The sequence below is a fragment of the Nocardiopsis sp. iso_186 genome, from assembly GCF_056173365.1.
Genome location: NZ_CM149670.1, coordinates 4,189,291 through 4,246,961 on the forward strand (window position 1 = coordinate 4,189,291; position 57,671 = coordinate 4,246,961).

Annotated in this window: 45 protein-coding genes (2 of these 45 only partly in view); 18 read left to right on the top strand and 27 right to left on the bottom strand. The window is 68.8% G+C overall.

The window, feature by feature from the left end:
• The 10 genes from AC0VYP_RS18425 to AC0VYP_RS18470 all read right to left on the bottom strand — a co-directional run.
• Nucleotides 1–380, bottom strand: partial view of a sensor histidine kinase gene (locus AC0VYP_RS18425; protein WP_475470918.1) — the beginning only. 955 nt of this gene lie to the left of the window's left edge; the window shows 380 of its 1,335 coding nt (coding positions 1–380); the start codon lies at nucleotides 378–380; the stop codon falls past the left edge of the window.
• A gap of 115 nt (nucleotides 381–495) precedes the next feature.
• Nucleotides 496–2,799, bottom strand: coding sequence for an accessory Sec system translocase SecA2 (gene secA2, locus AC0VYP_RS18430; RefSeq protein WP_285757892.1), 2,304 nt, complete (start codon nucleotides 2,797–2,799; stop codon nucleotides 496–498).
• A 79-nt stretch (nucleotides 2,800–2,878) separates the two neighbouring features.
• The gene (locus AC0VYP_RS18435) at nucleotides 2,879–4,144 is read right to left on the bottom strand and encodes a styrene monooxygenase/indole monooxygenase family protein (RefSeq protein ID WP_285757320.1); all 1,266 of its coding nucleotides are present in this window, start codon (nucleotides 4,142–4,144) and stop codon (nucleotides 2,879–2,881) included.
• A gap of 141 nt (nucleotides 4,145–4,285) precedes the next feature.
• On the bottom strand, nucleotides 4,286–4,867 hold the full coding sequence (locus AC0VYP_RS18440; protein WP_285757321.1) for a GTP-binding protein: 582 nt from the start codon (nucleotides 4,865–4,867) through the stop codon (nucleotides 4,286–4,288).
• A 275-nt stretch (nucleotides 4,868–5,142) separates the two neighbouring features.
• Nucleotides 5,143–5,805, bottom strand: a complete 663-nt coding sequence (locus AC0VYP_RS18445; protein WP_475470921.1) for an SRPBCC family protein — start codon at nucleotides 5,803–5,805, stop codon at nucleotides 5,143–5,145.
• 4 nt (nucleotides 5,806–5,809) lie between these two features.
• Nucleotides 5,810–8,245: an aerobic carbon-monoxide dehydrogenase large subunit gene (cutA, locus tag AC0VYP_RS18450; RefSeq protein WP_475470922.1), complete on the bottom strand. Its 2,436-nt coding sequence runs from the start codon at nucleotides 8,243–8,245 to the stop codon at nucleotides 5,810–5,812.
• Entirely contained in the window at nucleotides 8,245–8,787 is a 543-nt protein-coding gene (locus AC0VYP_RS18455; protein ID WP_475470924.1) for a (2Fe-2S)-binding protein, read from the bottom strand. Before AC0VYP_RS18455 ends, cutA begins: the two co-directional genes overlap by 1 nt.
• Complete coding sequence (locus AC0VYP_RS18460) at nucleotides 8,784–9,695, bottom strand: FAD binding domain-containing protein (RefSeq protein WP_285757325.1); 912 nt, start codon at nucleotides 9,693–9,695, stop codon at nucleotides 8,784–8,786. Before AC0VYP_RS18460 ends, AC0VYP_RS18455 begins: the two co-directional genes overlap by 4 nt.
• Before the next feature lie 66 nt (nucleotides 9,696–9,761).
• The gene (locus AC0VYP_RS18465) at nucleotides 9,762–11,156 is read right to left on the bottom strand and encodes a uracil-xanthine permease family protein (protein WP_475470927.1); all 1,395 of its coding nucleotides are present in this window, start codon (nucleotides 11,154–11,156) and stop codon (nucleotides 9,762–9,764) included.
• A 477-nt stretch (nucleotides 11,157–11,633) separates the two neighbouring features.
• A complete protein-coding gene (locus AC0VYP_RS18470; protein ID WP_475470929.1) occupies nucleotides 11,634–13,295 on the bottom strand; it encodes a PucR family transcriptional regulator in 1,662 nt (553 codons plus the stop codon).
• Nucleotides 13,296–13,586: 291 nt separating this feature from the next.
• On the opposite strand from AC0VYP_RS18470, the gene AC0VYP_RS18475 reads away from it, so the two are divergent.
• From AC0VYP_RS18475 to AC0VYP_RS18505, 7 genes are all read left to right on the top strand, one after another.
• A complete protein-coding gene (locus tag AC0VYP_RS18475) occupies nucleotides 13,587–14,384 on the top strand; it encodes an oxamate carbamoyltransferase subunit AllH family protein (RefSeq protein ID WP_285757328.1) in 798 nt (265 codons plus the stop codon).
• Nucleotides 14,381–15,886 (top strand): FdrA family protein, encoded by a 1,506-nt coding sequence (locus AC0VYP_RS18480; RefSeq protein WP_285757329.1) that lies wholly within the window; start codon nucleotides 14,381–14,383, stop codon nucleotides 15,884–15,886. Before AC0VYP_RS18475 ends, AC0VYP_RS18480 begins: the two co-directional genes overlap by 4 nt.
• Before the next feature lie 142 nt (nucleotides 15,887–16,028).
• Nucleotides 16,029–17,450 carry a YlbE family protein gene (locus AC0VYP_RS18485; RefSeq protein WP_475470931.1) on the top strand — a complete coding sequence of 474 codons (1,422 nt, stop codon included), beginning with the start codon at nucleotides 16,029–16,031 and terminating at the stop codon, nucleotides 17,448–17,450.
• 287 nt (nucleotides 17,451–17,737) lie between these two features.
• Nucleotides 17,738–19,054: a histidine--tRNA ligase gene (hisS, locus tag AC0VYP_RS18490; RefSeq protein WP_285757331.1), complete on the top strand. Its 1,317-nt coding sequence runs from the start codon at nucleotides 17,738–17,740 to the stop codon at nucleotides 19,052–19,054.
• Nucleotides 19,055–19,284: 230 nt separating this feature from the next.
• On the top strand, nucleotides 19,285–21,753 hold the full coding sequence (locus AC0VYP_RS18495; RefSeq protein WP_475470934.1) for an ATP-binding protein: 2,469 nt from the start codon (nucleotides 19,285–19,287) through the stop codon (nucleotides 21,751–21,753).
• A 252-nt stretch (nucleotides 21,754–22,005) separates the two neighbouring features.
• On the top strand, nucleotides 22,006–24,423 hold the full coding sequence (locus tag AC0VYP_RS18500) for a tetratricopeptide repeat protein (RefSeq protein ID WP_475470935.1): 2,418 nt from the start codon (nucleotides 22,006–22,008) through the stop codon (nucleotides 24,421–24,423).
• 553 nt (nucleotides 24,424–24,976) lie between these two features.
• Nucleotides 24,977–25,795 (top strand): AMP-binding protein, encoded by an 819-nt coding sequence (locus AC0VYP_RS18505; protein WP_285757895.1) that lies wholly within the window; start codon nucleotides 24,977–24,979, stop codon nucleotides 25,793–25,795.
• A 97-nt stretch (nucleotides 25,796–25,892) separates the two neighbouring features.
• On the opposite strand, the gene AC0VYP_RS18510 is transcribed toward AC0VYP_RS18505, so the two are convergent.
• Nucleotides 25,893–26,381 (bottom strand): ATP-binding protein, encoded by a 489-nt coding sequence (locus AC0VYP_RS18510; protein WP_285757334.1) that lies wholly within the window; start codon nucleotides 26,379–26,381, stop codon nucleotides 25,893–25,895.
• 896 nt (nucleotides 26,382–27,277) lie between these two features.
• Between AC0VYP_RS18510 and idi the strand changes: the two genes are divergently transcribed.
• From idi to AC0VYP_RS18525, 3 genes are all read left to right on the top strand, one after another.
• The gene (gene idi / locus AC0VYP_RS18515) at nucleotides 27,278–27,832 is read left to right on the top strand and encodes an isopentenyl-diphosphate Delta-isomerase (RefSeq protein ID WP_285757335.1); all 555 of its coding nucleotides are present in this window, start codon (nucleotides 27,278–27,280) and stop codon (nucleotides 27,830–27,832) included.
• A 553-nt stretch (nucleotides 27,833–28,385) separates the two neighbouring features.
• Nucleotides 28,386–29,099 (top strand): Crp/Fnr family transcriptional regulator, encoded by a 714-nt coding sequence (locus AC0VYP_RS18520; RefSeq protein ID WP_475470938.1) that lies wholly within the window; start codon nucleotides 28,386–28,388, stop codon nucleotides 29,097–29,099.
• A 99-nt stretch (nucleotides 29,100–29,198) separates the two neighbouring features.
• Nucleotides 29,199–29,942 carry a hypothetical protein gene (locus AC0VYP_RS18525; protein WP_475470940.1) on the top strand — a complete coding sequence of 248 codons (744 nt, stop codon included), beginning with the start codon at nucleotides 29,199–29,201 and terminating at the stop codon, nucleotides 29,940–29,942.
• A 175-nt stretch (nucleotides 29,943–30,117) separates the two neighbouring features.
• Here AC0VYP_RS18525 and AC0VYP_RS18530 read toward each other — a convergent pair whose 3' ends face one another.
• From AC0VYP_RS18530 to dxr, 5 genes are all read right to left on the bottom strand, one after another.
• Nucleotides 30,118–30,963 carry a GNAT family N-acetyltransferase gene (locus AC0VYP_RS18530; RefSeq protein WP_285757896.1) on the bottom strand — a complete coding sequence of 282 codons (846 nt, stop codon included), beginning with the start codon at nucleotides 30,961–30,963 and terminating at the stop codon, nucleotides 30,118–30,120.
• A 190-nt stretch (nucleotides 30,964–31,153) separates the two neighbouring features.
• The gene (locus AC0VYP_RS18535; RefSeq protein WP_285757338.1) at nucleotides 31,154–32,725 is read right to left on the bottom strand and encodes an alpha/beta hydrolase; all 1,572 of its coding nucleotides are present in this window, start codon (nucleotides 32,723–32,725) and stop codon (nucleotides 31,154–31,156) included.
• Between the two features lie 492 nt (nucleotides 32,726–33,217).
• Nucleotides 33,218–34,375, bottom strand: coding sequence for a flavodoxin-dependent (E)-4-hydroxy-3-methylbut-2-enyl-diphosphate synthase (ispG, locus tag AC0VYP_RS18540; RefSeq protein ID WP_285757339.1), 1,158 nt, complete (start codon nucleotides 34,373–34,375; stop codon nucleotides 33,218–33,220).
• A gap of 170 nt (nucleotides 34,376–34,545) precedes the next feature.
• Nucleotides 34,546–35,901 (bottom strand): M50 family metallopeptidase, encoded by a 1,356-nt coding sequence (locus tag AC0VYP_RS18545; RefSeq protein ID WP_285757340.1) that lies wholly within the window; start codon nucleotides 35,899–35,901, stop codon nucleotides 34,546–34,548.
• A 9-nt stretch (nucleotides 35,902–35,910) separates the two neighbouring features.
• Entirely contained in the window at nucleotides 35,911–37,149 is a 1,239-nt protein-coding gene (gene dxr / locus AC0VYP_RS18550) for a 1-deoxy-D-xylulose-5-phosphate reductoisomerase (protein WP_475474290.1), read from the bottom strand.
• 193 nt (nucleotides 37,150–37,342) lie between these two features.
• Between dxr and AC0VYP_RS18555 the strand changes: the two genes are divergently transcribed.
• The gene (locus AC0VYP_RS18555) at nucleotides 37,343–38,428 is read left to right on the top strand and encodes a trypsin-like serine peptidase (RefSeq protein ID WP_285757342.1); all 1,086 of its coding nucleotides are present in this window, start codon (nucleotides 37,343–37,345) and stop codon (nucleotides 38,426–38,428) included.
• A 45-nt stretch (nucleotides 38,429–38,473) separates the two neighbouring features.
• Here the strand turns inward: AC0VYP_RS18555 and AC0VYP_RS18560 are convergent, their stop codons facing one another.
• Nucleotides 38,474–39,898: an aldehyde dehydrogenase family protein gene (locus AC0VYP_RS18560; protein WP_285757343.1), complete on the bottom strand. Its 1,425-nt coding sequence runs from the start codon at nucleotides 39,896–39,898 to the stop codon at nucleotides 38,474–38,476.
• A gap of 255 nt (nucleotides 39,899–40,153) precedes the next feature.
• Here AC0VYP_RS18560 and dacB point away from each other — a divergent pair, with 255 nt between their 5' ends.
• Entirely contained in the window at nucleotides 40,154–41,746 is a 1,593-nt protein-coding gene (dacB, locus tag AC0VYP_RS18565) for a D-alanyl-D-alanine carboxypeptidase/D-alanyl-D-alanine endopeptidase (RefSeq protein ID WP_475470944.1), read from the top strand.
• A gap of 188 nt (nucleotides 41,747–41,934) precedes the next feature.
• Nucleotides 41,935–43,689 carry a hypothetical protein gene (locus AC0VYP_RS18570; RefSeq protein WP_285757345.1) on the top strand — a complete coding sequence of 585 codons (1,755 nt, stop codon included), beginning with the start codon at nucleotides 41,935–41,937 and terminating at the stop codon, nucleotides 43,687–43,689.
• Between the two features lie 97 nt (nucleotides 43,690–43,786).
• On the opposite strand, the gene AC0VYP_RS18575 is transcribed toward AC0VYP_RS18570, so the two are convergent.
• The 3 genes from AC0VYP_RS18575 to AC0VYP_RS18585 form a co-directional block, all read right to left on the bottom strand.
• Nucleotides 43,787–43,990: a cold-shock protein gene (locus AC0VYP_RS18575; RefSeq protein WP_285757346.1), complete on the bottom strand. Its 204-nt coding sequence runs from the start codon at nucleotides 43,988–43,990 to the stop codon at nucleotides 43,787–43,789.
• Nucleotides 43,991–44,224: 234 nt separating this feature from the next.
• Nucleotides 44,225–45,217, bottom strand: a complete 993-nt coding sequence (locus tag AC0VYP_RS18580) for an aldo/keto reductase (RefSeq protein ID WP_475470947.1) — start codon at nucleotides 45,215–45,217, stop codon at nucleotides 44,225–44,227.
• 109 nt (nucleotides 45,218–45,326) lie between these two features.
• On the bottom strand, nucleotides 45,327–46,040 hold the full coding sequence (locus AC0VYP_RS18585; RefSeq protein ID WP_475470949.1) for an OmpA family protein: 714 nt from the start codon (nucleotides 46,038–46,040) through the stop codon (nucleotides 45,327–45,329).
• A 375-nt stretch (nucleotides 46,041–46,415) separates the two neighbouring features.
• Here AC0VYP_RS18585 and AC0VYP_RS18590 point away from each other — a divergent pair, with 375 nt between their 5' ends.
• Both AC0VYP_RS18590 and AC0VYP_RS18595 read left to right on the top strand, forming a co-directional pair.
• A complete protein-coding gene (locus tag AC0VYP_RS18590) occupies nucleotides 46,416–46,832 on the top strand; it encodes a DUF4234 domain-containing protein (RefSeq protein WP_285757349.1) in 417 nt (138 codons plus the stop codon).
• A gap of 70 nt (nucleotides 46,833–46,902) precedes the next feature.
• Complete coding sequence (locus AC0VYP_RS18595; protein WP_475470952.1) at nucleotides 46,903–47,841, top strand: 3-methyladenine DNA glycosylase; 939 nt, start codon at nucleotides 46,903–46,905, stop codon at nucleotides 47,839–47,841.
• Nucleotides 47,842–47,885: 44 nt separating this feature from the next.
• Here AC0VYP_RS18595 and AC0VYP_RS18600 read toward each other — a convergent pair whose 3' ends face one another.
• The 5 genes from AC0VYP_RS18600 to AC0VYP_RS18620 are packed head-to-tail and all read right to left on the bottom strand — an operon-like array spanning nucleotide 47,886 to nucleotide 52,525.
• Nucleotides 47,886–48,770, bottom strand: a complete 885-nt coding sequence (locus AC0VYP_RS18600; protein ID WP_475470954.1) for an STM4011 family radical SAM protein — start codon at nucleotides 48,768–48,770, stop codon at nucleotides 47,886–47,888.
• The gene (locus tag AC0VYP_RS18605; protein ID WP_475470956.1) at nucleotides 48,767–50,107 is read right to left on the bottom strand and encodes an STM4012 family radical SAM protein; all 1,341 of its coding nucleotides are present in this window, start codon (nucleotides 50,105–50,107) and stop codon (nucleotides 48,767–48,769) included. Before AC0VYP_RS18605 ends, AC0VYP_RS18600 begins: the two co-directional genes overlap by 4 nt.
• Nucleotides 50,104–50,946 (bottom strand): STM4013/SEN3800 family hydrolase, encoded by an 843-nt coding sequence (locus tag AC0VYP_RS18610; RefSeq protein WP_475470958.1) that lies wholly within the window; start codon nucleotides 50,944–50,946, stop codon nucleotides 50,104–50,106. The genes AC0VYP_RS18605 and AC0VYP_RS18610 overlap by 4 nt, the downstream gene beginning before the upstream one ends.
• Entirely contained in the window at nucleotides 50,943–52,079 is a 1,137-nt protein-coding gene (locus tag AC0VYP_RS18615) for an STM4014 family protein (protein ID WP_475470960.1), read from the bottom strand. The genes AC0VYP_RS18610 and AC0VYP_RS18615 overlap by 4 nt, the downstream gene beginning before the upstream one ends.
• A complete protein-coding gene (locus AC0VYP_RS18620; protein ID WP_475470962.1) occupies nucleotides 52,076–52,525 on the bottom strand; it encodes a hypothetical protein in 450 nt (149 codons plus the stop codon). Before AC0VYP_RS18620 ends, AC0VYP_RS18615 begins: the two co-directional genes overlap by 4 nt.
• A gap of 431 nt (nucleotides 52,526–52,956) precedes the next feature.
• Between AC0VYP_RS18620 and AC0VYP_RS18625 the strand changes: the two genes are divergently transcribed.
• Complete coding sequence (locus tag AC0VYP_RS18625) at nucleotides 52,957–53,478, top strand: globin domain-containing protein (RefSeq protein WP_475470964.1); 522 nt, start codon at nucleotides 52,957–52,959, stop codon at nucleotides 53,476–53,478.
• A gap of 60 nt (nucleotides 53,479–53,538) precedes the next feature.
• Here AC0VYP_RS18625 and AC0VYP_RS18630 read toward each other — a convergent pair whose 3' ends face one another.
• Nucleotides 53,539–54,567 (bottom strand): STM4015 family protein, encoded by a 1,029-nt coding sequence (locus AC0VYP_RS18630; protein WP_475470966.1) that lies wholly within the window; start codon nucleotides 54,565–54,567, stop codon nucleotides 53,539–53,541.
• 246 nt (nucleotides 54,568–54,813) lie between these two features.
• On the opposite strand from AC0VYP_RS18630, the gene AC0VYP_RS18635 reads away from it, so the two are divergent.
• Together AC0VYP_RS18635 and AC0VYP_RS18640 are read left to right on the top strand one after the other, a co-directional pair.
• On the top strand, nucleotides 54,814–55,431 hold the full coding sequence (locus tag AC0VYP_RS18635; protein ID WP_285757358.1) for a hypothetical protein: 618 nt from the start codon (nucleotides 54,814–54,816) through the stop codon (nucleotides 55,429–55,431).
• Between the two features lie 88 nt (nucleotides 55,432–55,519).
• Nucleotides 55,520–56,404: a siderophore-interacting protein gene (locus AC0VYP_RS18640; RefSeq protein WP_285757359.1), complete on the top strand. Its 885-nt coding sequence runs from the start codon at nucleotides 55,520–55,522 to the stop codon at nucleotides 56,402–56,404.
• A 10-nt stretch (nucleotides 56,405–56,414) separates the two neighbouring features.
• Here the strand turns inward: AC0VYP_RS18640 and AC0VYP_RS18645 are convergent, their stop codons facing one another.
• On the bottom strand, nucleotides 56,415–57,671 hold the 3' portion of the coding sequence (locus AC0VYP_RS18645; protein ID WP_475470967.1) for an adenine deaminase C-terminal domain-containing protein. 447 nt of this gene lie beyond the right edge of the window; 1,257 of the gene's 1,704 nt are visible here — the last part of the coding sequence; its start codon lies beyond the right edge, outside the window — the gene reads right to left on this strand; its stop codon occupies nucleotides 56,415–56,417.

A 57,671-nucleotide genomic window follows, 5' to 3' on the forward strand; every position in this document is an offset into this window, starting at 1 on the left:
CGGGTCCGCAGCCAGGGCCACAGTCCGGGCGTAGCGGGAATGCGGTGGCCGCTGCGGACGGGGCGGTCGTCGACGAGGCGCAGCCGGAGGCGCTCCAGCGCGCCCAGCGGTATCGTCACCGCCGGCGCCAGCAGGACGAACAGGGCGATCCCGACGGGCAGTAGGAGGACCTCCCCCGGACCGAGCGCTCTCAGCGGATCGACGAGCACGCTGATCGCCAGCGTGGCCGGTACGGCGAGGGCCGCCAGGAGCAGCAGGACGACCCCGGTGACGATCAGTGTGGTGACGACGTGGGCGGCGCTTCGCCACGGCCACGCCGAGACGAGGTACCGGCGACGGCGCATGGCCTGGAGCGGTTGCTCAGCAGGAATATCGGTCATGTCGGCAACGCTAGTCAGGCGCCCGTCCGCGCACCCGCCCTGTAGTACCCGAACCGATGGTGGGGACAGCCATACCCCGGTCCGGGCCTGCCAGGGGCAGTCCCGGACCGGCTGGTTACTCGCGTCCCGGCCCGCCCAGGTTCTTGAGCTTGCCGACCATGCTCTCGAACTCGGTGGAGAAGGGCTGCTCCTGCACCATGTAGGTCCAGGTGGCCGACGGCCGCTTCACCCCGGCGGCGTCCACGTCGATCCGCCCGTTCGCGACCTTGGCGTCGGCGAACATCTGCGCGGCGCGGGAGCGGGCGTTGTCGAGGAAGCCTTTGAAGGCGGGGACCGCGTCGCGGTTGAACTCGTCGAGCGGGTTGCGCCGGCCGAGGAAGCGCAGGTGGATTCCCTCGCGCAGATCGGCCAGGAACTCGCTGTGGTCGGTCCAGCCGCGGTCCAGGTGGTACAGCGTGATGAGGCGCGCGGCCCGCGCGACCTCCTCCTCGCCGACCTCGTCGATGAACTCCTCGTAGGTGGCGGGGCAGTCCACGGCGAGCTGACGCTTGCCGAGATCGTCGGTGAGCACCGCCTCGCGGTGCTCCAGCACGACCCCGCGCTGCACGTCGATGAGCTGGTTGTAGCGCCAGGTGTTGCGGTGCAGTTCCAGGAGTTGGCCCTCTGCCACGCGTTGGGCGTGGTCCACGGTACTGCGCCAGCTCGGGTCGGTGATCGCGCCGTCGGAGGTGACGTCGTAACCACGGGTCTCGGGGGCGTTGTTGGCGATCAGGTCGTCCTCGACACTGACGTAGAACACCGAGCCGCCCGGGTCGCCCTGACGTCCCGCACGACCGCGCAACTGGTCGTCCAAACGGCTGCTGGGGTAGCGGCCGTAGCCGATGACGTAAAGGCCGCCCACTTCCACGACCCGATCGCGGTCGGCCATGTCGCTGCCGCCCAGGCGGATGTCGGTCCCGCGCCCGGCCATCTGGGTGGACACGGTCACGCGAGCGTACGTGCCGGCTTCGGCGATCACCGCCGCCTCGTCCGCGTCGTTCTTCGCGTTGAGGACCACACACGGCAGGTTGCTCTTGGCGAGGCGTTCGGCGAGACGCTCGGACTCGGCGACGTCCTGGGTGCCGATGAGCACCGGACGCCCCTCCGTGTGCACCGAGACGACCTCCTCCAGGAGGGCGTCCTCCTTCTCCTCCGGTGTGGCGTAGAGGCGGTCGGGCTCGTCCTGCCGGACGTTGGGCTTGTTGGGCGGGACGACCGCGACTTCCAGCTCGTAGAACTCGCGCAGCTGCTCGGCGACCGCCATGGCGGTTCCGGTCATCCCGCATCGGGTCGGGTAACGCAGAACCAGTGCCTGCACAGTGATCGAGTCCAAGACCTCACCGGTCTCGCTCGCCGCCACGTGCTCCTTGGCCTCGACCGCGGCCTGGAGCCCGTCGGGCCAGCGCTGGAGCAGCGCGATACGCCCGCGTGACTCGTTGATCAGGCGGACCTGGCCGTCACGCACCACGTAGTGCACGTCGCGCTGGAGCAGGGCGTGGGCGTGCAGCGCCAGGTTCACCCTGGGAAGCAGTGCGGTGTCGTCGGCGGAGTAGAGGTCCACACCGTCCAGTGCCTTCTCCACCGCGTCGATGCCGGCGTCGGTGAGATGGGCGTTTCGGCCGTCGTCGTCAACCAGATAGTCGATCTTGGGGCGCAACCCGCGCACCAGCTCGGCCATCGCGGCGTCGGACTCCGCCGCCTCGGCAGCGCCTGCCAGGACCAGGGGCACCCGGGCTTCGTCAACCAGGACCGAGTCGGCCTCGTCGATGAGGGCGATGTTGGGTTTGGGCACGACCAGGTCGGCCTTGTCGGTGGCGAGGCGGTCGCGGAGGACGTCGAACCCGAACTCGCTGACCGAGGCATAGGTGATGTCGGCCGCGTAGGCAGCGCGTCGCTGCTCGGTGGTGGACTCCTGGCCGATCCACCCGGCCTCCACCCCCAGCAACGTGTAGAGGGGGCGCATCCACTCGGCGTCGCGTTGGGCGAGGTAGTCGTTGACGCTGAGGACGTGCACCCGCTGCCCGCGCAGCGCGAACCCTGCGGCGGCCAGCGCTCCGGCCAGGGTCTTGCCCTCACCGGTGGCCATCTCGGCGACATGGCCGTCCAGCAGTGCCATGACACCGATCAGCTGGGCGTCGAAGGGGCGCTCGTCCAGGACACGGTGCGCGGCCTCGCGCCCCAGCGCACACAGCTCCGCGAGGTCGTCGCGTTCGTAGGGGAGCTCGGCGTTGCCGAGTTCCGCGGCGGCCGCGGTGATCTCGGCATCGCTCAGTTCCCGGAGGCGCTCTTCGCGCTCCTCGATGGACTTCAGCAGCTTGGTATAAGGCTGGAGGGCGACGGATCCGGGCTTCCCCATGATCCGGCGCACGCTCTCGGCCATTCGTCCGAACACCACAGCAGAGTAACGCCGCCCGACCCTCAGCGGTTCCCCTGAGGCGAGCAATCTTGCGGACGCCCCCTTAACGGGGAGGCTCCGCTCGGCTCCCTCCCGCGCGCGCTGCCACGTCGGCGAGGTACGCGCCTGCGCCGACGGGGTCGAGGAACCAGGTGGCGAACCGGCTGGGGTCGTCGAAGTCCGCGGCGAAACGGTCCGCGATCTCCTGGTGCCGCCCGGCAGCGGCCAGGATCTCCAGGACGTGCGGGGGTCGTGGCGCCAGGAGCGCGTTGGTCCACGCCGTCACGTGGCGGGCCTTGTCCCAGTAGGAGTCGAAGGCCGCCTGCATGAACGCCTCGTCGAACGGCTCGTCACCGTGCTCGACGATGGCCAGGTGATAGGCGGCGGCGCATTTGGCCGCGGAGTTGGCGCCCTGGCCGGTGACGGGGTCGTTGGCCACGACGATGTCGGCCATCCCCAGGACGATCCTGCCGCCGGGCAGTCGACCGACGGGTTTGCGCACGACAGGTGTGAGACGGCCGGCGAGAACAGCGCCGGGGTCGGTGAGTTCGACGGCGGCGCAGCGCTCGTACTCCCAGGGGACGTGGCTGCGGACGAGTTCCAGGGCCCGGCGCAGGTGCTCGTAGGGGTCGTCCAGTCCGTCGAAGACGTCGAGCGGACCGCCGGGGACGCCTTCGAGGAAAAGGATGTCGCAGGGACCGTCGAGAGTGAGGGCGGGGAAGGTGAACAGTTCGCCCACACCCGGGATGATGTTGAAGTGCAGCGTCTGGTTCCGGGCATGCTCGGCGCGGGGGGTCATCCCGTTGACATAGGCGGCCGAGAGCGCCCGTTGCGGCACCGTGTAGGGCGAGTGCCTGGCGTCGCGGTCGAACAACTGGGCGATCTCACCCTTGCCCGCGCCCACCACGACCAGGTCGAAGAGGACGGCGAAGCGCTCCAGGTCCGACACGGTCGCACCCGCGATGGTGAGGTGGCCGCCCTTGGCCTCGAACTCCTCCGTCCAGGCGGCCATCTTGATCCGCTGGTCAACCGACTGGGCGAAGGCCGTGGTCCGGCCGGCCCAGTCGATGACGCGGTCGTTGCCGGGACCTGCCACCGAGATGCCGAGGTGCTCGATCTTGGGGGCCCGGTCCTCCCAATGGTTGAGTTCCAGGTCGCGTTCGTGCTGGAGGGCGGTGTCGAACATGCACTGGGTGGACAACACACGCCCCCCTCGGATCTCGTCGGGAGTGCGCGCGGTGACCAGGGTGACGTCGTAGTCGTCGTCGAGGAGGCCGAGGGCGAGTTGGAGGCCGGATTGACCACCGCCCACGATCAGGATTTTTCGCATGGGCCTGCTTTCCGCGTGCTCGTGGGAAGGACGCAACCCGCATCGGGTGTGGGCCTATCCTGCCCCGTCGGCCGCACCGCGGAGCGGTTTCGGCGACCTCTTCTCGCGGCGTGCCCTCGGCGCTCCTCGCAGGGGCTCGGTTCAGTGCACGAGTTGTCGATTGTTCCGGGCCTCGACCGCCATCGCGTGCTTGACGAGGGTGACCAGTGTGGACAGCACCGACTCGCGATCACGGGCGTCCGTGCTGACGATGGGGATGTCGGGGGCCAGGGCGAGCGCATCGCGCAGTTCGTCGACGGTGTAGACGTGGTCCGCGTCGAAGGAGTTGACCGCGATGAGGAAAGGCAGGCGGTACTGCCGCTCGAAGTACTCGATGGCCTGGAAGGAGTCCTCCAGACGGCGGGTGTCCACCAGGATGACCGCGCCCAGCGCTCCGCGCACCAGGTCGTCCCACATGAACCAGAACCGCTGCTGGCCAGGGGTTCCGAACAGGTAGAGGACGAGATCGGCGTCGAGCGAGATACGCCCGAAGTCCATGGCGACGGTGGTACTCGTCTTGTCCGGGGTCTTGGTGAGGTCGTCGATTCCGGCGCTGGCAGAGGTGACCGCGGCCTCGGTGCGGACCGGGGGAATCTCCGACACCGCGCCCACGAACGTCGTCTTACCGACGCCGAAGCCGCCGGCAACGATGATCTTGGTGGTGAGTTTCGGGGAGTCGTTCACTATGTTCTTCAGTCCTCGAAGACGCTTCAGGGGCATGCGCGCAAGCGCCCCGCGTGGGGAGAAGCGATCCGGGTCGCGCCGGGTGCTCGAACACCGACATACCAACCCGAAGGCTTTCATCGAATGCTCCCGTAGGAGCCCGGCCCAAAAGATCGTTTTGGCGTGCTGAAGGTGAACTTAGCACCGCGGCGGCACTCTCCGTAGCATCCTCGGTGACCTTGCAGGTGTGGGGCACGGTCCCAGCGCCGCGCCCCAACCGTCGGCCCGAGGGCCCGTCAGCTCCTGGATCGGCGCCCCGCGAGGACTCCGACCAGCACTCCGGCAAGCGCGATGGCAGCACCCACCAGCGCGCCCTTGGCGAACTCGTCTCCCGTACCGGACCGCGCAGGCGCTGAGGTCCGGCCGGGAAACACACCCGGGACGGCCGGCACGGGGCGGTCGGCGGCGGTGGACTGCCCGTCGGGAATCGAGACGGCGGTCACCGCCTCCGGGACGGTTCGGCCGTTGAGTTCGCCGTCGATGGCGGCGAAGAACTCGCCCGCCATCTTCTTGGCGACTCCGGTCAGCACTCGCTGCCCGACCCCGCCGACCATACCGCCCACGACCGCGTCGGCGTCGTAGCTGAGTTCGGTGCGTCCGTCACCCAGGTTGACCAGGCGCACCGCCACGTCGGCCTTGACCGTTCCGGGGCCGCCGGCGCCTGAGGCACGCAGCACCAGGGACACCGGCTGTTCCAGGTCGGTGAGCTCCACGTCGCCCAGGAAAGTTCCCTTGATGGAGGCCACTCCGGCGGTGATCGTCCCCCGGTACCGGTCGGGGCCGGTCGTCTCCAACTGTTCGCAGCCGGGAATGGTCCGGGCAAGCACGGCCGGGTCGAGAATGGTGGCCCACACCTGCTCGGCGGGCGCGCTCAGGGTGGTGGTCCCCGTGACCTTCATGCGTTCAGCTCTCCTGTTCGTTGGTGGGTGCGGGGGCAGCGCGGCCGGGCAGTGGCGCGATCTCTCCCGAGGCGAAGCGGCGGCGCAGGTGGAACAGCTCCGACGGGGAGATGGGCATGCGTTGGATCGCGAAGCCTTCCGCGTCCTCGATCGCGGCGGCCAGCACCGCTGCGCCGGGGATCACGCCGGCCTCGCCCGCGCCTTTGATCCCCAGGGGATTCAGTGGACTGGGGGTCTCCAGGTGGTCGATCTCGATGGTCGGGACCTCAGTGGCGTAGGGCATGAGAAAGTCCATGAAGGAGGCGTTGAGCAACTGACCGCCGGGGTCGTAGGCCATTCGCTCGTACAGCGCACCGGCCACTCCCTGGGCCACTCCCCCGTGGACCTGCCCTTCGACGATGAGAGGGTTGATGAGCTTGCCGCAGTCGTGCACGACGCAGTACCGCAGGATCTTGATGTCGGCGGTCTCCGGGTCGGTCTCGACGATGACGGCGTGCATGCCGCTGGCGAAGGTGCAGCGCAGCGGAGAGTAGAAGTCGGTCCCTTCCAGCCCGGGCTCGTCGTCCTCGGCTACCGGGGGTTTGGCGAAGTCCGCGGCTCCGGTGAACTGGGTGGCGGCCTTGGACGCCTCGTCGAAGGCATAGCGCAACGGGTTGGACAGCACCGCCACGGTGCCCAGCTCGATACCCGATGCCGGACTCCCCTTGACCCGGATCCGGCCGTCCACGATCTCCAGGTCACCGGAATCGGCCTCCAGCGCGTCGGCGGCGATGCGCAACGCCTTCTCCCTGAGTCTGCGCGCGGCCAGTGCCACCGCGCTGCCGCTCATGATCGCGCCGCGGGAGGCGTAGGTACCCACCGAGTAGGCCATCCGTCGGGTGTCGCCGGTGGTCACCTCGATGTCGGACATGGGAACGCCCAGTTCGTCGGCGACGATCTGGGCCAGGACCGTCTGGTGCCCCTGCCCCTGGCTGGTCAGTCCGGTGGCGACCCGGACCTTGCCGTTGGTCTCGACCTGGACGTGGCCGCCCTCGTAGGGGCCGGGGCCGGTGCCCTCCACGTAGCAGGCGAGTCCGAGTCCGACCGTGCGCCCCTGGGCGCGGGCCTCCTCACGGTAGGCGGTGAAGTCGTCCCAGCCGACGAGGTCCTTGATCATGGCCAGAGAGGTCGGGTAGTCCCCGGAGTCGTAGATCAGCGGGCGACCGTCCTGAAACAGCAGCCCCTGGTCGTAGGGCATCTCGTCGGGCTGGATGAAGTTGACCGCGCGGACCTCGGCGCGGTCCATGCCCAAGTGCTGGGCGATGGCGTCCATGGTCCGCTCCATCGCGAACACGCCCTGGGGTCGCCCCGCCCCCCGATAAGGAGTGACGATGGCGGTGGTGGTGTACAGGCTGCGAAACTCCACCCGGTAGGCGCCCGGCTTGTAAGGGCCCAACAGTTGGGTCGAGGTGATGATGGGCACGATGACGCCGTATGGCAGGTAGGCGCCGTTGTCGTGGCTGATGTTGACGTCCAGGCCGAGCAACCGCCCGTCGTCGTCGAAGCCGACCGTCACGCGTTGGTGTTGGGCACGCTCGTGGGCGGCCGCCACGAAGTGCTCGCGCCGGTCCTCGGTCCACTTCACCTCGTGTCCCAGGGCGCGCGCCGCCCAGGGCACCATGACCTCTTCGGGCCAGGGGTGCATGATCTTGACGCCGAACCCGCCGCCGACATCGGGCACGACGACCTCGACCTGGCCGAGTTGAAGTTCGAGCTTGGCAGCGACCGCCGCGCGCACCCCCGAGGCGGTCTGGGTGGAGCTGTACAGCCGCAGCATCTGGTCGGGGCCGTCCCAACGCGCGTAGACGCCGCGCCCCTCCATGGGGGTGCAGGCCGAACGCTCGATGTCCAACTCGACGTCGAGGCGGTTGGGAGCGGCTGCGATGGCCGCGCGGGCGTCACCGACCTCCTGCACCAGGTGCGCGGCCACGTTGTCGCCCATACCGGCGTGCACGACGCGCTCGGCCAGCAGTGCCTGCTCGATCCCGACCACCGGATCGAGGATTTCGTAGTCCACGGCGATGCGCTCCACGACGTCCTCGGCGATGTAGCGGTCGCGGGCCACCACCATGGCCACCGGCTCGCCGACGTGGTGGACGTACTCCTTGGCAAGGGCGTGGGCGGTACGCCCGTCCAGGATCGAGGGGTGCGGAATGAGCAGCGGCAGCGGCTCGGCCATGGGGCCGGTGAGGTCGTCGTGGGTGTAGACGGCGACAAGGCCGTCCACCTCCAGGGCCGCCATGACGTCGATGTCGCGGACGCGGGCATGGGCGTGCGGGCTGCGCACGAACGCCGCCGCGTAGGCACCGGCGCCGAGGTCGTCCAGGTAACCGCCCTTTCCGGTGATCAGGCGCTGGTCCTCGGTGCGCTGGACCGGAAGGCCGAACATCTTGGTGGTCATCAGCGGTCTCCTGGGGTGCGCGCGTCCTCGGGTGCGGCCTGCTCGGGAACCGGCGTACCGTCGGCGCGCCGGAGTTCGGCGGCGCGCAGGACCGCCCGCACGATGTTCTGGTAGCCGGTGCAGCGGCACAGGTTGCCGCCGATGGCCTCGCGGGCCTGCTCTTCGGTGGGGTCGGGGTTGTCGTCGAGGTAGGCGGCGGCGACGTTGAGGAAGCCGGGCGTGCAGAACCCGCACTGGAGCCCGTGGCACTCGCGGAAGGCGCGCTGCACCGGGTGCAGGGTTCCGTCTGCGGCGGCCAGCCCCTCGACGGTGGTGATCTCGTGGGCCTGGGCGGTGACCGCGAACATCAGGCAGGACCGCATCGGGCGACCGTCGATGCGGACCGTACAGGCACCGCAGACGCCGTGTTCGCAACCCACGTGGGTCCCGGTGAGTCCGAGGTCGTGGCGCAGGCAGTCGGAGAGCAGGCGTCGGGCGGGAACGGTGGCGGTGTGCACCGCCCCGTTGACCCGCAACCGGATCTCGTGCAGTTCCTCGCTCATGTGGGGGCTCCTTCCCGGGCGCTCTCGGCCGGATCGAGGCTGGTGCGGATCGCGGCCTGGGCGGCCTCGCGCAGTGCCCGCGCGGTGAGGACCTCGGCCAGGTGCGCGCGGTATTCGGCGGTGGCGTGGATGTCCTCCTCCGGTTCCAGGCGTCCGCGGGTCATCCGACCGGCTGCGGCGAAGTCGGCGGTACCGGGAGGACGTCCGGCCAGGGGCTCGGTGAGGTCGAGCACGAGCGGGACCGGGGCGACCGAGAGGTAGGCGGCACGGGCCGCACATACCCGCAGGTCCTGGTCGAGGGTGACCAGGGCCGCCACACCGCACATCGCGTAGTCGCCGTGCCTGCGGGCCAGTTCGGCGAACGCCGTTCCGCTGCCCGCGGGCGGACGGGGGAAGTGCGCCGAGACCAGCAGTTCACCGGTGCGCAGACTGCTCTCCATGGGACCGACGAAGAAGTCGGCGACGTCGATGGTGCGCTCCCCGTCGGTACTGGCCGCGACCACGCTTCCCCCCAGCAGGGCCAGTGCCGCCGTCATCTCGGCGGAGGGGTCGGCGTGGGCGAGGCTGCCCACGGTCGTGCCGCGGTTGCGGATGACCGGGTGCGCGACGAGGCGCAGCCCCTGACCCAGCAGGGGGACGGCCGCGGCCGCGGCCGGGTCGGCTTCGACTCTGGAATGCCTGGCGAGGGCACCCACCCGTACCCCGGTGGCGTCGGTGTCCACGCGGTCCAGTTCGGTGATCCCGTTGATGTCCACGAGGTGGGCCGGCGCCGCGAGGCGCATGTTCAGCAGCGGGATCAGGCTCTGGCCACCGGCGAGGACCTTGCCGTCGGAGCCGGTCTCGGCGAGCAGGGACAGGGCATGGGGCAGGGATGCTGGAGCGTGGTACGAGAACGGCGGTGGCTTCACGGGTCCCCTTGGTTGTCGAGACGAAGCGCCCGCGGGCCCGGCGCGCGTTGCCGGGCCCGCGTCGCCTCAGGTTCTGGTGCTGTCCTCCGGCGTGTCGTAGGAGGGTGTGTCGTAGGCGCTCATCGGGAGCGGCTTGGGTTTGAGCTCGGCCGGGGCCAGGGCGTTCAACAGGTGGTAGCCCACGAGGGTGATGATCGTGCCCAGGGCGATGCCGTTGATGACGAAGCTCTCGGTGAAGGCGAGTTCGACGTTGCCGATTCCGGCGACGAGTCCCGCCGCGATCGGGACCAGGACCAGGGGGTTTGCGAAGTTGACTCTGCTCTCCACCCAGATCTTGGCGCCGAGCAGGCCGATCATGCCGTAGAGCACCACGGTGATGCCGCCGAGGACACCGGAGGGAGTGGCTGCCACGAGGGCGCCGAACTTGGGGCAGAAGCCGAAGAGGATCGCGACGATGGCCGCCACGTAGTAGGCGGCCGTGGAGTAGACGCGGGTCGCCGCCATGACGCCGATGTTCTCGGCGTAGGTGGTCGTGGGCGAGCCGCCGAGGGAACTGGACAGTGCGGTGGCGACGCCGTCCGCCAGGATGGCGCGGCCCATGTAGGGGTCGAGGTCCTCCTTGGTCATCTCCTGGACGGCCTTGACGTGGCCGGCGTTCTCCGCGATGAGGGCGATGACGGCGGGCAGGGCGACCAGGATGGCGGAGGTCTGGAACTCGGGGGCGTGCAGGGCCGGCAGGCCGATCCAGGAGGCGTCGGCGACGCCCGAGAGGTTGACGCGCATGGCGCTGGCGAAGGTCCCGTCGTCCTGGACGACCTGGTGCATACCGAAGACGAGGTCGAAGACCCACGACATCAGGAAGCCGAACACCAGGCCCAGCAGGATGGTGATGCGTCCGAGGAAGCCCTTGAGCAGGACCGTGGCCAGGACCACGAAGGCCATGGTCAACAGGCCGATCCACTGGTTGACGGGCCAGTAGACGGTGGCCACGACAGGGGCGAGGTTGAACCCGATGAGCATGACGACCGCGCCGGTCACCGGCGGGGGGAACGCCTTGAGGACGACGACCGGGCCGAGCAGGTGGATGGCGAGCCCGCAGAGCGCCAGCACCACCCCGGCGACCAGGATCGCCCCGGTGAGGACAGCCGGGTTCTCCCCGTTGGGAGAGATGATGACGGCCGCGCCCACGAAGGCGGCGCTGGTGCCCAGATAGCTGGGGACCCGGCCCTTGACGATCAACAGGAAGAGAATGGTGCAGAAACCCGACATCATGATGGCCAGGTTCGGGTCCAGGCCCATGATGATCGGGAAGACGAACGTCGCGCCGAACATGGCGACGACGTGCTGGGCTCCGAGCCCTGTTGTACGTCCCCAGGACAGCCGTTCCTGGGGCTTGACGACCTCTCCCGGGGGTGGGGCGCTGCCGTCCCCGTAGAGCTTCCAGCCCAAGCCGAGCTTCATACCCGCCTCCAAAATGACGCTTCTGGCGCGACTGGGCACCCCCCGGTGGACCCGATCCGCAGTCCCCGCGAACCAGCCGGACGTGATCTGGTTCACTAATTGGAGCAACACTAGGGACCTGCGGAAACCCGCTTCACTAGCGACAACTGCTGAATACCCTCTACCCAGTTGTGCAGTGCTGCCCAACACGGCCGCGGACCTGTCGGAGGGAGCCGTCGCGGTTTGCCACGTACCGCAGTTGCGTGTCCGGTCCTCGCGAACACGCAGGGTCCAGTTCGGCACGACTCAATGTCCAAATTGTCGCGCCCCAATTTCCCACGCGTTACCTGGCAGCGGATAACGATGTGACTTCACCACACGTCGGGCTTCCCACCTGTGGTTTCAGCGATTGTGCACAGAAGGAGCCCCCATCTTTCGGCAATCACCGCGGGTCGGGCTGCGCTGGCGACGGAGCGGGCCGGGTGCCCCCGCCCTGCGCTAGGTCAGCCCACGCATCTGGATCACCCGCAGGGCCACCATCAGGTTGAGCCTCAAGTGGGGGTCGGTGGTGAAGGGGCCGAGCATGCGTTCGAGCTTGCCGATCCGGTACCGCAGGGTGTTGTAGTGAAAGTGCAGCAGGCGGGCGGTCTCGGCCACGTTGAGGTTGTTGTCCAGCAGCACTTCCAGGGTGGTGCGCAGATCGTCCACCTCGGCGTCGCCACGCACCGCCAGGCCGCCCAGTGTCTCCGTCATGAACGCCTGGAGCTCGGCCCCGTCCGGCACCAGGCTGATCAGCCGGTAGACGCCGAGGTCGTCGAAGTCTGCGACGGCCCCTACCCCGTACATCTGGCGGCCCACCCGCGCGGCCTGGCGGGCCTGCTCATAGGCCGCGGGAATCTGCTCGGGTTTGTGCACGATGCGGCTGACCCCGGTGGCGAAGGAGCGCCGGCCACCACCACCGTCACCCGAGACCTGACCGACCATGGTGCGGACCAGCCGGCCGGGCCCTGGTGCACCGACGGAGTCGTCGGCCCCCATGACCACCACGACCTCCTGGCTGTACCCGGCGACGGCCGCCCGGGGATCGCGTTCGCGCACCACCATCGTCCAGGCACTGGCGAACCGTTCGTGAGCGGGACGCAGATCACCGGCGGCGGGCACCCTGGTGTCGGACTCGGCGTCCATCTCGGCGACCACCACGACGAGGGGCCGGTCCACGTCCCATCCCAGCGTCGCGCAGTGACGGACCGCGTGCTCGGGGTCGCCCGCACGGCCCGCGAGCAGGTCGCGCAGGAAGTCGCCCTGGTACTTGCCCTCGACCGCGGCCACCGCGAGATCCCTGGTGATGACGAGCGCGGCGGTGGCGGCAGCACGTTCCAGAACGTGCACGTCGGTGGGATCGATGGAGCGCTCGTGGGTGATGAGGACGATGCGTCCGTGGTCGAGGTTCCCGGCGAGGACCGGGACCTGGACCACCCGGGCGTTGTCGTCGTCGAGGGCGCGGATGCCGTGCTTGCAACGCTCCACCTGGAAACGGCCGCTGGTGAGCTCGAAGTAGCGGGGGTCGGCAAGCGTCTCCTCCGACAGCCCCGACCTCGCGAGGACTCGTCCGTCCGGCGTGGTCACCATGACCCCGCCGTCCAGGAGAGCGGGCAGCTCGTTGGTGATCGCCGCCAGCCCACCGCCGGCGAGAACAACATTGACCAGTACCCGGTGGACCTCCTCGGCACGGGCGAGCGTTGCCGCCTGACGGTTGAGGATGTCGGTGAGCAGCTGGTTGAGGACGTCGTCGAAGGCGACTCCGTCCGGGAGACGCAGGAGCGGCAGACCGACCTCGTCGGCAGCGCGCAGCATCTCCGGGGGAAGCTCGTCCACATAGCGGCCGAGCTTGACGGCGAGTGCCGCCAGCCCCCGTGCGGCGAGCTCGCGCACGAGAGTGGCCAGTTGGTGCGGATCGTTGCGCAGCGGGTAGCCGGTGGTCAACAGGAGCTCGTCGGGTTTGACCCACGGCAGGATGTCGGGAACCTCCATGACGTTGAGGCGTCGGATGGCCCGATCCATCCCGCCCGTACCGGCGACGACCCGTGTCCCGGCCAGACTGGACAACTCCAGTGCCTCGGCGACGCTCAACCCGCGCGCCAACGTACTGGAGGCGTGCACACGGTCCGAGCTAGTCAGATTATGTCCAGTGCCGTCGTGATCGTTGGCAACGTTTTCCATGTGGAGACGATAGCGGCTCGCATAGCGTCATCACCCAGGTCAGGTCCGCCGGATGCGGGAAGGGGAGACGCAGTGGCCGATTATTGGCCAGAGCAGGACGTGGCGCAGTACTCCCCCCGGACGCAGACCTGTGCTTGGGCCACGCACCGAGGAGCGAGGTCCCCCCGGCGGACCGGGACTTTTCCCGCGGCCAACCGGGCCGGGGCCGCGGCGTCGGGTCTTTACGACATTATGAGCGGCCCGTTCCGGCCTGCGCGGGTACTGGGAGCATTCCGCTCGGCGGTCTACCTTGAACTGGAGGACTCCCCGAGGCCGGCCGTGGTGGCGGTACTGGCACACGACGCCGTTCGGTTGCCCAACGGGGTGGTCCTCGCCGAACCTCAGAGCGTCTGGCCGTTCGCCGACGTGGCCCCGGCCACGTCGGCTCGCATCGGTCGATGCTCCGTGGTTCTCGACAGCCCCACCGGCTCACTCACCGTCCAAGTGGGCCGGTGGTGGCGACCGTCGCGTCCCCGTCCGCCTGCCGCTCCACCCGGACCCGCCGCCGCTGCACTGGCCGCGCTGGGAAAAAACCTGGCCGACACCACCGGCGGGCTCTCTTCCGGTCTGCTGGCGCTTCTCGCGCCGGCTCTGGACGACCCCGCTGCGGCTCGGCGGGCCGCCCACGCACTGGTCGGCCTGGGCCCCGGTCTCACCCCGAGCGGCGACGACGCCGTATGCGGATTCGTCCTCGCCGTACGTCACCTGGGCAACCGTTCCACCCCACTGACCACTGCCGCGCTCCGGCGTGCCCGCACCGCGACCACGTCGCTGTCGGCGACCCTGCTGGAGTACGCCGCGCGCGGTGAAGCCTGTCCGCAGGCGGTCGCCCTGATCGACGCGGTCGCAGGACACGCACCGGTGGGCCCCGCGCTGACGGCGCTGCGCACGGTCGGCCATACCTCCGGAACCGACCTCGCCCTGGGCGTCCTCGCCGGAGCCGGGGCACTGACTTCTCCATCCCCACCAGCAGACAGGGAGCGTCCGTGACGAGCAAAACGGCGGCCAGCGCCACTACGGTGCAGATCCGCAAAGGCGCCTACCGGGACTCGGTCGCGTTGATGAGCGTGAGCAGGACCGTCGCCGGCTTCGAGGGGGTGACCGCGGCGCTGGTGGCCATGGCCACCGAACTGAACCTGGAACTGTTGGCCCAGATGGACGCCGAAGTTCCTTCCGGTACCGGCCCCAACGACCTCGTCATCGCGGTGCGTGCCGACGACGAGGCGACCCGCTCGGCTGCCCTGGAGCTGGCCGATACCGAACTTGCGGCCATGGGCCGAAGCGGTACCGGCAGCACCGGCGGCGATGACGCGGCCCCGCCCCGGTCGATGCGCAGCGCCGTCGAGCGAGCGGCGGGCAACGGAACTCCCCCCGCGCTGGCCCTGGTGTCGGTGCCGGGCCGTTACGCCGCAGCCGAGGCGTTCGAGGCGTTGGAGACCGGGTTGGACGTGCTGATCTTCAGCGACAACGTCCCCGTTGCGCACGAGATCGCGCTGAAGGAGCGGGCCGCTGAACTGGGGCGCCTGGTGATGGGGCCCGACTGCGGCACGGCAGTGGTCGGCGGGGCCGGACTGGGGTTCGCCAACACCGTTCGTCCCGGGCCCGTCGGAATCGTTGCGGCCTCGGGGACCGGCGCCCAGCAGTTGATGTGCCTGCTGGACGCTGCCGGAGTAGGCGTCGGACACTGCCTGGGCGTGGGCGGGCGGGACCTGTCCGCGGCGGTGGGCGGTCGCTCCACCCTCCAGGCGTTGCAGCTGCTCGACGCCGACGAGGCAACCGAGCGGATCGTCGTGGTCTCCAAACCGCCCGCGCCGGAGGTCGCAGCGGCGGTGCGGGCCGCGTCCGCGGCCCTGGACACCCCGGTCCATCTTGTGCTGCTGGGAACCGGCGACGACATCAGCGCTGCCGCGGCCGAGGTGGTCACGGCATTCGGCGCCCCCGCCCCGACCTGGCCGTCCTGGTTCCCTGCCGGGGCGGTCACGCCTCGTGCCGGGGCACTGCGCGGCCTGTTCTGCGGGGGAACGCTCGCCGACGAGGCGATGCTGGTGGCGGCTCGCGCGCTGGGCCCGATCGCCTCCAACATCCCGCTGCGGCCCGGGGAGGACGCGTGGACCCTGCCGGCCGACCTGCGCCACGACGGCCACCTGGTGATCGACTTCGGCGACGACACCCTCACCGCCGGACGTCCGCACCCGATGATCGACCCGTCGGTGCGGGAGGAACGGCTGCGTGCGGAGCTCGCCGATCCCGCCACCGGTGTCGTACTGCTGGATCTGGTTCTGGGGCACGGTGCGCACCCCGACCCCGCGGCCGGGGTGGCGGCGGCCGTCCGGGATTCAGGCGGCACGGTACCGGTGGTGGTGACGCTGTGCGGCAGCAGTGGCGATCCGCAGGGCCTGGAGCGCCAGGCGACCGTGCTGACCGACGCAGGCGCCGAGGTGTACCTGTCCAATGCCGCGGCGGCCCGCCGGGCACTGGAGCTGCTGGAGTGACCGCGGCCGGCGCGGGCCCCTCCCCCCGAGGAACACCCCGCACCGGAACGGCCCCGGCGTGTACTCGACCGGCGTCGGCCGTTCCGACCGCACAGCCCGTACCCGTGGACAACCGCCGCGCACCGCGATGAAAGGCCCATTCATGTCCGGAGAATCCACCCTGCTCGCCACCGACCCTTCTGTCGTCTCGGTCGGCGCCGGGCTGTTCACCGACGCACTGACCGCCCAGGCCGTACCTGTCACCCCCGTGGAGTTCGCGCCCCCGATGGGCGATGGTGCTCTCGACGAGGCGCTGGTACGCGTGCTGGCCGACCCACGGCGGGCCCAGGCCAACGCCACCGCCGTGGAACGGGTCCTCGCCGTGCGTCCGCAACTGGTGGACGTGCGACCGGCCGGGGAGGCACTGGGGATGGCACCCGGCACCTTCTACCACGCGGGCCCCCCGATCACCTGGGAACGTGCCTCCGGGCCACTGCGCGGTGCGCTGATGGGCGCGATGGTCTTCGAAGGCGTGGCGTCCACTCCCGAGGAAGCCCAGCAGGTGTTGGCATCGGGGGCCGTCACCCTCGACTCCTGCCACCACCATGCGGCGGTGGGGCCGATGGCGGGCGTGATCAGCCCGTCCATGTGGGTGTTCGAACTCGTTGACGAGGCCAGCGGGCGCCGCGCCTTCTGCTCCCTCAACGAGGGGCTGGGGAAGGTTCTGCGCTACGGAGCCTATGGCTCCGAGGTGATCGAGCGGCTGCGCTGGATGTCGGCGGTCCTGGGACCGCTGTTGCGCGACGCGGTGCGTGCGGCAGGGGCCATCGACATCGGCGCGATCATCGCCCAGATGCTGCAGATGGGCGACGAGGGGCACAACCGCAACCGTTCGGGAACACTGATGCTGCTGCGTGAGCTGCTGCCCGCGCTCATCACCTCCGGGGCACCGGCCACCGACCTGGCCGAGGCGGTCCGTTTCGTCGGCGGCAACGACCACTTCTTCCTCAACCTCGTGATGCCGGCGGGCAAACTCATGATGGACGCAGGACGCGACGTCCCCGGCTCCACCCTGGTCGTGGCCATGGCACGCAACGGGACCGACTTCGGCATCCAGGTCTCGGGCACCGGTGACACCTGGTTCACCGGCCCCGCACAGACCCCCGAGGGGTTGTTCCTGGGTGCATACGGCCCCGATGACGCCAACCCCGACATCGGGGACTCCGCCATCACCGAGACCTGCGGCATCGGCGGCATGGCGATGGCAACGGCTCCGGCGATCGTCCGCTTCGTCGGCGGTGACGTGGCGTTCGCGCTGGCCACCTCGCGCAGCATGTACGAGATCACGCTCGCCGAGAACCCGGCCTTCCAACTGCCGGTCCTCGACTTCCGTGGCGCACCCACCGGGATCGACGTCGCACGGGTGGTGCGGACCGGCATACTGCCCCAGATCAACACCGGAATGGCCGGGAAGGTCGCGGGCACCGGCCAGGTGGGTGCGGGTCTGGTCAACCCGCCGCAGGAGTGCTTCGCCCAGGCGCTCCTGGCACTGGCCGAGGCCGCTCCGAAACTCCCGGAGGGCTGACCCGCGACCCACGGGAGACAACGGTTACCGGTCGGCGGTGGACGGGGTCCGCGCAGCGCCCTCCCGACGCCGACCGGCCATTCGTCCTCGCGGCACTCATCCTCTGGAGTCGGTGGACCTCTGAGTCGTCGGCCGCGCGACCGTGGCCGGGCAGCCCGTTCCACGGGTGCCCTGGACGGCCGTACCGCAACCGGGGTAGCGGCTTGTTGGAGCGCGCCCGCCGCCAGGGCCTACGATTGGACCGCACGCTTCACTTCGAGGTCCTTGGCAAGGAGCCGACCCAACCCATGTCCGATCAGCGCATCGTTCGTCCAACACCCATCAGCGGCTTCCCGGAGTGGTCGCCTCAGATCCGGTCGGTGGAGCAGCGCTGGCTGGACCATATCCGCGCCGGCTTCGAACGCTACGGGTTCTCCTCGGTGGAGACCCCGTCCGTCGAGGCACTCGACGTGCTGATGTCGAAGGGAGAGACCTCCCAGGAGGTCTACACCCTGAACAGGCTCCAGGCCGACGAACGCGACGACAGTGATGCGCGGCTGGGGCTGCACTTCGATCTCACGGTCCCTTTCGCGCGGTACGTGGCCCAGCACTTCAACGACCTGGTGTTCCCGTTCAAGCGCTACCAGATGCAGCGTGTCTGGCGCGGCGAGCGCCCTCAGGAAGGCCGGTTCCGCGAGTTCACCCAGTGCGACATCGACGTGATCAACATCGACCGTGTGCCGATGCACTTCGACGCCGAACTGCCGCGCATCGTGCACGAGGTGCTCACCGGCCTGGAGCTGCCCGCCTGGACGCTGAGCATCAACAACCGCAAGGTGTTGCAAGGGTTCTACGAGGGACTGGGCATCGGCGACCCGCTCGCGGTGATCCGCGCCGTGGACAAGCTGCACAAGATCGGCGCCGATGGTGTCCGGGCGATCCTGGTCGATCAGGCGGGACTCACCCCGGAGCAGGCGGGCGCCTGCCTGGACCTCGCGCTCATCCGCGGCTCCGACGCATCGGTGGTGGCGGAGGTCGCCAAACTGGGCGTGTCCTCCGAGCTGCTGTCGGAGGGCCTGGAAGAGCTGGGATACGTCCTGGACGCGCTGAGCGACCTCCCCGAGGGCAGTGTGGTGGCGGATCTGTCCATCGCGCGCGGCCTGGACTACTACACCGGCACCGTCTACGAGGCGGCCTTCGACGATGATCCCGGTTACGGCAGTATCTGCGCCGGTGGACGATACGAGAACCTGGCCGGCCAGTTCATCCGGCGCAGCCTGCCCGGAGTGGGCATCTCCATCGGGTTGACCCGGATCTTCGCCAAGCTGGTCGCGGAGGGACGCATCGGCGAGGGGCGTTTCTGCCCGACCGACGTCCTGGTCGCGGTCCCCAGCGACGAGCGACGCGGGGCTGCGTTGACCACGGCGGCGCTACTGCGCGGACGCGGTTTCAACGTCGAGGTCTACCACCAGGCCGCCAAGATCGGCAAACAGGTCCAGTACGCATCGCGCAAGGGAATCCCGTTCGTATGGTTCCCGCCTTTCGAGGACGGACGTCCGCACGAGGTGAAGAACCTGGGTACCGGCGAGCAGGCTGAGGCCGACCCAACCGTCTGGACACGCTGACCCTGCCCGGGGGAGTACGGAACCGTCCCGGCTCTCCCGGTTTTCCTCTGTCGGTGTCTCTCGGTCGCACAACCGCTACCGTGCCATCAGTGCGCCCGATATAGGACATTGAGCAGACATCAACCGACTTAACGTGTAAAAATTCAGCACGGGCTCATCTTCGCGCCGGGCTGTCGAACCGGTGCGGCACAGCCACACCGCCGACTCAGCAGTTCGGAATAGACGAGGCGATGACACCTCAACGCCAGCTCTCCCTTTCTTTCGACGCGCCTTTCATCGGCCGGGAGCAGGATGTCGCCGACATCGGTCGTCTACTGAGCGACACGAAGATCGTCACTCTCACCGGAGCCGGTGGGATCGGCAAGACCCGACTGGCCGTTCAGGTCGCCCAGCAGGAGGCGGAGGCCTTCTCCCACGGAACCGCGTTCGTGGACCTCAGCGCGGCCCTCACCGAGACACACGCCCTTCGCTGCATCGCCCATACGCTGAACATCACCGAGACCAGGGAGCGCACGCTCTCCGAGGCCCTTCCGCTCGCACTGCGCGACCGCCGTCTGCTGCTGGTGCTGGACACTTGCGAACGGGTGGTGGCTCCCCTGGCAAAACTGTGCCGCCTGCTGTTGAGCACCTGCCCGCACCTGCGCATCCTGACCACCAGCCGGGAGCCCCTTCGCATCCCGGGTGAGACCATCTGGCGGGTCGAGCCGCTGTCGGTCCCCGATCCCGAGGCGCCGGCGCGTACGCTGCCCAGCACTCCGTGGCCGTTCATCCGTGCCCCGCGTCCGACGATGGCGGTCGAGGAGGCCATGCGCTTCGAAGCGACCCGGCTATTCTCGGTGCGCGCCCGCAGGGCTCGACCGAATTTCGAGGTGAGTGCGCACAACGTTGACACCGTCGTAGCGATCTGCCGGATCTTGGACGGCGTACCACTGGCAATCGAACTGGCCGCTGCACGGGTGCGCGTCTTGACGGTCGAACAGATCCTGGAACGGCTGGACGACCGCTTCCGGCTTCTCAGCTCCGCCGATGAACAGCTCCCCGCACGGCAGCGCACCATTCGTTCGGTGGTCGAGTGGAGCCACGCGCTGTTGACCGATGCCGAGCAAGTGCTGTTGCGCAGACTCTCCGTCTTCGCCAGCTGGCAACTGGACGCGGCCGAGGGCCTCTTCTCCAATGGCGAGTGGCCCGCCGACGAGGTACTGGAGCTGCACGGTTCGCTACTGGACAAGTCATTGATCGTCGTGGACAGGGAGGTCAACGACGTCGTCCGATACCGGATGTTGGACACGATCCGCGTCTATGCAGCGGAGCGGCTGCGGGCCAGCGGCGAGGAAGAGTCCTACCACCTGCGGGTACTGGACTACATGAACGATTGGTTCACCGAAGCGGCGGCGCGGATGAACACGGGTGCCCCGTGGGAGGAACGCCTGCGCCTGCTACGCCGGATCGGTGCGGGCCGGGAGAACATGCGTTCGGTGCTGTTGTGGGCCCTGGAGCACGACAAGATCGACCAGGCACTGAATATCTGCATTGCCCTGCGCAGCTACTGGTTCGTGCGCAATCTGTGCGCCGAGGGCTCCGCTCTGGTGGGTGCCCTGTTGAAAGCCGCCGGGGACAGCGTCCCGCCGGGACTGCGCGCACGTGCCCTGGTGCTGTACGGCGAATTGTCGCTGGATCTGGACTACGCCGACAGCGCGGGGCACAGTAGCGAGGAAGGCGTGCGGCTGGCCGGTGAGGTGGGCGACGAGGCCGTACGGGGACTGGGCCTTGCCTCGTTGGCCGTTGTGTCGCTGCGCCGGGGAGAGCCCGAACGTGGTGCCGCCCAGGCCGCGGAGTGCCTGGAGATCGGTCGGCGGCTCGGCGACCGGTCCCTGGAGATGACGGCGATGGGGGCCAGCGCGCTGCTGGCGAACGCCGTCGGAGACCGGGAGGCCGCAAAACGGTGGCTCACGGGGGCGCTGCGAATCGCTCGGGAGACCGGCGACGAGTGGACCGCGGGACGGTGCAACAGCGGGTTGGGGCTGTTGGCCGTCCACCAAGGAGACCATCCGACCGCCGAGAAGCACTTGGACAGAGCGCTTGCCCTGTTCACGGACCTGGGGTCCGCCTTGGACATCGCCCGTTGCCTTGGCGGGCTGGGCCGCCTGGCCGCGGCGCGCGGCAATCCCCGCCAGGCGTGGCTGCACCTCGCCGAGGGGGTACGGATGAGCGTGGAGTCGGGGCGACGGCTGGCAGTGGCCCGTGCACTGGAGAATCTGGCGTGGCTCGCGGTGACCGAAACGCTGCCCCAGCGGGCCGCGCTGCTGGGCGGCCAGGCCGAGGCGTTGCGTCTTGGCCTCGGCCGGGAACCGCGTGCGACCGCGCAGCTGCGAGAAAGCGCGGAGAAGAGTCTGGGGGCGAACGCCGCCTCCGCGGAGTGGTCGCGGGGACGCGAGCTGGAACTGGAGAAGGTACTGGCCGAAGTGCTCCCACTGCCCGGCGCGACCGAGGCGAAAGGCGCGCTGACCCGGCGGGAATGGCAGGTCGCACGGCTGGCCGGCGCTGGGCTGTCCAACCGTGCGATCGGCGACGACCTGGTCATCAGCCAGGCGACCGCGGCCCGCCACGTCGCCAACATCTTCAACAAGTTGCGCATTTCCTCGCGTGCCGAGCTGGGGGCTTGGCTGGCCCTCAGCGAAACGCCGTCCGAGCCGGGGTGAGGCCACTGGAAAACCCATCGACAAGAATGCGAATTTCAGTCGCTTTTCTGAGAGCGAGCGGACCGCTCCCAGGATTTCGGGCCGACATCGTTAGCAGCCAAAACTGTCGTTCCGGTTGCACACTCCCGGAACAGCTACTAAGACAGGTCTCAAGGAATTCCGGCCCCGTTCTCCATTTCGCCCGTTTTCCGTCCGCATCGCGCGTTCCCGAGCAGGGGTCGCGTGCCCCGACCGCCCGATCGCGCGGAGGCCATGGCAGCACACACCGCACCGGCCCGGCAGAACCTGCCATTGGAACTCAACAGCTTCGTGGGACGTGAGCGTGACCTAAGTGACCTACTCCGACTGATCGAGGCCAATCGGGTCCTGACCCTGTGCGGAGTCGGAGGAATCGGCAAAACACGACTGGCGCTGCGGATAGCCGCACAGGCGACGGCCGAATTCCGGGACGGGGTGTGGTTGTGCGAACTCACAGACGTCACCACCCGGGAGGAGATCGTCACCCGTATCGCCACGGCCATTGGCGTCAGCGAGGAGAACGAGCGCGAACTGGAGCAGACGCTGGCCGATGTGCTGCGACCACGCCGGCTGCTGCTCGTCCTGGACAACTGCGAGCATGTGATCACCGACGTCGCCGCGGTCGTCTCCGGGCTGCTCGACATCTGCACGGAAGTGTCTTTCCTGGTCACCAGCCGTGAGCCGACTCGCGTTCCGGGGGAGACCGTGTGGCGGGTGCCCCCGCTCGGTGTCCCCCGCCCCGGTGAGGCCGACCCTCTGTGCACCGAGTCGGTCCGCCTTTTCGTGGAACGGGCCCGCGCGAGCTCCCACGACTTCACCGTGACTCCGGAACGCCTGGAGCACATCAGTGACATCTGCCGCGGTCTGGACGGTATTCCGTTGGGCATCGAACTGGCCGCGGCGCGCGTCCGACTGCTTTCGGTCGCACAGATTGCGCAGCGGCTCGGCGATCGCTTCAAATTCTTGACCAGCGGCCACCGCGGCGCTCCGGTACGGCAGCAGACACTGCGCGCGGTCATCGACTGGAGCCACGGAATGCTCGGGGAGTCGGAGCAGATTCTCCTGCGGCGGCTCTCGGTGTTCTCCAGCTGGAACCTCGAACTGGCCGAACGGGTCTGCGGGGACGAGTCCCTCCCTCGTGAGGAGATCCTGGACCTGATCGTCTCGCTGGTGGACCGCTCACTGGTAACAGTGGCCGGCGAACACCAAGGGCGCATGCGCTACCGGCTGCTCGAAACCATCCGGCACTACGCCGCCGTTCAACTGGGCGAGTCGGGCGAAGAGCGCGTCCTGCGGCTGCGGCACCGCGACCAGATGCTGCTGCTGGCCGAGGAACTGGCCGACAACACCGTGCGCGGCTCTGGAATGGCCTGGCCGCAAAGATTCGATGTCTGGCATCGGGTGATGGCCGACTACGACAATCTGCGTGCAGCGTTGAGCTGGTCGGCCGTCCGGGACAACGCGGCCGAGGGCCTGCGGCTGTGCGTGGCGCTGCGCCCGTACTGGATGGCCGCCGGGCAGCGAGCCGAGGGCGCCTATTGGACCGACCGCTTCCTGGCCATGGACAGCGGCGACGAGGGGCTGCGCGGGCAGGCAATGGTGCGCCGGGCCGAATTGGCCTGGGACCAGCAGGACCACGCCCATGCTGCCCGGATCGGCGAGGAGGGGTTGCGACGCTGCCGCGCGTCGGACGACTCGGCATCGGTCGCACTGGCCCTGAACATTCTGGCGATGACCGACATGCGCGGCAGGGACTTCGACAGCGCCAGAGAACGCCTGGCCGAGGTCGTCGAGTTGACCCGATCGGTCGGTGATCCCTGGAACGAGGGCATCGCCCGCGGTACTCAAGGAGCGCTCGCCGGCCTGGAAGGCGACTTCGACTCCGCCAACGCACACTACGATTCCGCGTTGGCCATTCTGCGCGGGATCGACCACCGGTGGGGCGTGGGCCGCACACTCCTCGGCCAGGGGATGGTGGCGGAGGCACGCGGCGACCTGTTCGGCGCGGACCGCTGCTTCCGCGAGGCGCTGGACATCCAGCGTGCCATCGGCGGAGCTCCGGAACTGGCACGCTGCCTGGCCGGCGTGGGGCGGATCGCCGCTCTTCAGGGCGCCACGGCCCAGGCGTACGACTACCTCAGTGAAAGTCTCACCCTGTGCCAAAGCACCGGCCAGCGGCTGGGCGTGGCGCGGGGGATGCTCGCCATCGCCACGATCGCAGAACGTCAGGGCATGGTCGAGGATGCGGCGAAACTGGCCGGGGCGGCAGCCGGGATGCGGGAGCGCTCGGGGTATCCCCCCAGCGCGGCGACGATCCGGCCCTCAGACGGCCCGCTCGCCGCGCTCTGGGAGAAAGGGCGCGGCCTGGAAGTGGACGAGGCAGTGGAACTTGCACTGCATTTGGCCGAGACCGGCAGATCACCGCGCTCTTCCGCCGTGGAGCAACCGCCCCGTTCCACCGTTTTGACCCCCCGCGAACATGAGATAGCGCTGCTGATCGGTTCGGGGATGAGCAACCGGTCGGTTGCCGAAACCCTGTTTATCACTCCGACCACGGTGGCTCGCCATGTCGCCAATATCCACACCAAGTTGGGGTTCAATTCCCGCACTCAGATCGCGGCGTGGATCACGGAGCGGCAACCGCACGCCTGAGGCCCCGGATCGCTTCCCATACGGCGATCCGGGGCTCTGATCCATGATCGGTCAGGCCACCGAAAAACTACAAACACGCGCTTTAGCACCTGTGAACTGGGAAAAGTGTTTCTACATACGCTACGGGCCCGAATTTACATATGCAGCTGCACACGTGAATGCATGTGCAAACGGGCTTGAGCGCGCTAATCTCATAGCCATGAGTTCGCCTCAAGGCGCTTCGCGAAGCGAAGTCCGACTCGGAGCGAACTCATGCGCCTAAGGCGCGGAAACCCAGCGAAACCCTGTTTTGAACCAGCCGGAACTGGCTTAACGGCCAGCGCCTCGCTCCGTTTTCATCGGGGGCGACGGAGCGAACGGCCATGGTCCGAACGGGACACGACTGGGGCTTGAGCGGCCGCGGGTGCCTTTTGAGGGGAAGGTCCCGCGGCGCTGACCGCCACGGCGTTCCGGGCTCGCCACGTGGAGGGGGCGTGACGAGCCCGGCCAGCGGTCATCATCTGGACGATCGGGGGATTTCGTGGAGGTCAACCGACTACAGGACGTGTCTCAGATGGACCCCGCCGAGTTCCTGTGTGGCGGCTCGACTCCGATCGGCTCGCTGACCGGTGGCCTGTTGGAGCGGCTCCGTCACGACGGCTTCCGCAACCGGGTGAGCGACCACGAAGGCACGAGCACCAGCGCCACAGATTTCGCCGAGACGGTCCAGCAGGCTGCGACCGGGTTGAGTCGTCGCGGACTGCGCCCGGACGACGTACTGGCCGTACTGGCCCCGGTCTCCACCGATCGGCTCACCGGGATCTACACCGCGATGGCAGTAGGCGGTATCGCACTTCCGCTCGAACTCACCTCCGACATCGATACCCTTGCCGAGGTGCTGGTGGAAACCGACGCACGGATGATCATGGTCAGTCCGGAGCTGGCATCACTGGCTCTGGTGCTCTCCGAACGCTCTCGGGTCCGTCAGGTCGTGGCGTTCGGCAGTGCCGAGGAGACCACGCCCTTCGACGAGCTGTTGCGTCCGACGCGCAGCCGAAGTGCCTACGACCCGACCCACGGCCTGTTCAACAGCGGCTTGCTGGGGTACGCGGCACTTCCCGGCGGGCGCCTGCGCACCGTGACGCATTCGTACCGCGACCTGATGGGGCACTTCCGCCGGCTCTGCACTGAATTGAACCCGACCCCGACGGACGTGGTGGCTATCGAGAACGGGATGACCGAGTTCGACCGTTGTGTCCTCGCCGCGGTGGCTTTGTGGCGGGGGGCGTCGGTGGTCGCACTGGCCCCGGGGGAAAACGCTGCCACCGGGGCGGAGCTGGCACACGCGGAGGCGACCATTCGCGGCTACCCCTTTCCCTGCCGGATCCACTGATCTCCACACGGACCTGCCGGACCACGGCTGCGCGGACGGTGGGGCCGCCGCTCCCGATATGGCCGGGGAAGCGGTTCGCTCAACGGCTTGCGGCCGGCTAGACGAGGTCGATCTCGAACCAGGAGACGTGGGTGGCCTCTGTGCGGTATTCACCGTTGCGCGAGGTGCAGTCCTCGATGATGAGCTTGCCCCGGCCGTGCTCGCCCTCGTCCTCCCGGGTGACGACCGCGACCTCATCCGGGTCCTTGTCCCCCTGGTCGGCAACAGCGATGCGGACACAGCCCGGACTCACCCGGATGAACAGTGTCATCACTCCGCCGATCTGGCCGGAACGGGAGTGCAGAAGCGCGTTGGTCGCGAGCTCGCTGACCGCGAGCTCCGCGTCGTCCAGGATCGCTTCGGGGTAATTGGCGCGTTCGAGGAATTCCCGGACCCGTGCCCGGATCGAGCGGACCGCGGTGAGGTTGCCGATACAGCTCCACACGGTGTGGTCGGTGGCCGACCCGGTGAGCTCGCTGGTGTCGATGGCGGGCGCGTCGTAGGGGTCGGCAGCGTCGCACGCGCGCAACCGCTGCGAGTCGGTCATCCCCATATCACTCCCATCACAACCCGCCCTCGGACACCCGCCCGGGCGCCTCGCGGATCTCCTTGGCAAAAGGCACCCCGACAGCACAACACATCGACGTCGCCAGTGGTACGGCAGCCCCACAAAAGGCCGTCATGTGTCCTCTCGCAATAAGACAAAGGACGCGTCTACCGCCCACGAATCCTCCCTCGTGAACTGCGAACTCAGGACATCTGCCGACTGGGGTCCGACTGACGGGGCCTGCACGACGCACTGTCGCGACACAATCGAGACCGAACAGCCGACCGAATGCATTCCGGGAACGGTAACCATTGTCATAGAACCCACGACTCGTGGATCACTCGGGCACCAACTGTCTCGGTAACACCTGAAAGGCTACTAGGGAAGAACGCGTTCGTCGGTAAGGACGGGAGCGGAAAGAACGCCCCGTCGCTGCTGCTCACCCGCTCCCTGTCCGGCATCGGCGTTCCCGCCGCGACCGCTGGCACCGAATCGGCCCGCGGCAAGCCGCTACCGGGCGTGTCGCGATTGCGGGCCAACCGGCCCCGGCCCTTCCCACTGCCGGCCGTCCCCGGCCTGGGCCCCAAGAAACCACTCGGACCTGCGCGGCCACAGAAAAACCTGTGGGCGATCGGCCTTGGGCCGTTCGCCCGAGAACCGGGCTCAAGACAAGCAGGGGCACCGATTCGAGGGCCGCCCGGGGCTTCCCGGCCCCAGAGCGGCCACCGGCGACAACAGGTCCGCCCTCCCGCTCACGCAGCACGGGCTGCCCCTGAACACCGCCTGTTCGGCCGTTGTCATGAGGGCGGGCCGGTGAGTCGGGTAGAGATTGGAGGAAGGCCGCAGGACAAGGACGCGGCCACCCCCGAGTGACCCGAGCGAGAGGCACGAGTAGATTGACCGCCACAACCGCACCACGCGAGCAGGTCGTCCTGTTGAGCGAAGACCTGTCCCCCATCGGCGAGGCCGACAAGGCCACCGTGCATACCGGCCAGACTCCACTGCACCTAGCCTTCTCCTGTTACGTACGGGATGCGCAGGACCGGATCCTGGTCACCCGGCGAGCCCTCTGCAAGAAGACCTGGCCCGGCGTGTGGACCAACAGCTTCTGCGGACACCCTGCACCGGGTGAGGACCGTACTGCCGCGGTGTATCGCCGCGCCCGGACCGAACTGGGCCTCGAACTCGAATCCGTTCGACTGGTACTGCCGGATTTCCGCTACCGGGCGGTGTCGGCGGAAGGCATCGTGGAAAACGAGTTCTGTCCGGTCTACACAGCAGTCGCCGGTAACGACCCGCTCCCCGACCCCGACGAGGTAGCCGAGTACCGCTGGGTGTCCTGGACCGGCCTGGCCCGTCTCGCCGAGGAAGCCCCCTGGTCCATCAGTCCGTGGGCTGCCATCCAGGTCCCGTTGCTGGACACAGCCGCCCAAAACCGCTGGAAGGTCTAGAGCAGCACGTTTCCCATCCGCGTGACCGATCCAGCAGACGTCCGGACCACGACCGTCGAGAGTCCCCGGGCCGGCGCGACAGGACCGGCCACCACATGCGATCGCGACGCGTCGCGTGGGAGGGTGTGCGCAGAATCGAATCGCCCGGTCTTCAGCACAGCAGGGAGTCCCCTCCTCTGACCGAGCCGCGCAGGCGAGCCGGCCGTCGCAGGTGGGGACACCCGGGCCCATCGGATGCGAACAATCGACCTGTTCATGGGGCTGTCGCACCAAAGGGACCGGAAGCCCGCCGATTGTGGAAGCGGGGGCGGGCCGGGCGACCTGCCCCGTCCTTGCGCGTCGTGTCACCCAATCGCCATCGATACGCCTCCCTGTCACCAACGGCAGGTTTGTCGCCCTTATCCTTCTTGAGAAGAAGGTAACCTTCATTCCACCCCTCGCCGTTTTCGGGCAACCGTTTTCGGGGAATGGCTAGGCCCACTCTCCGGGACACGGCAACGTCGAGGTCCCCCTCCCAGCAGCACTCTGCATCCGCGACACGGAAACCTGGACGATGCGGCTCGATGGCTCCCGCGCTTGGCCCGACAACAGCGTCGTCGGCAGGCTCACCGCCCCTCAGCGCGACGAACTACTCTCCCTTGGCACCCGGCGCGAGTTCGCCGCAGGCCAAGTCCTGCTGCGCCAGGGAGAGCTCAGCACCCACCTGTTCGTTCTGACCAACGGACACGTGAAGATCATCAGCGAGTCCGACACCGGACGCACCATCCTGCTGGCGGTACGCTCACGCGGCGACCTGGTGGGCGAACTCGCCGGCATGGACGCCAGCCCGCGCATGGCCCGTGTCGTCGCGATCGGCGCCATCTCCACCCGCGTGCTGGGCTTCTCCGAGTTCGAGGCTTTCCTTGAACGCACCCCGGCCGCGGTCAAGATCGTCAATGCCTCGATCGCGGGAAAACTGCGATCGGCCACCGACAAGATCGTCAACTTCAGCAGCCAGGAAGTGCCGGTCCGGGTGGCCCGGGCGCTCCTGCGCATCCTCGCCGACCACGGGCGTCCCGCTCAGGGAGGCGTCTCCATCGGGATCCCACTCACCCAACCCGAACTCGCCGCGATCGTGGCCGCCTCCGAACCGGCAGTGCACAAGGCCCTGGCCGAACTACGCAAGCACGGCGTGATCAGCGTCGGCTACCGCAACTACATCGTGCTCGACCTCCCCCGGCTACGGGAGTGTGCCGACCCTCCGGAGAACATTTCGACAAGACCGTAGCAATACGGGATCTCAACTCGCGTTTCGCGCGACGGTGGGTGCGGGCACCCCCACGCGCCTGCCCACCGCGCACCACCCCTGCAAGAAACGAGGTTCCGGATGGAGTATCCGACCCCCGCCATCCGTCGGATGTGCCTGGCCGTGGACGCCGAAGCATACAGCGGACGCAACCGTCGCTCCCAGAGCGAAATTCAGGAATGGCTGATCAGGATCATGGATCTGGTCTGCGAAAACGCCAATCTGGACCGATCCTGCTGGGAGGTGCAGGCACAGGGCGACGGCGAACTCGCGCTGCTCCAACCGGGGATAGAGGAGGCGCGGGTGATCGCCTACTTCACCCACGAGCTCGCCATGGCCCTCTACCACCACAACGCCGATCTGAAAGACGAGTCCCGGCTGCGGCTACGGGTGGCCTTCGATCAGGGCAACGTATCGCTGGGCGCCAACGGCTACGCAGGTGCTGCGGTGGTCTCGGTCTGCCGGCTGCGCGACTCCGCCGCCGCGAAGCGTGCGCTGCGCGACAACCCCGAAGTCAACTTCGTCCTGACCGTCTCCGACTCCATCTACACCGACGTCGTTGACCAGGGGGATTACGACCTTTACAGCAGGGAGTTCACCCCGGTCGAGGTCAGCGACGAGGACAAGCGCTTCCGCACCCGCGCCTGGGTGCACGTGCCCACCGCACACCCCCGTGTCCAAGCGGCCCCTCCCTACCAGGACTTCTCCCCCGACCAGATGCGTTGGTGGCCGCCCCGGATCACCAACACCGGCCCCCAGGCCCACGTGCGCTACAACTACGGGACGGTGACCGTCAACGGCGGTACCGGCGACAGCGCCGGCTGAGCGCCCCCAGACGGGGGCCGGTCCACCGCTCGGACGCGGCCAGGATCCGGCTCCCCCGTCCGCGTCCGCACGGGCAGGTGACGGGCGCGGGTGGAACCGGGATGACGCGGGGAGAAGTGGACGGGACCCGCGTCATCCCGGACGGCCGCAGGTGCGGCAGGAACCGTCGTCCGGGTCAGAAGAGGATCGACATGACCTCCCCGACCTCGCGGAATCCCACTTTCTGGTAGACCGCGCGCGCCGGGGTGTTGAAGTCGTTGACGTAGAGGGTGACCCGGGGCGCGATCTCGGCACGCGCCGCCTGGACGACCGCGGCCATCCCCGCCACGGAGTGTCCGCGTCCGCGCAGGTCGGGATGGACCCAGACGCCCTGTACCTGGCAGACGTGCGGTGTCGCCGCCCCCACCTCTGCCTTGAACACGACCCTGCCGTCTTCGATCCGGGCGAACGCGCGTCCCATCCGGACCAGCTCCTCGACCCGTGCACGGTACAGCGCACCGCCGTCACCGGAGTCGGGAGGGACCCCGACCTCCTCGGTGAACATCGCCACGCAGGCAGGAAGCAGGATGCCGAGCTCGCTCATGCGCACCCGGCGCACCAACGGGTCCGGGACGACCGCAGCGGGAATCTGCTCCGCCTCGAGCACCGGCTGGCGGGTCCGGATGACCCGGGCCGGCCCCCAGTACGGGCCGAGGCGCTGCCACAGGTCGGTGACGGCAGCAACCGGTCCGACGATGGAAGAACAGCGCCGTCCCTGCCAACGGGCGTGGCCGGCAAAGTGCCTGACGGCATCGGGGCCGGCATTGACCGGGACGAGGTTGGCTCCGGCGTAGCACAATGCGGTGATGGAGCCGTGCTCGACGTACCCCCAGAGCTCACCGCCGAGCCGGCCGGGGTTCAGCCCGGCAGCGCGCAGTCGTGAACTGACGAAGACATTGCCGACGGGGTCGGCATCGAGCAGGGCGTGCACGGCGGCACTGTCGCCTTCACCGAGCACACGTACCGGCGAGGTCCGCAGCACCCGCATCACCTCACCTGGGAGCGTCCGCCAGAGGCGGCAGGAGATCCCGGCGCCTCTCGACCCAATCGTATCCACCGGACGTCGGAAAACGCCCGCTTCTGACGGTTTATGGCTGGGCGTCGGCCATCCTCTGTGTCCACTCGCGCCAACTGTCCCCGGCCGTTCCAGGGTAGTCCGCGCCCGTCGGGGATCATGCCCCGAGGCGGTGGTCGAGACCGGGGATCCCCCGGTCGGGGTCTGCCTGCGCGTTCTCGGGACGACGCGGCTGGGGCTGGGGTGGGGGCGCGCAGGTGAGGTCGGCCCCGTTGGAACCACCACCGGCCGCGGGCAGCGTTCCCTCACGCAGATAGGCGGCCACAGCCAGGTCCACACAGGCGTTGTCCCCGAAGGAGACGCCGTGGGTGACGCCCCCCTGTTCGATGATCAACCGGGACGAGGGGAAGCGCGCGTGCATCGCGTATGCGCCCGCGACGGGAGTCGGTCCGTCCTCCGTGGCTTGGACGATCAGTGCACTCGCGACGGACCGGCCGTCCACCTGGAACCACGGGCCGCCCTTGACCGGCCAGAACATACAGGGACCGTTGTACCAAGTATTGTTCCAGGCCATGAACGGCGCCTCGTCGTGCAATCGTCGGGCATCGGTGCGCCAGGTCGCCCAGTCACGCGGCCAACGCGCGTCGGAGCACTGGGTGGCCAGGTACGCACCGTGGCTGGGATCGGAATCGGCGTCTTCGCCGAGTTTCTCGTGCATCGAGAGCAGGGGCTTGGCATCTGCGCCGCGGACGTAGGCGGAGAGAGTCTGTGCAAGGGAGGGCCAGTAGGTGCTGGCGTAGGTGGCGGGCAGGAAGATGTTCTCAAATTCCGTGGCGCCGACAATCCCGTCCAGGGGCTGGGCGGCCAGGTCGTCGCGGGCCGAGTAGTAGCGTTCGGCGACCTGCTGGCCTGTGGTGCCCAACCGGTAGTCGGCGTCGTACCGGGCGATCCAGCCGAAGAAGTTGCGCGCTGCCGCGTCCAGTGAACGGCTTTGCAGCAGATTGCTCCCGTACCAGGGGTTGTCGGGATTGACCACGCTGTCGAGGACGATGCGGCGCACGCTGTCGGGGTAGAGCGTGGCGTAGACGCCGCCCAGGTAGGTGCCGTAGGAGTATCCGAGGTAGTCGATGCGTTCGACTCCCAGTGCGGTGCGGATCGACTCGATGTCGTGGGCGCTGTCCACGGTGCGGATGTGGCTCAGCAGCGCACCGTTGCGCTCACGGCAGGCCTCGGCGTACACGGCGACCCGGTTCAGCAGGGTTTTCTCTGCCGAGGCGTCGGCAGGCACCGAACTGGGGCGCGCCGCCTCGAAATAGCGGGGGTCGCACTGGACGGCGGGGGTGGAGGCTCCCACACCGCGGGGGTCGAAGCTCACCACGTCGTAGGACTCGCGCAGATCGTCGGGCAGCCCTTGGGCGACGATGGCCGCCCAGTCCCGTCCCGGGCTTCCCGGTCCACCGGGGTTGACCACCAGGGTTCCGGCTCGCTCGGCCCGGGCCGGCACTCTGGACAGCGCCAGTGTCACGGTTTCCGTGGCCCCGGAACCGCCGCGCTGCATCGGCACGGCCAGCGAGGAGCACTCGGGTTGGATGTCGCCGCGCGGTTCGAGATCGGCACATACCGCCCACTCAAGCTTCTCCTGTGCGACCGCCGGCCCGGCCGCCAACCCCGCGGCAAGCAGCGTCCCCACCGTGACCGCCCCGACCGCCCCGCCCGCGCCTCGCCGCACACCCTCCGCCTTTCACGTGATTCGTGATCAGACGAATTCTCTCCGTAAACAGCGCTCATTCGGTGAAGCGACACGACGGCCTGTCCGCCCACGGCAAATCATCGCCGGAAACGAATCCGGCTACGGCCACCGACCATCGATGATGTGCCGACCGCCGTAGCCTCATTCGAGCACGCACCCCACGACCTGCTCCGCCCGAGTAGCGAGCGCTGGAGCGCAGTCTCTCCAGCGCTCCTTCGACGGCATCGCGCCGGGTGCGGTCAACTCGTGGTGGGGAGTAACGGCTTGCCGTGGAGGCGGGCGCCGGAGCGCAGCGCCTGTCCGCGGATGCCCGACAGCGGATCGGCTGCCGCTGTCACGGGATTCCGGCTCACGGCACCCCGGCGATCGCGGTTGATCCTGACCGCTCAGGAATCTCGTCCACGGGATCACACGCCCCTGGCGGATATCCGCCGCTCTCCCGCGCACCGATCCCCATGGACGAGGGCGGGGTCAGCCGGCCACGCCGACCGACGGCTCGCCCGACTCCACGCCGGCCTCGCGCATCTCTTCGGCGATGCGCATGGCCTCCTCGATCAGGGTCTCCACGATCTTGGACTCGGGAACGGTCTTGATGACCTCGCCCTTGACGAAGATCTGGCCCTTGCCGTTGCCCGAGGCAACGCCGAGGTCGGCTTCACGGGCCTCCCCGGGACCGTTGACCACACAGCCCATGACGGCCACCCGCAGTGGCACGTCCATGCCTTCCAGGCCGGCGGTGACCTCCTCCGCCAGGGTGTAGACGTCCACCTGGGCACGTCCGCAACTGGGGCAGGACACGATCTCCAGCCCGCGCTCGCGCAGGCCCAGGGACTCAAGGATCTGGTTGCCGACCTTGATCTCCTCGGCGGGCGGGGCCGACAGCGACACCCGAATGGTGTCACCGATCCCCTCGGCGAGCAGGGCGCCGAAGGCGACCGAGGACTTGATCGTGCCCTGGAAAGACGGCCCGGCCTCGGTGACCCCGAGGTGCAGGGGGTAGTCGCACTTCTGGGCGAGCAGCCGGTAGGCGTTGATCATGACGACCGGGTCGTTGTGCTTGACCGAGATCTTGATGTCGCGGAACCCGTGCTCCTCGAACAGGGAGCATTCCCACAGCGCGGATTCCACCAGCGCCTCGGGCGTGGCCTTTCCGTATTTGGCCAGCAGTCGCTTGTCCAACGATCCGGCGTTGACACCGATACGGATAGGGGTGCCGGTGTCGCCCGCGGCACGGGCGATCTCCTTCACCTGGTCGTCGAACTTGCGAATGTTGCCCGGGTTGACCCGCACGGCGGCGCATCCGGCCTCGATCGCCGCGAAGACGTACTTGGGCTGGAAGTGGATGTCGGCGATCACCGGGATCTGCGACTTGCGCGCGATGATCGGCAATGCCTCGGCGTCGTCCGCGCTGGGCACCGCGACCCGGACGATCTGGCAGCCGGACGCGGTGAGCTCCGCGATCTGTTGCAGAGTGGAGTTGATGTCAGAGGTCAACGTGGTGGTCATGGACTGCACCGAGACCGGGGCGTCGCCGCCGACGGCGACGTTGCCGACCATGATCTGCCGCGACTTGCGCCGTGGCGCCAGTGGACGCGGAGGCGCAACAGGCATTCCAAGATCGACGGACACGCGATTTCACCTCGCCGGCCGCCGGGTGCGTCCCGACGGCGTCACTTGAGAGTTTAAGGAGTAGGAGCGGCCGCGACACAAGCGCGGCACAGCGGACTCGAAACAAGGGTTCTCGCCTCCGACGCCCGCGATGAAAAGGCTACCCGCACTGGTCACCACCGCGCGCCGGGTCACTGCATCAGCCGAACAGGGTTGACGATATCGGCGATCAGCAACAGCAGGCTGAAGCACAGGAAACAGGCGACGACCACATAGGCGACCGGCATGAGTTGCGCCACGTCCACCGGACCGGGGTCGGGCCGGCGCAGGAATTTGGCGAATCGCCTGCGAACGGACTCCCACAGTGCGCCGGCGATGTGCCCGCCGTCCAGGGGCAGGATCGGCACCATGTTGAAGGCGAACAGGAACAGGTTGATACCGGCCAGGAGGTTGAGCACCATCGCGGCACGGTCCAGCATGGGAGCGGGCAGGGCCAGGATCTCGCCGCCGATGCGCGACGCCCCGACGACGCCCACCGGGGAGTCCGGCGCGCGCTCAGCCCCGAGGAAGGCCGCCTCGAAGACCCCGGGGACCTTGGCGGGCAGGGTGATGATGGCCTTGCCCACGGACAGGGTGGTCTCACCGAAGAAGACCGCCGACTCGCCTGCGCTGAGGGTCTGGCGCTCATACGTCGGCACGAAACCGACGAAACCCGCCGTGACGGTCTCAGGGACCTGGCGTCCCTGGTCGTCCAGGACGGGATCGCCCTGTGCGTCGGTCCGGACCACGATGTTGCCGTCGGCGTCGGTCTTGGCGACCTCGTTGGCGATGAAGTCGGTGGACAGCGACAGCGTCTGGCCGTCCCGCTCCACGTCGATGGTGCCCGGGCCGATGTTGGACCGGATCGCGTCCTGGACGGCACGCCAGTCGGGGGTCGCCACACCGTTGACGGCGGTGATCCGGTCTCCGGGTTCGAGACCGGCTTTGGCAGCCGGGGAGGGCTCGGCATCGGCGGGACAGGAGTCGTCCGCGCTCGCGGCGGGGACCACGCACTCGTGGACCGATCCTACGGTGGTGGTGCTCTGGTAGATGCCCACGCCCATCAGGAGCCCGGCGAAGAGCACCAGGGCGAGGACGAGGTTCATCGCCGGCCCGGCGAACATGACGATCAGACGCTTCCACGGTGCCCGCTGGTAGAACTGTCGGTCCTCGTCGCCCGGCTCGATGTCGCCGACCGAGGCCTCACGGGCGTCCTCTGCCATGGCACGCCAGCGCGACAACGGCTTGCCGGTGTCGGGGCGCTGCTTGGCGGGCGGCATCATGCCGACCATGCGCACGTATCCGCCCAGGGGGACCAATTTGACCCCGTATTCGGTGCCACCACGGTGGGTGGACCACAGGGTCTTGCCGAATCCGACCATGTACTGGGTGCAGCGGATGCCGAACATCTTGGCCGTGGCCAAGTGGCCCAGCTCGTGCCAGGCGATCGAGAGCAGCAGGCCAAGGACCATGAGAACGATCCCGAGCGCTGTCATCAACACGACCATCTAGTCTCCTCAACCCCGCCTGGAGATCAGTTCTCCGGCTCGGACGCGGGCCCAATGGTCCGCCGCGTAGACATCGGGGAGCGAGAGGTCCGCACCGGCGGGTGCGCCCCGATGCTCCGAGACTACCTTCGCCACCGTCTCCACGATCGCGGGGAAGGCGAGGCGTCCTTTGAGGAAGGCGTCCACGGCCTCCTCGTTGGCGGCGTTGTAGACCGCCGGCGCGGTCCCCCCCTCGGCCCCTACCTCGCAGGCCAGACCCACCGCGGGAAACGCCTCTGCGTCCAAGGGCTCGAAGGTCCAGGTCTGGGCCTTGGTCCAATCGATCGGCGCGGCGGCCCCGGTGACCCGTTCCGGCCAGGCCATCCCGTAGGCGATCGGAATGCGCATGCTCGGAGGGCTGGCCTGGGCGAGAGTGGAACCATCGGTGAACTCCACCATCGAGTGCACGATCGACTGCGGATGGACCACGACCTCGATCCGCTCGAAGGGAACGTCGAAGAGCAGATGCGCCTCGATGACCTCCAGCCCCTTGTTCATCAGGGTCGCGGAGTTGATCGTGATGACCGGCCCCATGCTCCAGGTGGGGTGGTTGAGTGCCTGCTGCGGGGTGACGTCTGCGAGCTCCGCGGCGCTGCGCCCGCGAAACGGGCCGCCGCTCGCGGTGATGACCAGCCGGCGCACGTCCGAGCGGTGGGCGGCGACCTGTCCCTGGGCGAGGCTGGTGAGCTCGCCGTCGGGTACGCGGGGGAAGCACTGGGCCAGCGCGAAATGCTCGGAGTTGACCGGGACGATCTGGCCGGGGCGGGCCAGCGCGCGTACCAGCGGGCCGCCCACGATGAGTGATTCCTTGTTGGCCAGCGCCAGCAGCCGTCCGGCTCGCAGCGTGGCGAGCGTTGACTCCAACCCGAGCGCGCCGGTGATGCCGTTGAGGACGACGTCGCTGGGGCGGGCCGCGAGTTCGGCCACCCCTTCGGGCCCGGCCAGTACTTCGGCCGCGCTGCCCCGCTCAGCGAGACGTTGACCGAGTTCGGCCGCGCGAGCGGTGTCGGCAACGGCGACGACCGACACGTCCAGTGCGCACGCCTGGTCCACCAGCAGGTCCAGCCGGGACCCTCCGGCGGCCAGGCCCACGACCCGGAACCGCTCGGGCGCTCCGAGGGCGATGTTGACGGCCTGGGTCCCGATCGACCCCGTCGAGCCGAGGACGACGACATCGCGGGGGGCGGAGGAGGGGACGGTCACTGGGATAGACGCCTCATCAGGCGACTGAGCGGTACGCACGCCCCCATTGTGGCCCAGCGCCTCGACCAGCGGGACACCTTCTGCCGGTGACTTTGCCTGGATCGTACCGGCCCGCGCCGAGGAACGGCGTTCCCGGAACACGGCGAATCCAAACTCAAAGTAGCGTCATGAATACTCTGAGTATGGAACAATTGCGGCCATGACTTCGTCGGCCGCCCATAAAATCCTTGGCCCCCTCGCCGGGCTCACCATCGCCATGGTCGGCGTCCCGGCCGACAGCACGGCCCCGGCCGCCCCCGTCCCGGAGCCGGCCCCGCAGGTCGCTGCGGCCCCGGCCGCGCCGGACGCCCCCGAGGCACGGGCGGGCTCCACCAGCGACGCCCCCGGCCCCGCCCCCGCACGTGCTGCTGCCGATGGGGTGGTGCGCCAGTCGGCGGCGGTGGGCGAGGGCGCCCAGGAAGCGGTGCTGGACTACTGGACCCCCCAACGGATGGCCTCTGCCGTTCCCCGGTCCCTGATGCTCCAGGACGTCGTCGGGGCCCTTCCGCTCTCTCTCCCGATCCCCGTGGAAGAGGGTTCCACCCCGCAGGCCGCGAGTGCCAACAGCACCGGTGAGCGCTGGACCTCCGGTGGCGCGATCGTCAAGCGGACCGGCAAGGTCTACCTCACATTGGACGGCGCGGACTTCACCTGCTCGGCCGCAGTGGTCAATTCGCGCAACAAGGACACCGTCATCACGGCGGCGCACTGCCTCAAGGACGGCAAGGGTTCCTGGGCCAAGAACTGGATCTTCGTTCCCGGCTACGACGACGGCAAGGAACCCTACGGCCGGTACTCCGCGCGCGAAATGCTGGTCGCACCGGAGTGGTCCAAGAACGCCGACGACAGCTACGACTTCGGCATGGCCGTACTCAACACCGGCTCGGGCGGGGCGCACGTGGCCGACCGGACGGGGTCGTTGCCCATCGGTTTCAGCGAGCGCGTGGCGTCGCGGGTGTACTCGTTCGGCTACCCCTCGTCCGGTTCCTTCAAGGGACGCCACCTCTACTACTGCTCGGGCGCGACCGCGCGCGATCAGAAAGGGACCGAGGGGGCGGGGATGCGCTGCACCATGACCCAGGGTTCCAGCGGCGGCCCATGGCTCAAGGACTTCGCCACCTCCACCGGCACCGGAACGGTGACCTCCGTGGTCAGCTTCAAGTACGCTAACGACTCCAGGACCCAGTACGGGCCCCGGCTCGGCGATGACGCGAAACGTCTGTACAACGCCGCCCAGGGCCTGTGAGCCGGCGGCCGGTCCCGGGACTGCTGTTCCGGGACCGGCCCGATGTCAGAGTTGGACCCCGGTGAGCACCATCACCCGCTCGTAGGTGAGGTCGTCCATCGCCGGCCGCAGTCCCTCCTTTCCGACCCCGGACTTCTTCACCCCGCCGTAGGGCATCTGGTCGGCACGGAACGCGGGGACGTCGCCGATGACCACCCCGCCCACCTGCAACTCGCGGTGCGCCCGGAAGGCCACTCGGAGATCAGTGGTGAACACCCCGGCCTGAAGACCGAAGTCACTGTCGTTCACCTGGGCGAAGGCCTCATCCACACCGGAGACGCGCTGGAGCACCAGTACCGGACCGAAGATCTCCTCGCGCACCACCTTCGAGTCCGCGGGTGCATCGGCCAGCACCGCTGGGGACACCGTGACGCCGTCGCGACGGCCGCCGGTCAGCAGCTTCGCCCCGTCGGCCACCGCCTCCTCAACCCATTCGACCACGCGGATCGCGGCTGCCTCGTTGATGAGCGGTCCGACCTCGGTGGCCGGATCGGCCGGGTCCCCGGTGACGAGTTCTTCCACCCGGGCCACGAGCTTGGCCACGAAATCGTCATAGACGGCGTCGGCGACGATGACCCGCTGCACGCCGATGCACACCTGTCCCGCCTGGTGGTTGCCGAAAAGCGCGATGCGCTGGGCCGCCCAGTCCAGGTCGGCGTCGGCCAGGACCACGGCCGCGGCGTTCCCGCCCAGCTCAAGGGTGACGTGCTTGTGCGGGGCACGCTTCTGGAGCTCCCAGCCGAACTGGCCTCCGGTGAAGGAGATGACCGGAAGCCGCTCGTCGGTCAGCAGTGACGCGGCCGACTCGTTGGCCATCGGCAGCACCGAGACCATCCCGCCGGGGAGGTTCGTCTCAGCGAGGATCTCACCGAGCAGCAGCGCCGTCATAGGCGTGGCCGGAGCGGGCTTGAGGACGATGGGTGCCCCAACAGCGATCGCCGGAGCGATCTTGTGGGCGACCAGATTGAGCGGGAAGTTGAACGGCGAGATGCCGAGAACGGCCCCCTTGGGAACCCGGCGGATCAGCGCGACGCGCCCTTCCCCTGTGGGGTCGGTGTCCAGACGCTGCATCTGCCCGCTGTCGCGGCGGACTTCCTCGGCCGCCCAGCGAAACACCGAGACAGCGCGGCTCACCTCGCCGCGTGACCACTTCAGCGGCTTGCCGCTCTCCGCGGTGATGACCCGGGCGATCTCCTCGGAACGCTCGTCCAGACGGCGGGAGGTGTGGGCGAGCGCCTCGGCCCGCACATGGGCGGGCAGGGCTGCGGCCTCGTCGAGGACGGCATGCGCGGCGGCGACGGCCGCCTCGATCTGGGCGGGGGTGGGAACCGCGACGGTACCCGCGACCCTCCCGGTGTAAGGGTTGGTCACAGTGAGCTCGGTATCGCCGGCGGCAGCGACCCCGGCCAGCCAAAACGGACGCGTAGACATGCCCTGGAGGCTACTGCGCGCCCCCCGCCCTTTCCTTGTCCAACCAGGACAGGACACAAGAGGCAACACTCCACCGCGGACAACTCCCCCTCCTGACCATTGGGCCGGGAGGACGATCCGTTCGAGCCGCGAACCGGGGAGTGCACACGATCCGATAAAACACAGAGCCACCATACGGTCACGCTTAGCGGATTTCGGGTGTCGGACGAGATAAGTTGCCAAGCGGGAAAACGCCTGATCAGGGAGAAGGATGCCATGTCGGCCATTCTGGGAACCCACGGCCCGCTCCTTGTCCGTACGGGGGGCGCCGCACTGGTGGGCGTACTGACAGCGGGACTGCTCGCGGTCGGCGCGGCGCCGGCCACCGCCGCCGACGGTCTCAGCGACCTGCGTACCGACCTGGACGCCCTCCTGAAGGACCCGTTGTTGGCCGGTGCGACCTCGGGAGTGGTGGTGCGCAACGCCGCCACCGGCGAAGTACTTTACGAGCACCAGCCCCAGACGTCCCTGTTGCCCGCCTCCAACAACAAACTCCTGACATCGGCCGCCGCACTGGAGGTCCTGGGTGCGGACTACCGCTTCAGCACCCTGGTATCGGCGACCGCAGCTCCCAGCGACGGCGTGATCGAAGGGGACATGCACCTGATCGGCACGGGTGATCCCTCCCTGACCACCGAGACGTTCGACGCGTTGGCGGCCAAGGTCGCTGACGCCGGCGTCACCGAGGTGACCGGCGACCTGATCGCCGATGACACCTGGTTCGACGACGCGCGGCTGGGCGCGGGCTGGGAGGCCGGCGACCAGCCCTACTACTACGCCGCACAGGTGTCGGCGCTGACCGTGGCGGCCAACTCCGATCTGGACACAGGCGTGGTCGAGGTGCAGGTGTCGCCCGGAACCCGTGGCGGCCGGGCCGTAGGTGTGGCGCTGCGCCCCGCAACCGACTACGTCAGGGTGGACAACACCGCGACGACCGGAGGCCGGGGGAAACTGGCCGTCACCCGCCGCCTGGGCGGCAACACGATCGCGGTCAGCGGCGGGCTCCCACTCGGCGGGCGGGCCGTCACCGAGTTGCGCACCGTGCACGAGCCCACCGGCTACGCCCTCGACGTGTTTCGCCGCGCACTGGCCGACAACGGTGTACGGGTAGGGGGGAGCCCGGTCTCCGGCACCGCTCCGGCCGACCTGATCGGACTGGTCCATCACGAATCCGCCGAGCTGGGCGAACTCCTGGTGCCCTTCATGAAGTTGAGCAACAACACCCACGCCGAAATCCTGGTGAAGACGATAGGACGCCGAGCCGGCGGCGAGGGGAGCTGGGCTGCGGGGCTCCCCGAGGTGGAGCGCGCCCTTACCCGGATCGGCCTGGACACTCCCGGGCTGGAGCTCACCGACGGCTCCGGTCTCTCCCGTGGCAACCGGTTGTCGGCCGCACTTCTGGCCGACCTGCTCCAGGAGGCAACGGACGAGCCGTGGTTCGAGACATGGACCGATTCGTTTCCCATCGCGGGTGACCCCGACCGTATGGTGGGCGGCACCCTGACCAACCGGATGCGCGGCACTCCAGCGGCCGGAAACGTCCGCGCCAAGACCGGGACGATGACCGGGGTGAGCGCGCTGTCGGGCTATGTGACCGGCAAACGTGGCGAACCTCTGCTGTTCGTCGTATTGGACAACGGGCACACAGGCGCCGCGCCGCGCCCGGTCCAGGACGCCATCGCCGTACGGCTTGCACGCTTCGCCAGGGACGCCCCCACCGTCGGCGACGCCTCCCGAACCATCAGACAGATCCACCCCGGGCAGCAGCCGAACGACCGGCTGGAATGCAGCTGGGCGCGTGCCTGTTAGGCACGATTCCCACAAAACGTCCGGTTGCGGACGGAGGATTTTCGGCAGTTACCTTATACGGGTGAAAAACGGTGGCCAGCTCTTCACGAGATGAACCCGGACTACGCTCGGCCTCCTTGGAGGCGGTGGTGCCACCACCGCGCAGCGGTTGCGGCGCGGAACCGGCGACAACCGATGGGAGGTCGTGAATGCCGCTCGTCTACCGCACGCTCTTCTCGGTGGCGGCCGGCCACGACATCATCGAACTGAGCACACGCACACTGTCGCACTGGTTGGCCGGGCACAGGGCGGACGGTCCGACCGTGACCTTCACCCGTTCGGGCAACTACGAGCTGAACCGCAACTCGACCGCCACGGTCGTCCGGCATGACAACACCGATGAGCACATCAGCTTCCTACGGCTCATCACCGAATCGGCTCCCGCCGCGATCACGTGGCGGACCGTGCTGACGGCCGTGTCGGATCCGGGCCGGATGTCCGACCGCCTGGTGTGGATCGACATGTCCGCCGATGTCGGCGGCCAGAACCCGGAGGACCGGAGGTTCGACGCAGCGGCCCCCGGGGTCGCACTCTTCTTCTTGCAGGCGTTGGAGTGCAGGGACGGTGCCTCTGCACTGGGCACGGAACCCACGATCGTGCACGGCCACGACGACGCAGCGGTGGCGGGACTGCTTGCCGCTGTCCGCGACGACCGGCGACGGCTGGCGACCATCGTGTCGGGGGTCCCGGCCGATCTGACCGTCGCCGCCTGGCAGCAGACGATGGCGGGGGTACTGCACCGCTCGGTGGGCATGCAGTCCAGCTACGTCCTGGACCTCGCGGCGCAGCAACGCCTGGGGGACGCCCTCCCCAGGGAGTTCCGGGTCCCGATCGGAGGTCTGCGCACGTTCCTCCCCCGGGTTGACCTGAGCAATTCGAACGATTCCCTGCGCCACCCCCGGTTGAGCGCGCGAACGTTGGAGGGGGCACGGAGCGGCAACGGGGTCCGCCCCTGGGTGGGGTCGGCGCTGATTCGTGCGGTACGCGACGCCATCAGGGAGCAACCGCTCCCCGAGGAACTGCGCAGTCTCGACTCCCTGCTCAATGAGGAAGAGGCCGAATTGTCGATACGCCCTGGACGGGCGGCCTCGCCTGCCCGACCGGGGCGCGGCCCCGTTCCGGCCTGGGGCAGCGCACGGACACCGGCATGGTCTGGGGCAGGGCCTGCACCGGCCCGCGAGATCAAGCATCGCGACGTCCGGATCGTCGAATTGGAGAAGGAACGCGAACGGCTGCTGGCGGAGCTGGCGGAGACCATGGAAGAACGCGACCTGGGCCATGAGGAGCTGCGCGCGGCAATGAACGAGAACGCGTGGTTGCGAACGTGCCTGCGCGAGGCGGGGTTGTACGCCCTGGCCGGGGCGAAGGCTCCCGTGGCTCCCGGGGAGCGCCCACCCGGTGACTTCGAGGAATTGCTGGAGCGCATGACCGACGCCTCGGCGTTCCCGCACCTGTACTTCACGATCGACGACAACCAGGACGACGTCCGCGAGCTCAGCGGCAACAAGAAGGAGCGGTTGTGGGCGACCCGGGCATGGGAGGCATTGCGAGCCCTCGACGACTACGCCCGCTACCAGCTGGCTCATCCGGGGGCCGGCAAGAATCTGCACGACTACCTGCGGGAACCGCCCGAGGGCTTCCATGGAATCCCTGTGAAGCGGCTGGCCGCGCACGAGAGCGACACCGTGCAGACCAGGGACAAGTACGCGGAGAAGCGCACGTTCAAAGTCCCCGACCAGGTGCATCCGGACGGGGTGCTTCCGATGTTCGCCCACATCAAGCTCGACGCGGAGTACGGGATCTGCCCCCGGCTCTACTACTACGCGGATCTCGCACCGGGTCGCACCGGGCGTATCTACATCGGCTATCTGGGCCGGCACCTGCCGGTGCACAGCAGCAACTGACACGGGGAGCTGTCCGGAAACGACAAAAGCCCCACGGACTCGGAAGTCCATGGGGCCCGCGACGCGCGACTCGAAGAAGTCGTGGCCGGTTCGAAACCTACAGCGGGTAGACGTTCTCCGCCTGCGGGCCCTTCTGGCCAGCGGTGATGTCGAACTCCACGCGCTGGTTCTCCTCCAGGTTACGGAAACCAGAGCCGGAGATCGCGCTGTAGTGCACGAACGCGTCGGGCCCACCGTCGTCGGGGGAAATGAAGCCGAAGCCCTTTTCGCCGTTGAACCACTTAACGGTTCCCTGAGCCATGTTTTCTCCTTCAGCAATCGACTACACGGATACCTACTGAAGTGCATCCGTAAGTTGCCGCGAGCCGTTTCCCGAAAAGAAAACGCCCGCCGGCCAACAACTCCGCGGGCGATCACAAGAACCATCAACTGCGAAATTAACGACTAACAACTGGTCACGACACTATCACACACTCCCGGGGCGCGCACAGCCCTGTTCTCGGCGCGCCCCGGGCAACGGTCTTCGGCCCGGCTCTCAGCGACGGACGAAGCGCATGGCATGGGGGGCGTAGCGCTCCCCCGCGGTCACGCCCGCAGGGGCGACCTCCTCGATAGCCGCCAGGTCACCGGGGGTGAGAGTGACGTTGGAGGCTCCCGCGTTCTCCTCCACGTAAGCGGCGCGCTTGGTGCCGGGGATGGCGACGATGTCGGGCCCCTGGGCCAGTACCCAGGCCAGGGCGAGCTGGGACGGGGCGACCGCCTTGGCCGCGGCCAGCTCGTTGACCCGGTCCACGACGTCGAGATTCCTGGCGAAGTTCTCCCCTTGGAACCGCGGGGCCCTGCGTCGCCAGTCGTCCTCGGCGAGGTCGTCGAGACTGCGGATCGTCCCGGACAGGAACCCCCGCCCCAACGGGCTGTAGGCGACGAAGCCGATCCCCAGCTCGCGGACGGTGTCCAGCACTTCGTCGTCCTCGACGTCCCGGGTGAAGAGGGAGTACTCGCTCTGTAGCGCCGTGACCGGGTGCACCGCGTGCGCGCGGCGGATGGTCCCGGGGGCGGCCTCGGAGATGCCGAGGTAGCGCACCTTCCCCTCGGCAACGAGGTCGGCGAGCGCGCCCCAGGTCTCCTCGACCGGGACGTCCGGATCGACCCGGTGCTGGTAGTAGAGGTCGATCCGGTCGGTGCCGAGCCTGCTCAGCGACCCGTCCAGCGCCCGGCGGAGGTAGTCGGGCCGGCCGTTGACCTTGCCGGTGAGCGCCCCGTCCGCATCCACCTCGTTGCCGAACTTGGAGGCGATCACGACTTCGCCGCGCCGCCCTTTCAGCGCCTTGGCCAGCAGCGTCTCATTGCTCCACGGTCCGTACATGTCGGCGGTGTCGAAGAAATCGATCCCGAGGTCGAGCGCACGATGCACGGCGCGCACCGACTCGGCGTCGTCGCGCTGCCCGTAGGCGAACGTCATCCCCATGCAGCCGAGCCCCTGTTCGGAGACTTCCAGCCCCTGACCGCCGAGTGTCCGCTTGCGCATGCGCTCCTCCGTTGCTCGTCGAACGGGGCTGGACCAGCCGCCCACAGGGCTCCTCACTTCCCGGTCGCCCCCACCGGCAAACCGGGACGGCCGCCCAGGTCGCATCTGCTCAGGACTTCTTGTCTTCTTCCACCGGCCCGGGAGAAGCAGCGGCTTCCGTTGCCGGGGAGTCCGCCTCTCCCGGCAACGAGAATTCCGCGACCAGTTCGACGCGGCGGTTCTTCGCCCGCCCCTCCTCGGTGTCGTTGTCGCCCACGGGCTTGCGGGCGCCGTGCCCCTTGACCACGTAGTTGACGGATTCCACCCCGTCCGTGCCCTCCACCGGCAGCGCGGTCCGCAGATAGGACTCCACGCGTTCGGCCCGTGCCAGAGTGACCTGGTCGTTCACCTGGTCCGACCCCGTGGAATCGCCGAAACCCTCCACCTGGATACGGGCGCCGCCTTCTGCCGCCGCCTCCACGGTGGCCGCCACGAAGTCATCCAGTCCGGCGATCGCCTGGGGGGTGAGCCGGCTCTGGTCATGGGGAAAGAGCACGGTGGCCGTGACCGGGTCCGACACGGTCAGCTCCTCGACGGACTCCTTGGGCGCAATGGACGGGGACGGCTCGTCCGTACGCTCCTGCTCCCCCACAAGGATCGCGGTGACCCCGCCAGGGGTCTGGATCGGAAGCAGGACCGTGGCGAGCGCGAACACCCCGAGCAGGAGCACTCCCACGAGCGGAAAGGTGATGATTCCCGTGCGTCGCCCCACCGCACGTTGCGTCTCACGGACCGGCACAACGGCATCAGGTATCCCGAACCGTCCCGCGTATGCCAGGGTCACTCGCCGCTGCCTACACCGTCGCCTGTGCTGTTCTCTTCCTGCCACAGGACCGAGGTTAGGAACCCGGCTTCCCCCCATAAGACATCTCCCAAAAAATGGTTGTCCCTATTTAAATCCGAATGTTTTGTCAACCCCGGCGACCAACACCTTTTTCTTCTTTCCGTCCGCCCTCTCCCGCTATCACCCGGCATTTCGGCCCCACGAAACAATCTAGCGTGACATCAATCACATGCCGAGTTGCCACACAGTGGGCGACGAGTTCCACCCGGGGTTCGAATCACTTTTTTTCGTGATTGAAACCCCGCGATGGCCTCCCTGCGATCAGCTGCGTCGCCGGCCCACGGCTTCGGACATCCCCCGCCCGAGGGGTCCTCCATGAGCGGCCCGCATCCCGGTGACCAGCGGCAAGCGGCCTCCGGGCCCATTCGCCACCCCCTGGGCAAGGTGCGCGGCCCCGTTTCCGTGTGGCTGCTGTCGATCATCACCTTCGGGATCTACTCCCTCGTCTGGCACTACAGCGGGGACCGGGAACTATGGGACTTCGCCCCCGAGGCCGTCGAGGTCTCCCCCGGGGTCTGCCTGTTCGCCGTCACCCTGGGCAGCTTCATCGTGGTCCCCCCGTTCGTATCGGTGCTGAACACCGGTGGACGCATCGCCAAGGCCCAAGGGCTCGCCGGCCTCTCCGACCTCGCCTCCGGCGGCATCGGCATCCTGTTGATGTTCGTCTTCGGGCTGACCCCGCTCTACTACCAGTCACAGTTGAACAAGGTCTGGCACGCCAACGGCGCCTGACACGCCGGGATCGGTTCACCCGCGCCCGGGTGCCCCTGGCCGAGGCAGGGGCACCTACGCTTGAGTCGTTATGCAGACCGGCACCCCATTCCCGACTCCCCCCGCGCCCCGTGTCGTCCTCAGCGAGCAGGAGTGGCGTGAGCGGGCGGCGCAGCACGCGGCGCGGGCCGACTCCTTCGTCACCAACGCCCAGCGCGAGTTGACCCGTCCGGTGGAGACCTTCCTCTTCACCTACTACAGCCACAAACCCGCACAGCTGCGTCGTTGGCATCCGGGTCCCGGCGTACTCCTGCAAGGCGCAGAGATCGGCGACGCCTTCGGCCGCTGGTACCGGCATTCGACCGGTACCGACTCGTCCGGCACAACCGTCAGCGGGGTGGAACTGGACACCGCGGCGTTCGCGACCGACCGAGGACGGGCCCTGGAGTTCGTCACGGCGCTCCTGACCGCGACCGCGGGCCGCAGCGCCAATTTCGGCTGTTTCGGTCTCCATGAGTGGGCCATGGTCTACCGATCGTCGCCCGACCAGCTACGGCACTCCGCTCTTCCTCTCCGGCTGGGCCCGGAAGGAACCGACCGCGTCGTGGAATCACACCGCATCCGGTGCTCGCATTTCGACGCCTTCCGCTTCTTCACCCCGGAGGCCCGCCCGCACAACCGGTTGCAGCCCACCCGCGAGTCCCAGACCTCCCTTGAGCAGCCGGGCTGCCTGCACGCAACCATGGACTGCTACAAGTGGGCCTACAAACTCGCACCGGCGGTGCCCGGCGAACTGGTCCTGGACTGTTTCGCGCTGGCCCGGGACGTGCGCGAACTCGACATGCGCGCCTCTCCCTACGACCTGAGCGGCCACGGCTACACCCCGGTAGCGATCGAGACCCCCGAAGGCAAGGCGGAGTACACCGCGATCCAGCGGTCCTTCAGCGAGCGAGGCCAGGAACTGCGGCGGCGGCTGCTCGACGTGTGCGAGGTCCTGGCCGAGGCGCAGAGCGCGGTCCTCGACACCTGATGGCCGGGCCGGTGGCGGGACACGTCGTTGACAGGGCGTCCTGATCAGATCGCCGTCTTCTTGTCGGCGGCGGGGATCCTCTCCAGCACTCCGCCGCGAAAGACCTGGTAGAGGTCGAGTGGTTCGAGGTGTACGTAGCCGATGTGGCAGTCGCAGCTCAGCGCCGGGCAGGCTCGGGGACGCAGGTTGTCCGCGAAGGAGCCGTCGTAGAGGTTGCCGAGTTCGGTTGCCACGAAGTGGCAACGGCGCACGGTCCCGTCCCCGTTGACCGATACGACGGTGTCCCCGGTGCGACACGCCAGGCCCAGACTGGCGTGCGGTGTACGACTGTAGGCGAAGTGCGGGTCGATCTCCTGCCAGAGGGAGGCCTCGGCGTCGGTGTAGGAACGGCCCTCTGCCGCGTTCACCCAGAGATAGGTCTGCTCCGGCAGTTCCGAACGCAGTCGGCGGGTCTGCTCCAGGTGTTCGGGGAACCCGACCACGCCGACGCTGAAGCGCACCCCCAGTTCCGTGAGCCGACGGCACTTGCCCAGAAACCGATCGTAGGACACCTGGCCCGGATGGAAGGTGGCCCAGAGGGCTGCGGACCCGTGGTCGCAGTCGGCCAGCCAGTCGAGGCGCCCGCTCAGATTGGTCTGGATCGCCACCCGCTCCACATGCGGCAGGTGGCTGAGTCGGGCGATGGCCCTTTGGTACCAGGACCGGACGAGGCCCTCCCCCCACGGGGTGAACAGCACCGACAGCCTGGTACCGGGACTGGCCTCGCCCTGCTCCACGACCCATTCGGCGAACCGTTCCAGCGCGGCGCGGTCGGCGCGCAACTGGTCGGGGCTGTCGCGACGCTTGGCGAAGGGGCAGTAGGGGCAGTCGTAGTCGCAGCTGGCGAGCGGGCCGCGATACAGGATGGACAGTGAACGAGGCAGACTCATCGCGCCGAGTACCCCGCCATCAGATCGGCGACCGGGGCGGAGAAGAGCAACGGGCCGATCGCGTCGGAGTGCGCCAGTCCTTCCGGTGTGAGGCGCAACTCCTGCACGGGATGGGTGGCAGGGGCGATCCAGCCGCGCCCCGCGAGCTCGGCGAGCTGGGCGGGAAAGTGCACGAGGGGGTCGGCACCGAACCGTTCGGTGTAGAGGGCGAGGTTGACGCCGTCGGCGCGCAGCAGCGACTGGAGGAGGTGACGGCGGCGCCTCTCGTCGGTGTCCAGACGAAAACCCACACCGACACGTTCGAAACCCGCGTGGTCCCTGGAGATGTAGTCGTCGATGATCGCGCGCACCTGACGCACCCCTACCGCGTAGTCGAAGGAGTAGTGCAGGTCGCGGGTGTAGGAACGGGCTCCGCACCCGAGTCCCACCATCGCGTCGGTCTGACAGCAGTAGGCCGGGCCGTCGCCACCGGGGGCGTCGATCCGCTCGAACATCCGCATCGAAACCTGCCGATAGCCCCGGGCGAGAAGGTGGTCGCGCCCCTGTCGGTAAAGGGCGAGTCGGTGGTCGTCCCAGTCACGCCCCCTGCGACCCAGACCGGTCAGCGGACGGACGTAGAGGGGGTAGAGGTAGATCTCCTCGGGCGCGAGGTCCAATGCGGTGTCCAGGGAGTAGCGCCAAGTGTCCGAGGTCTGACCGTCGATTCCGTAGATCAGGTCCAGGTTGAGGCGGGCCCGGGTGTGGTCGCGGATGGCACGCAGGGCCCGGTCCACCTCGTCGCGGCGTTGAGGGCGACCGGCGGCGTGCGCCTCGGAGTCGATGAAGCTCTGCACCCCGATGCTGATCCGGGTGGCGCCGCTCTCGGCCAGCACCGCCAGCCGATCGGGCGTGGCCGTGGCCGGGGAGGTCTCCACCGAGGTGGGGATGGCTGCCAGGTCCGCGCCGAGTACCCGCCGGGCGAGGTCGTAGAGGCGTTCCAGTTCGGCAGCGGTCAGATAGGTGGGGGTACCCCCGCCGAAGGCCGCACGGGCGAACCGTGCGTCGGGAACGGCCTCGGCCACCGCGTACGCCTCGCGCTCCAGGGCGTCGAGGTAGGCGCTGACCTGCTCGGCCGGCGGGGTCAACCGGGTGAAGAGGTTGCAGAACCCACAGCGCATCTCGCAGAACGGGATGTGGAAGTACAGCGAGAGGGCGTCGGTGTCTTCTTCCCGCCAGACATCGGTCAGCCTCGGGGGGTCGTCGAGCGGCCGGTAGGCGCTTTTGTGCGGATAGCCGTAGACGTAGGAGCGGTAGGGCGAGTCGGCCGCCGGCGCGGCTTCGATGTCGATTGACGTCACGAGTGCTCCTCGGGGCGGGCAGCGGGGATGGTGAACTGCGCGTAGGGAACGGTCCAGACCGTCTCGTGGCCGATGCGGTGACCGGTGTGGCCGTCCTCGCCGTAGGCGGTTCCGTGGTCGGCGCAGACGATGGTGAAGCAGGGGCGGCCCCGGCCGCGCAGGGCGGCCAGGAGGGCGGGAACGTGTGCGTCCACGTACTCCAGGGCGGCGGCGTGGCTGTCGGGGCCGTCGGGTGTCCCCGGTCGCGCTCCGCGCAGGTAGAACCAGTTGGGCTGGTGGAGAGCGGAAACGTTGAGCAGGAGGAACAGGGGACGGTCGTCGGGAGCCGCGCGGGTCACGGCCGCGACCCGCGCCACCTGGTTCTCGAAGGAGGCTGGGTCGGTGACGCCGAACTCCGGCTCCCAGTGGCTCTCGGTGAACAGGTCGGGCAGTACCGATCCGAGTGCCGAAAGGCGGTTGAAGAATCCGGTCCCGCCGACACAGGCGGTGTGGTAGCCGGTTGCGGCGAGTCCGGCGACGATGTCAGGGGCGTCGAACGCCCAGGTGCGGGCATCGGTGGTGGTGCTGCCCGGAAAACCGGCGGCGAACAGCCGAGGGTGCGGTCCGGGTTCGGCCGGGGTCGGCAGGAATCCGGCCAGCATCGCCAGATGCGAGGCGTAGGTGAAACTCGCCGGTGCATGGCGCCTTTCCCAGGACCCGTCGGGCAGCAGTGCACCGAGGTTGGGAGTACGCCCCTCGGCGAGCAGCCGTGCCGCCACGTCGTAGCGCAGCGTGTCGAGGGTGACCAGGATGATGTCGTGCGTTCCCACCACGGTGTTCATGTCCGGGCGCGCGGTCATCGGCGTCCTTCTGGTTCGCGCTCCGGGCCGAACGGTTCAACCGGCGTGTGGCGGCCGGTCCGAACGGCGTGGACCTGCTCGGCGTAGGTGTCGCGGCCCTCGTGGTGGATACCGGGGATCAGGTCGCCGAAGGCGTTGACCTCGCACACGGCTGTGTCGCGCAGGCCGGGGGCAAGGAGCAGGTCCACGCCCGCGTGGAGGGTGCGACCGAAGCACGCTGCGGCCGCCTCGGCGACCGACATGGCCCTGTCCCAGGCACGGGGTCCCATCGCCCCGCGCAGCGCGACGAGGTCGCCACGGGCGTTGCCCAGGTGGAGGTTGGTCATGGGCGACCTGGAGGTGCGCGCCACCACATGGGTGGCACGGCCCGCGACGACGAGGACGCGCAGGTTGACGGAGGCCCGGCCCAGTGCGGCCTTGGGCAGCCACCGTTCCACGTGCACGCCGTCGGCGCACAGTGCGTCCACGATCGTGGCGACGTCGGACTCGTCCTCGTACTTCTTGATCACCAGGCTGTTGTACAGCTCCGGCCCCTGGGCACCGTGAACCAGGTCCACGGAGGTGACCGCGAGCACCCGGTCGGCGTGTGCCGTCAGCGCCACCACTCCCGATGCCGAGGATCCGTGCACCGGTTTGACGAACACCCGGGACCAGCGCCGCGCGGTCATCCGTTCGCGCAGGTCGGTGTAGCCGCTGATGGGCCGGCCGCCGAGTGCGGGCGGGACCCGCACACCGGCGGCCGACAACCGGGCGTGGCAAAGGCGTTTGTCGCACATGACGGCGAGGTCGGCCGGATCCTGGAGCAGTTGCGCTCCGGGAGCCTCGGCCACGACCCCGGTGAGGCGGCGCAGCGCGGCGCGCATTCCGCGATGGAAGGCCGCCGAGCCCTCGACCCGGTAGGGATCGGGGTCGTGGTCGAGCCCGGTGAGCAGCCGGGCGGTGCGGACGTCCTCTCCTGGGGAGTCCACCCGCACCAGGGCGCCCGGTGCGACGGTGCCTCGGCCGGCCGCCAGGTCCGACCAGGGCAGCAGAACGGGGTCGGCGAGTCCCTGGGCGCGTACCGCGTCGGTGAACAGCCGCAGCCTTCGGCCGCCTGGAACGGCGACGACGGTCAGCAGCGGATCGGCGGTCATTCGGTGCCCGCCGGGTAGCGGGATCGTCCGGCCGCCAGTTCGTCGGTGCGGTCGGCGTTGCGCAGAACGAGGGAGGTGAGGTTGGGGAAGAGTGCTCCGTCGAGCAGCGGGGCGAGATCGGCTCTCGTCGAATCACCGCCGTATTCGCGGCTGCCGAACCACAGTTCCAGGTGGTGCGGTGCGGGAAGTTCGGCGGCCGGCACCCCCCTCAGCACCCGACCGGGCAGGCCGCCGGTCTGGAGGGCCGAACGGCGCAGGGTTTCGTGGCGGACCGGGGAGAACCCCAATCCCGCGGAACCGCGCACCGTGAATTCGTCGAGCGCAGGGGAGGCGCCGGGCAACGGGGAGACGTCGCACCGGGGAATCCAGGAGATCTCGCTCTCAGTGGTGAGGAACTCCACGACGGGGAGCCCGGCGAACACGGCGGCGTGTTCGTGGATCGGCATACCTGCTCCTGACTGAAATGGACCGCCCCCCAGTCTTATCGGTGGGCGATGACACATCCCAGAGGACCCGCGTGCCCCACCCGTCTCCCGTGTGCACGGCACCGACGGCGCGCCCCGTCCCCTCCAGGGCCGAAAGTCCTTTCGGAAAAGGCGAAATACCCGTATTTCCTAAAGGCTTAAGTCCTTCGTGAAACGCGATATCCCAGGCACCGGACACCCCTTTGGTGAACGGATTATGGTGTTTTGCGAAACGACGGAAACTGCATATCGAAACGGGGACCGCGCACGCCGGACACCTCCTGGGGCAGTGCTGTGGGCACGGTGGCGAACCGGCCTTGTACCTCGAAGACCCCGGCGCTTGGAACAGGCGCCGCCTCGGAACCGACTCCGCGCGTCGGCGCACGTTCCAGCGAACAGGAAGAAGTCGCACCATGTCCCCCAGAACCATCGGCGAACTCCCCCATCCGGACGCGGCGACGATCCAAGCGGTCCAGGCCAGCTGCGCGGATCTTCTCGACCGCCCTGAGGTCCTGGCCGAGTCCTTCTACACTCATCTGTTCGAAGCGGTTCCACATATCCGGGAGCTGTTCCCGGAGGACATGAGCAGGCAGACCACCCGGATGGCCCAGGCGATCATCCAGGTGGTGAACCATCTGGACCGCCCCGCGCAGATGCAGAACTACCTCATGCGTCTGGGCCGCTACCACCACGAGAAATGGGGGCTGGGCCCCGAGGACTACCCCTGTGTGGGGCGCGCCATGGTCGAGGCGGTCCACGACCTGTCCCCCACCTGGTCGTCGTCGTTCAGTTCCGCGTGGATCCTGGTCTACGAATGGATCGCCGCCAGTATGCTCGCCGGCGCGACCGCCTCCGCGGCTCCCCCGGAACCGAAACCGGCGGGCCGTTGCCCGGTCGGGGCCAGGGGCACCGCTCCCGGCCGCACCGCCGGCTGACACTCCATCGCCCCGCTCGTGCGCGGCAGGCTGCTGGGAAAGAAGCCGACGGGGCAGCGCTCACTCGGTGACAACGGGGTAGTAGTAGGTCTCGCCCCCGTAGGTGTCGGGTTCGCGCGGATCGCGCAGGTTGACCTCCACACCGGGCAGGGCTGCCCGGACCTCTTCGGCGACCTCGGCATCGAGGAAGTGGGCACGCAGGTCGAGACGGCGCAAGGAACGAAACGCCTCCGCCCCGATGATCGTTCGGGCTCCGGCCTCGGTGAGCGTGCCCATCGACACGTCGAGCGCCCCCAGTCGCGCGAGCACGGGCGCCTGGGACAGGGCCTCGATCAGTGCGTCGGTGTCGTCGGCGTTGCGCAGCCCCAGCGAGCTCAGGGCGGGCAGCACCGTTCCCGACAACAGTGGCGCCAGCCCCCGCAGGGTGGTGGTGCGTCCGTAGTCGTCCACTCCCAGCCACAGCTCAAGATGGGTCAGCGCGGGCAGATCGGCCTCCAGTACCCAGGTCACGACCCCTTGGGGCAGGCCGCCGGTCTGCACGGTCAACCGCTCCAGCCCTGCGTGCCCCGCACCGGAGAATCCGAGCCCGGTCCCACCTCGGACGGTGAACTCGCGCAGCCGCGGGAACGCCGCGAGCAACGAGGAGACCTCGCACTGCTGGATCCACGAGATCTCGGCCTCCTCCAGCACGATCTCGCCGAAGAACAGCGCGCGCAACGCGGGGAAGCGGTCGGCGTGTGCGACAAGGAGGTCGCGGACGGATTCGGCGCTGTTCTCGACTGGTTCGGCCCAGCTCCCGATGACGAGCGCGGTGATCCGTGTGGTGTCCACCTCGGTGAGGAAGCGCGCGAAGTAGTCCTCGTACACCTCCTCTGGTTCCCAGGACCCGACCCGTAGCCGCCACGCCACGGAGGAGGGGTCGGCGGTTCCCGCGGCCAGGGCGTGGTCGGGTTCGGGCGGTCCCGGTGGACGGCCGGCCGGCGCGGCCACGCGCTCGTGCCGGGCGAGACGGTCCTTCTCAAGGTCCTTGGAGGGGAAGTCCACGACGGGAAGGCCGGCGTACTCGGTCAGATAGTTGTGGATCGTCATCGCACGGGCTCCATGTTCCAGCGGACGGGGTCGCGATCAGTGATACCAGCAGGGGGCGCCGGAGCCCCGACGCGAACCGCCGCGGCCGGCACACGACGCTATGTCCATTGCGTGGAGATCATGGGAGGATGCTCCGCATTCCTCCCCGTCGGCCCTGATCGCGTGCCCCCATGACCCGTGGCCGTGACGTGCCCGACAGCACGGTTGACGGCTTCTCACCCCCTACCCGTTCGGAGTCCGCTACCCATGAACGAACTGACGCTCGTCCTGACGGGCGCGGCCATCAGCCTGGTGACCAGCGCGGTGGTGACCTGGCTGCTCGGACGCCAGGCGCGCCAGACCCAGGACCGCTCGGCGGTGCGCGACTCGGCCCGCCGGCTGACCGCCGTCTTCATCGCCGAGCGCGACGCATCCACCGCCGGAACCGAGGCCGGCTCGCCGTCGCGACTGGCCGAAGCCGAAGCGGTGTCCCTCGCCCTCACCGACCGCAAGGTGCGCGGTCGGATCGGGGACGTCATCCGGCTGCTGCGCGAGAGCGGCATCACCGAGCTCCAGGAGCTCAGCGGTGTCCGGTCGGGGCGCGGACGCTCCCTGCTGTGCGACCACGCCCTCGATGTCCTGGGGGCGCATTTCCGCGGCGAGCGGCTGCCCGCGCTCCCCGAGGCGATCCGCAAGATGCTCGACGTCGAGAACGAGGCGCTGGGCATCCACTCGGGCTCCACCCTCTCCTCCCCCGTCGTTCCCAGCGGCTCCCCCGTGGCGTCGGCCGAAGAAGAACCGGCTCCCGCGCCGGCCGTCAGCAGCCGCAAGGTCCGCAGCAAACCCCGCCCGGGCGCGCCCCGTTCGGCCGGCTCGCAGGACTGAGCGGTTCCCCGCCCCGGGCAGGGCGCCGCTACGGTTGACCTGGACGGTGCCCTGCCCGGGGGGCACCCGGTGATCGGAAAGGAGAGGGATGCGCGGTCCGCGTTCTCCTGCTTTTTTCCGTGCCGGGGTGCTGTCCGCTGAAGCCCTGTCACCGTCCCTGCGGCGAATCGTGTTGGGCGGCACCGGTCTCACCGGCTGGTTCCCGGGATCGGGGGTCCCCGACGAGGCGGTGCAACTGTTCCTGCCCGCACCGGGAGAGCCCCTGCCGGCGGTGCCACAGGACGATTCCGGCTCCTGGCCCCGTCCGGGGGCCGCCCCGGGGTTGGAGGGCCGATGGTACACCGTGCGCCGTTGCGACGAACGGCGCGGCGCGCTGACCGTGGACGTGGTCGTGCACGGGAGCGGCGCGGGCGCCGACTGGGCCGCCCGCGTCCGAAAGGGCGACCACGTGGGCGTCTCCCGTCCGCACCACTGGTACCGGCCTCCCGAGAACGCCCGCTGGCAGGTCCTGGTCGGCGACCTGACGGCGTTGCCCGCCGTCGGCCGAATCCTGGAACAGACTCCAGAGCGGCTGCCCACCCGGAGTTTTCTGGAAGTCCCCGGCCCCGCGGACGAGCAGGTCCTGCCCGGCCCACCGGTCTGGACGCACAACCCGTCCCCGCATCTGGGCAGCACTCTGGCCGGGACCGCCATCGACGTAACGCTTCCGACCGGGCCCGGGTACGTGTGGGTGGCCGGCGAGGCCGCGGCCACCCGCGCGATCCGCCGCCACCTGCGCCACGGGCTGGGGTTGGCACCGGCTTCCTACACGGTCATCACCCACTGGCGTCCCCGGGCCGGCGAATGGAGCCGGCGCTTCGCGTCCGCGGGGATCGATCTGGCCGCCATCTACCGCGCCGGGACGGCAGCGGGACACGACGGCGAACAGATCAGCGACGAGGTGGACCGCCGCCTCGACGACGCCGGGCTGTGAGCGCCGCTCCCTAGACGACCGCGGGTTCCCACGCCCGGTTGACCACCCGCACCAGACCCCGGTCGGTGATCTTGACCTGGGGGGAGACCGCGAGGGTGAGGGTGGAGACGCTCATGAAAGCGTTGCGGTTGCGCCAACCCCACGCGTGCAGCACCGCGCGCACCCGGCCGGATACGCGCGCGACCTCTCCGGCGGACCGGTCCGACATCACCCCGCCGATCGGCAGTTCCAGCAGCGCCGGTTCCTCTCCGGCGACCACGGCGCACATTCCCCCGCCCGCGGCGATCACCGCGTTGGCCGCTGTTCGCAGCGACTCGGCCGAAGTGGCGATGACGGTGAGGTTGTGGCTGTCGTGGGCGTAGGTGCTGGCGAAGGCCCCCTCTGCGAGGTCGTGCCCCACGACCGGTGCGACCGCCACGGTGGCGTCCCCGGTGTGGCGCTCCAGGACCGCCACGACAGCGGTGTGCCCTTCCCACTGCACGACGCCGTCGCATACGTCGAGCACCACTTCGGCGGCCTCGGTGTAGGTGTCCACCTCGTTGACCCGCATGGCCCGGAAGGTGTGTTCCCCGTCGGGCAGGTCCACCCGCCACTGAGGGTGCCCCTCGGCCAAGGGCTCCAGGTGGACCGTACCCGCGAAGGGGTTGTCGGCCGGTAGGGCAGCAGCGGCCTGGAGCGGTTGTCCGTTGCGTCCCACCACCGCTCCCCCGGCCACGACCACGGCCGGGGTGAGGTCGGTGAGGGCGTTCAGTACCACCAGGTCGGCCCGTTTTCCGGGGGTGACGGTGCCCCGGTCGTGCAGGCCGAGGCGGCGGGCGGGGGTGAGGGTGAGAGCGCGCAGCACCTCGACGGGCGCCATCCCGCGCTCCAGGGCGACGTGGCCGACCCGGTCCAGGTGTCCGCCGGCCAGGATCGCGTCGGCGGCGACGTCATCGGTGACCAGGCACAGGTCGGGCAGGCGCGGAAGGGCGAGAAGGGCGTCAACGACCTCGGGCGTGAGGCACTTCTCCTGAAGCATCAGGAGCATCCCCAGCCGCGCCTTCTCCACCGCGACCTCCGCGGTGTTCTTGCAGTGATCGGAGTCGATCCCGGCCCAGAGGTACTCGTTGAGGTCAACGCCCGACAGGTTGGGGCAGTGCCCGTCCAGGCGGACGCCCCGGGTACGGGCCACCTCGACGATGGCGCGCATACGCGGGTCGCCGGAGACCACCGCGCGATAGTCCATGACCTCACCGAGGGTGGTGACGTCTGCCCAGTCCAACATCTC

What these genes read in the sequence shown, in the direction of transcription:
- secA2 (WP_285757892.1), bottom strand. Translation starts at nt 2,799, where the DNA reads ATGGCCGAGAGCGTGCGCCGGATCATGGGGAAGCCCGGATCCGTCGCC.
- AC0VYP_RS18435 (WP_285757320.1), bottom strand. Translation starts at nt 4,144, where the DNA reads ATGCGAAAAATCCTGATCGTGGGCGGTGGTCAATCCGGCCTCCAACTC.
- AC0VYP_RS18445 (WP_475470921.1), bottom strand. Translation starts at nt 5,805, where the DNA reads ATGAAGGTCACGGGGACCACCACCCTGAGCGCGCCCGCCGAGCAGGTG.
- cutA (WP_475470922.1), bottom strand. Translation starts at nt 8,245, where the DNA reads ATGACCACCAAGATGTTCGGCCTTCCGGTCCAGCGCACCGAGGACCAG.
- AC0VYP_RS18455 (WP_475470924.1), bottom strand. Translation starts at nt 8,787, where the DNA reads ATGAGCGAGGAACTGCACGAGATCCGGTTGCGGGTCAACGGGGCGGTG.
- AC0VYP_RS18465 (WP_475470927.1), bottom strand. Translation starts at nt 11,156, where the DNA reads ATGAAGCTCGGCTTGGGCTGGAAGCTCTACGGGGACGGCAGCGCCCCA.
- AC0VYP_RS18475 (WP_285757328.1), top strand. Translation starts at nt 13,587, where the DNA reads ATGAGCGGCCCGTTCCGGCCTGCGCGGGTACTGGGAGCATTCCGCTCG.
- AC0VYP_RS18485 (WP_475470931.1), top strand. Translation starts at nt 16,029, where the DNA reads ATGTCCGGAGAATCCACCCTGCTCGCCACCGACCCTTCTGTCGTCTCG.
- hisS (WP_285757331.1), top strand. Translation starts at nt 17,738, where the DNA reads ATGTCCGATCAGCGCATCGTTCGTCCAACACCCATCAGCGGCTTCCCG.
- AC0VYP_RS18495 (WP_475470934.1), top strand. Translation starts at nt 19,285, where the DNA reads ATGACACCTCAACGCCAGCTCTCCCTTTCTTTCGACGCGCCTTTCATC.
- AC0VYP_RS18500 (WP_475470935.1), top strand. Translation starts at nt 22,006, where the DNA reads ATGGCAGCACACACCGCACCGGCCCGGCAGAACCTGCCATTGGAACTC.
- AC0VYP_RS18505 (WP_285757895.1), top strand. Translation starts at nt 24,977, where the DNA reads ATGGACCCCGCCGAGTTCCTGTGTGGCGGCTCGACTCCGATCGGCTCG.
- AC0VYP_RS18510 (WP_285757334.1), bottom strand. Translation starts at nt 26,381, where the DNA reads ATGACCGACTCGCAGCGGTTGCGCGCGTGCGACGCTGCCGACCCCTAC.
- AC0VYP_RS18520 (WP_475470938.1), top strand. Translation starts at nt 28,386, where the DNA reads ATGCGGCTCGATGGCTCCCGCGCTTGGCCCGACAACAGCGTCGTCGGC.
- AC0VYP_RS18525 (WP_475470940.1), top strand. Translation starts at nt 29,199, where the DNA reads ATGGAGTATCCGACCCCCGCCATCCGTCGGATGTGCCTGGCCGTGGAC.
- AC0VYP_RS18545 (WP_285757340.1), bottom strand. Translation starts at nt 35,901, where the DNA reads ATGGTCGTGTTGATGACAGCGCTCGGGATCGTTCTCATGGTCCTTGGC.
- AC0VYP_RS18555 (WP_285757342.1), top strand. Translation starts at nt 37,343, where the DNA reads ATGACTTCGTCGGCCGCCCATAAAATCCTTGGCCCCCTCGCCGGGCTC.
- AC0VYP_RS18560 (WP_285757343.1), bottom strand. Translation starts at nt 39,898, where the DNA reads ATGTCTACGCGTCCGTTTTGGCTGGCCGGGGTCGCTGCCGCCGGCGAT.
- dacB (WP_475470944.1), top strand. Translation starts at nt 40,154, where the DNA reads ATGTCGGCCATTCTGGGAACCCACGGCCCGCTCCTTGTCCGTACGGGG.
- AC0VYP_RS18570 (WP_285757345.1), top strand. Translation starts at nt 41,935, where the DNA reads ATGCCGCTCGTCTACCGCACGCTCTTCTCGGTGGCGGCCGGCCACGAC.
- AC0VYP_RS18575 (WP_285757346.1), bottom strand. Translation starts at nt 43,990, where the DNA reads ATGGCTCAGGGAACCGTTAAGTGGTTCAACGGCGAAAAGGGCTTCGGC.
- AC0VYP_RS18580 (WP_475470947.1), bottom strand. Translation starts at nt 45,217, where the DNA reads ATGCGCAAGCGGACACTCGGCGGTCAGGGGCTGGAAGTCTCCGAACAG.
- AC0VYP_RS18590 (WP_285757349.1), top strand. Translation starts at nt 46,416, where the DNA reads ATGAGCGGCCCGCATCCCGGTGACCAGCGGCAAGCGGCCTCCGGGCCC.
- AC0VYP_RS18595 (WP_475470952.1), top strand. Translation starts at nt 46,903, where the DNA reads ATGCAGACCGGCACCCCATTCCCGACTCCCCCCGCGCCCCGTGTCGTC.
- AC0VYP_RS18600 (WP_475470954.1), bottom strand. Translation starts at nt 48,770, where the DNA reads ATGAGTCTGCCTCGTTCACTGTCCATCCTGTATCGCGGCCCGCTCGCC.
- AC0VYP_RS18610 (WP_475470958.1), bottom strand. Translation starts at nt 50,946, where the DNA reads ATGACCGCGCGCCCGGACATGAACACCGTGGTGGGAACGCACGACATC.
- AC0VYP_RS18615 (WP_475470960.1), bottom strand. Translation starts at nt 52,079, where the DNA reads ATGACCGCCGATCCGCTGCTGACCGTCGTCGCCGTTCCAGGCGGCCGA.
- AC0VYP_RS18620 (WP_475470962.1), bottom strand. Translation starts at nt 52,525, where the DNA reads ATGCCGATCCACGAACACGCCGCCGTGTTCGCCGGGCTCCCCGTCGTG.
- AC0VYP_RS18625 (WP_475470964.1), top strand. Translation starts at nt 52,957, where the DNA reads ATGTCCCCCAGAACCATCGGCGAACTCCCCCATCCGGACGCGGCGACG.
- AC0VYP_RS18630 (WP_475470966.1), bottom strand. Translation starts at nt 54,567, where the DNA reads ATGACGATCCACAACTATCTGACCGAGTACGCCGGCCTTCCCGTCGTG.
- AC0VYP_RS18635 (WP_285757358.1), top strand. Translation starts at nt 54,814, where the DNA reads ATGAACGAACTGACGCTCGTCCTGACGGGCGCGGCCATCAGCCTGGTG.
- AC0VYP_RS18640 (WP_285757359.1), top strand. Translation starts at nt 55,520, where the DNA reads ATGCGCGGTCCGCGTTCTCCTGCTTTTTTCCGTGCCGGGGTGCTGTCC.